Source organism: Colwellia marinimaniae, from assembly GCF_002207865.1.
GTDB classification, from domain to species: Bacteria; Pseudomonadota; Gammaproteobacteria; order Enterobacterales; family Alteromonadaceae; genus Colwellia; species Colwellia marinimaniae.
Window position 1 is genome coordinate 115,343 of record NZ_BDQM01000001.1, and the last position, 57,671, is coordinate 173,013.

51 protein-coding genes and 1 other RNA gene (1 of these 52 cut by a window edge) are annotated in these 57,671 nt (G+C 39.9%); 30 read left to right on the forward strand and 22 right to left on the reverse strand.

The features are described 5' to 3' along the window. Window positions 1-316 precede the first annotated feature (316 nt). Entirely contained in the window at window positions 317-2,152 is a 1,836-nt protein-coding gene (locus tag MTCD1_RS00470; protein ID WP_057182514.1) for an acyl-CoA dehydrogenase C-terminal domain-containing protein, read from the forward strand. A 166-nt stretch (window positions 2,153-2,318) separates the two neighbouring features. Here MTCD1_RS00470 and MTCD1_RS00475 read toward each other — a convergent pair whose 3' ends face one another. Next, complete coding sequence (locus MTCD1_RS00475) at window positions 2,319-2,501, reverse strand: hypothetical protein (RefSeq protein WP_057182512.1); 183 nt, start codon at window positions 2,499-2,501, stop codon at window positions 2,319-2,321. A gap of 200 nt (window positions 2,502-2,701) precedes the next feature. On the opposite strand from MTCD1_RS00475, the gene mraZ reads away from it, so the two are divergent. From mraZ to lpxC, 16 genes are all read left to right on the forward strand, one after another. Next, window positions 2,702-3,160 carry a division/cell wall cluster transcriptional repressor MraZ gene (mraZ, locus tag MTCD1_RS00480; protein ID WP_057182510.1) on the forward strand — a complete coding sequence of 153 codons (459 nt, stop codon included), beginning with the start codon at window positions 2,702-2,704 and terminating at the stop codon, window positions 3,158-3,160. Between the two features lie 60 nt (window positions 3,161-3,220). Continuing rightward, window positions 3,221-4,171 (forward strand): 16S rRNA (cytosine(1402)-N(4))-methyltransferase RsmH, encoded by a 951-nt coding sequence (gene rsmH, locus MTCD1_RS00485; RefSeq protein ID WP_057182509.1) that lies wholly within the window; start codon window positions 3,221-3,223, stop codon window positions 4,169-4,171. Between the two features lie 2 nt (window positions 4,172-4,173). After that, complete coding sequence (gene ftsL / locus MTCD1_RS00490; RefSeq protein WP_057182508.1) at window positions 4,174-4,482, forward strand: cell division protein FtsL; 309 nt, start codon at window positions 4,174-4,176, stop codon at window positions 4,480-4,482. A 98-nt stretch (window positions 4,483-4,580) separates the two neighbouring features. Further along, window positions 4,581-6,356 carry a peptidoglycan D,D-transpeptidase FtsI family protein gene (locus MTCD1_RS00495; RefSeq protein ID WP_057182507.1) on the forward strand — a complete coding sequence of 592 codons (1,776 nt, stop codon included), beginning with the start codon at window positions 4,581-4,583 and terminating at the stop codon, window positions 6,354-6,356. Further along, a complete protein-coding gene (locus tag MTCD1_RS00500) occupies window positions 6,349-7,956 on the forward strand; it encodes a UDP-N-acetylmuramoyl-L-alanyl-D-glutamate--2,6-diaminopimelate ligase (RefSeq protein WP_057182505.1) in 1,608 nt (535 codons plus the stop codon). The genes MTCD1_RS00495 and MTCD1_RS00500 overlap by 8 nt, the downstream gene beginning before the upstream one ends. Beyond that, window positions 7,953-9,527 (forward strand): UDP-N-acetylmuramoyl-tripeptide--D-alanyl-D-alanine ligase, encoded by a 1,575-nt coding sequence (locus MTCD1_RS00505; RefSeq protein ID WP_057182503.1) that lies wholly within the window; start codon window positions 7,953-7,955, stop codon window positions 9,525-9,527. The genes MTCD1_RS00500 and MTCD1_RS00505 overlap by 4 nt, the downstream gene beginning before the upstream one ends. Then, on the forward strand, window positions 9,527-10,609 hold the full coding sequence (mraY, locus tag MTCD1_RS00510) for a phospho-N-acetylmuramoyl-pentapeptide-transferase (RefSeq protein WP_057182501.1): 1,083 nt from the start codon (window positions 9,527-9,529) through the stop codon (window positions 10,607-10,609). Before MTCD1_RS00505 ends, mraY begins: the two co-directional genes overlap by 1 nt. Before the next feature lie 66 nt (window positions 10,610-10,675). Then, window positions 10,676-12,091: a UDP-N-acetylmuramoyl-L-alanine--D-glutamate ligase gene (gene murD / locus MTCD1_RS00515; protein WP_057182499.1), complete on the forward strand. Its 1,416-nt coding sequence runs from the start codon at window positions 10,676-10,678 to the stop codon at window positions 12,089-12,091. After that, on the forward strand, window positions 12,082-13,404 hold the full coding sequence (gene ftsW, locus MTCD1_RS00520; RefSeq protein WP_057182497.1) for a cell division protein FtsW: 1,323 nt from the start codon (window positions 12,082-12,084) through the stop codon (window positions 13,402-13,404). The genes murD and ftsW overlap by 10 nt, the downstream gene beginning before the upstream one ends. Then, window positions 13,394-14,569, forward strand: coding sequence for an undecaprenyldiphospho-muramoylpentapeptide beta-N-acetylglucosaminyltransferase (gene murG / locus MTCD1_RS00525; protein ID WP_057182495.1), 1,176 nt, complete (start codon window positions 13,394-13,396; stop codon window positions 14,567-14,569). Before ftsW ends, murG begins: the two co-directional genes overlap by 11 nt. Window positions 14,570-14,667: 98 nt before the next feature. Further along, complete coding sequence (gene murC / locus MTCD1_RS00530) at window positions 14,668-16,083, forward strand: UDP-N-acetylmuramate--L-alanine ligase (protein WP_057182708.1); 1,416 nt, start codon at window positions 14,668-14,670, stop codon at window positions 16,081-16,083. Further along, window positions 16,083-17,048, forward strand: a complete 966-nt coding sequence (locus MTCD1_RS00535) for a D-alanine--D-alanine ligase (protein WP_088568890.1) — start codon at window positions 16,083-16,085, stop codon at window positions 17,046-17,048. Before murC ends, MTCD1_RS00535 begins: the two co-directional genes overlap by 1 nt. Window positions 17,049-17,058: 10 nt before the next feature. Continuing rightward, complete coding sequence (locus tag MTCD1_RS00540) at window positions 17,059-17,922, forward strand: cell division protein FtsQ/DivIB (protein WP_057182493.1); 864 nt, start codon at window positions 17,059-17,061, stop codon at window positions 17,920-17,922. Window positions 17,923-17,927: 5 nt separating this feature from the next. Beyond that, window positions 17,928-19,163: a cell division protein FtsA gene (gene ftsA, locus MTCD1_RS00545; RefSeq protein WP_057182491.1), complete on the forward strand. Its 1,236-nt coding sequence runs from the start codon at window positions 17,928-17,930 to the stop codon at window positions 19,161-19,163. A 133-nt stretch (window positions 19,164-19,296) separates the two neighbouring features. Then, window positions 19,297-20,457, forward strand: coding sequence for a cell division protein FtsZ (gene ftsZ, locus MTCD1_RS00550; protein ID WP_057182489.1), 1,161 nt, complete (start codon window positions 19,297-19,299; stop codon window positions 20,455-20,457). Between the two features lie 278 nt (window positions 20,458-20,735). After that, window positions 20,736-21,653, forward strand: coding sequence for a UDP-3-O-acyl-N-acetylglucosamine deacetylase (lpxC, locus tag MTCD1_RS00555; protein ID WP_057182486.1), 918 nt, complete (start codon window positions 20,736-20,738; stop codon window positions 21,651-21,653). Window positions 21,654-21,723: 70 nt separating this feature from the next. Here lpxC and MTCD1_RS00560 read toward each other — a convergent pair whose 3' ends face one another. After that, window positions 21,724-22,230 (reverse strand): DUF721 domain-containing protein, encoded by a 507-nt coding sequence (locus MTCD1_RS00560; RefSeq protein WP_057182484.1) that lies wholly within the window; start codon window positions 22,228-22,230, stop codon window positions 21,724-21,726. A gap of 103 nt (window positions 22,231-22,333) precedes the next feature. On the opposite strand from MTCD1_RS00560, the gene MTCD1_RS00565 reads away from it, so the two are divergent. The 3 genes from MTCD1_RS00565 to mutT all read left to right on the forward strand — a co-directional run bounded on the left by MTCD1_RS00565 (window position 22,334) and on the right by mutT (window position 26,494). Next, window positions 22,334-23,185 carry a M23 family metallopeptidase gene (locus tag MTCD1_RS00565; protein ID WP_231733081.1) on the forward strand — a complete coding sequence of 284 codons (852 nt, stop codon included), beginning with the start codon at window positions 22,334-22,336 and terminating at the stop codon, window positions 23,183-23,185. Between the two features lie 114 nt (window positions 23,186-23,299). Beyond that, window positions 23,300-25,981 (forward strand): preprotein translocase subunit SecA, encoded by a 2,682-nt coding sequence (gene secA, locus MTCD1_RS00570; RefSeq protein ID WP_057182482.1) that lies wholly within the window; start codon window positions 23,300-23,302, stop codon window positions 25,979-25,981. A gap of 84 nt (window positions 25,982-26,065) precedes the next feature. Then, window positions 26,066-26,494 carry an 8-oxo-dGTP diphosphatase MutT gene (gene mutT / locus MTCD1_RS00575; RefSeq protein ID WP_057182481.1) on the forward strand — a complete coding sequence of 143 codons (429 nt, stop codon included), beginning with the start codon at window positions 26,066-26,068 and terminating at the stop codon, window positions 26,492-26,494. A 10-nt stretch (window positions 26,495-26,504) separates the two neighbouring features. Here mutT and yacG read toward each other — a convergent pair whose 3' ends face one another. The 14 genes from yacG to MTCD1_RS00645 form a co-directional block, all read right to left on the reverse strand. Beyond that, window positions 26,505-26,741: a DNA gyrase inhibitor YacG gene (yacG, locus tag MTCD1_RS00580; protein WP_057182480.1), complete on the reverse strand. Its 237-nt coding sequence runs from the start codon at window positions 26,739-26,741 to the stop codon at window positions 26,505-26,507. 112 nt (window positions 26,742-26,853) lie between these two features. Beyond that, window positions 26,854-27,606 (reverse strand): cell division protein ZapD, encoded by a 753-nt coding sequence (gene zapD / locus MTCD1_RS00585; RefSeq protein WP_057182479.1) that lies wholly within the window; start codon window positions 27,604-27,606, stop codon window positions 26,854-26,856. Window positions 27,607-27,670: 64 nt separating this feature from the next. After that, window positions 27,671-28,279 carry a dephospho-CoA kinase gene (coaE, locus tag MTCD1_RS00590; protein ID WP_057182478.1) on the reverse strand — a complete coding sequence of 203 codons (609 nt, stop codon included), beginning with the start codon at window positions 28,277-28,279 and terminating at the stop codon, window positions 27,671-27,673. A gap of 18 nt (window positions 28,280-28,297) precedes the next feature. Beyond that, entirely contained in the window at window positions 28,298-29,158 is an 861-nt protein-coding gene (locus tag MTCD1_RS00595; RefSeq protein ID WP_057182704.1) for a prepilin peptidase, read from the reverse strand. A 163-nt stretch (window positions 29,159-29,321) separates the two neighbouring features. Further along, complete coding sequence (locus tag MTCD1_RS00600) at window positions 29,322-30,578, reverse strand: type II secretion system F family protein (protein WP_057182477.1); 1,257 nt, start codon at window positions 30,576-30,578, stop codon at window positions 29,322-29,324. A 115-nt stretch (window positions 30,579-30,693) separates the two neighbouring features. Next, complete coding sequence (gene pilB / locus MTCD1_RS00605) at window positions 30,694-32,394, reverse strand: type IV-A pilus assembly ATPase PilB (protein WP_057182476.1); 1,701 nt, start codon at window positions 32,392-32,394, stop codon at window positions 30,694-30,696. A gap of 375 nt (window positions 32,395-32,769) precedes the next feature. Beyond that, a complete protein-coding gene (locus tag MTCD1_RS00610; protein WP_057182475.1) occupies window positions 32,770-33,744 on the reverse strand; it encodes a transposase in 975 nt (324 codons plus the stop codon). Between the two features lie 76 nt (window positions 33,745-33,820). Continuing rightward, window positions 33,821-34,276, reverse strand: a complete 456-nt coding sequence (locus MTCD1_RS00615) for a glycosyltransferase family A protein (protein WP_143760077.1) — start codon at window positions 34,274-34,276, stop codon at window positions 33,821-33,823. Between the two features lie 388 nt (window positions 34,277-34,664). After that, on the reverse strand, window positions 34,665-35,543 hold the full coding sequence (locus MTCD1_RS00620; RefSeq protein ID WP_159459888.1) for a glycosyltransferase: 879 nt from the start codon (window positions 35,541-35,543) through the stop codon (window positions 34,665-34,667). Between the two features lie 34 nt (window positions 35,544-35,577). Next, on the reverse strand, window positions 35,578-36,555 hold the full coding sequence (locus tag MTCD1_RS00625; RefSeq protein ID WP_159459889.1) for a glycosyltransferase family 4 protein: 978 nt from the start codon (window positions 36,553-36,555) through the stop codon (window positions 35,578-35,580). A 34-nt stretch (window positions 36,556-36,589) separates the two neighbouring features. After that, window positions 36,590-37,801, reverse strand: a complete 1,212-nt coding sequence (locus tag MTCD1_RS00630; protein WP_057182471.1) for a glycosyltransferase — start codon at window positions 37,799-37,801, stop codon at window positions 36,590-36,592. Further along, window positions 37,794-38,675, reverse strand: coding sequence for a glycosyltransferase family 2 protein (locus tag MTCD1_RS00635; RefSeq protein ID WP_197410297.1), 882 nt, complete (start codon window positions 38,673-38,675; stop codon window positions 37,794-37,796). The genes MTCD1_RS00630 and MTCD1_RS00635 overlap by 8 nt, the downstream gene beginning before the upstream one ends. Then, window positions 38,662-40,677, reverse strand: coding sequence for a hypothetical protein (locus MTCD1_RS00640; RefSeq protein ID WP_057182469.1), 2,016 nt, complete (start codon window positions 40,675-40,677; stop codon window positions 38,662-38,664). The genes MTCD1_RS00635 and MTCD1_RS00640 overlap by 14 nt, the downstream gene beginning before the upstream one ends. A gap of 119 nt (window positions 40,678-40,796) precedes the next feature. Further along, window positions 40,797-41,246 carry a pilin gene (locus MTCD1_RS00645; protein WP_438819269.1) on the reverse strand — a complete coding sequence of 150 codons (450 nt, stop codon included), beginning with the start codon at window positions 41,244-41,246 and terminating at the stop codon, window positions 40,797-40,799. 757 nt (window positions 41,247-42,003) lie between these two features. Between MTCD1_RS00645 and rplM the strand changes: the two genes are divergently transcribed. The 7 genes from rplM (at window position 42,004) to MTCD1_RS00680 (ending at window position 47,126) form a co-directional block, all read left to right on the forward strand. After that, window positions 42,004-42,432, forward strand: a complete 429-nt coding sequence (gene rplM, locus MTCD1_RS00650) for a 50S ribosomal protein L13 (RefSeq protein ID WP_057182468.1) — start codon at window positions 42,004-42,006, stop codon at window positions 42,430-42,432. Window positions 42,433-42,435: 3 nt separating this feature from the next. Then, complete coding sequence (rpsI, locus tag MTCD1_RS00655; RefSeq protein WP_057182467.1) at window positions 42,436-42,828, forward strand: 30S ribosomal protein S9; 393 nt, start codon at window positions 42,436-42,438, stop codon at window positions 42,826-42,828. Between the two features lie 495 nt (window positions 42,829-43,323). Next, window positions 43,324-43,914, forward strand: coding sequence for a ubiquinol-cytochrome c reductase iron-sulfur subunit (gene petA / locus MTCD1_RS00660; RefSeq protein WP_057182466.1), 591 nt, complete (start codon window positions 43,324-43,326; stop codon window positions 43,912-43,914). Beyond that, the gene (locus tag MTCD1_RS00665) at window positions 43,914-45,191 is read left to right on the forward strand and encodes a cytochrome b (RefSeq protein WP_197410296.1); all 1,278 of its coding nucleotides are present in this window, start codon (window positions 43,914-43,916) and stop codon (window positions 45,189-45,191) included. The genes petA and MTCD1_RS00665 overlap by 1 nt, the downstream gene beginning before the upstream one ends. Then, window positions 45,191-45,913 (forward strand): cytochrome c1, encoded by a 723-nt coding sequence (locus tag MTCD1_RS00670; protein ID WP_057182465.1) that lies wholly within the window; start codon window positions 45,191-45,193, stop codon window positions 45,911-45,913. Before MTCD1_RS00665 ends, MTCD1_RS00670 begins: the two co-directional genes overlap by 1 nt. 92 nt (window positions 45,914-46,005) lie before the next feature. Then, complete coding sequence (sspA, locus tag MTCD1_RS00675; RefSeq protein ID WP_057182464.1) at window positions 46,006-46,647, forward strand: stringent starvation protein SspA; 642 nt, start codon at window positions 46,006-46,008, stop codon at window positions 46,645-46,647. Next, window positions 46,647-47,126: a ClpXP protease specificity-enhancing factor gene (locus tag MTCD1_RS00680; RefSeq protein WP_057182463.1), complete on the forward strand. Its 480-nt coding sequence runs from the start codon at window positions 46,647-46,649 to the stop codon at window positions 47,124-47,126. The genes sspA and MTCD1_RS00680 overlap by 1 nt, the downstream gene beginning before the upstream one ends. 86 nt (window positions 47,127-47,212) lie before the next feature. On the opposite strand, the gene MTCD1_RS00685 is transcribed toward MTCD1_RS00680, so the two are convergent. The 4 genes from MTCD1_RS00685 to MTCD1_RS00700 all read right to left on the reverse strand — a co-directional run bounded on the left by MTCD1_RS00685 (window position 47,213) and on the right by MTCD1_RS00700 (window position 50,901). Continuing rightward, window positions 47,213-47,821, reverse strand: a complete 609-nt coding sequence (locus MTCD1_RS00685; RefSeq protein WP_057182462.1) for a BON domain-containing protein — start codon at window positions 47,819-47,821, stop codon at window positions 47,213-47,215. Continuing rightward, entirely contained in the window at window positions 47,822-48,412 is a 591-nt protein-coding gene (locus MTCD1_RS00690) for a phosphoheptose isomerase (protein WP_057182461.1), read from the reverse strand. A gap of 61 nt (window positions 48,413-48,473) precedes the next feature. Then, window positions 48,474-48,863, reverse strand: coding sequence for a YraN family protein (locus tag MTCD1_RS00695; protein ID WP_057182460.1), 390 nt, complete (start codon window positions 48,861-48,863; stop codon window positions 48,474-48,476). Further along, window positions 48,850-50,901: a penicillin-binding protein activator gene (locus tag MTCD1_RS00700; RefSeq protein WP_082606583.1), complete on the reverse strand. Its 2,052-nt coding sequence runs from the start codon at window positions 50,899-50,901 to the stop codon at window positions 48,850-48,852. Before MTCD1_RS00700 ends, MTCD1_RS00695 begins: the two co-directional genes overlap by 14 nt. Before the next feature lie 480 nt (window positions 50,902-51,381). Between MTCD1_RS00700 and rsmI the strand changes: the two genes are divergently transcribed. The 3 genes from rsmI to MTCD1_RS00715 all read left to right on the forward strand — a co-directional run bounded on the left by rsmI (window position 51,382) and on the right by MTCD1_RS00715 (window position 55,031). Beyond that, a complete protein-coding gene (gene rsmI, locus MTCD1_RS00705; RefSeq protein WP_197410295.1) occupies window positions 51,382-52,233 on the forward strand; it encodes a 16S rRNA (cytidine(1402)-2'-O)-methyltransferase in 852 nt (283 codons plus the stop codon). Between the two features lie 75 nt (window positions 52,234-52,308). After that, an RNA gene (gene rnpB / locus MTCD1_RS00710) (RNase P RNA component class A) lies at window positions 52,309-52,744 on the forward strand. Between the two features lie 763 nt (window positions 52,745-53,507). Further along, window positions 53,508-55,031, forward strand: a complete 1,524-nt coding sequence (locus tag MTCD1_RS00715; protein ID WP_057182458.1) for a YHYH protein — start codon at window positions 53,508-53,510, stop codon at window positions 55,029-55,031. 396 nt (window positions 55,032-55,427) lie between these two features. Here MTCD1_RS00715 and MTCD1_RS00720 read toward each other — a convergent pair whose 3' ends face one another. After that, window positions 55,428-56,144 carry a substrate-binding periplasmic protein gene (locus tag MTCD1_RS00720; RefSeq protein WP_143760078.1) on the reverse strand — a complete coding sequence of 239 codons (717 nt, stop codon included), beginning with the start codon at window positions 56,142-56,144 and terminating at the stop codon, window positions 55,428-55,430. A gap of 11 nt (window positions 56,145-56,155) precedes the next feature. Then, on the reverse strand, window positions 56,156-57,671 hold the 3' portion of the coding sequence (locus MTCD1_RS00725) for an ABC transporter substrate-binding protein (protein WP_057182456.1). It continues 224 nt past the right edge of the window; the window shows 1,516 of its 1,740 coding nt (coding positions 225-1,740); its start codon lies beyond the right edge, outside the window — the gene reads right to left on this strand; it ends in the stop codon at window positions 56,156-56,158.

Here is a 57,671-nt window from a genome sequence, read left to right on the forward strand (position 1 = left end):
TTAACACTGTCGTTTGTTAATACTGTCGTTTGTTAATATCGGCATTCATTTGTTTATCGCCTAAGCTTTAAATTAACTCAGGCTTAGCAATTTGGCTAAGGATTAGCTGAGTATAAACCCTAAATAACAGCTTAACTTAGTTTTAAAGGTAATAGTAAGCGGCTGATAACGTTCTGCCAAGAAAATAACAGCATAATCTTGGTAGTTTTTAAAATAAAGTAGCGCTTTACATTGCTATGATTTATATTATATTCAAACGAGTGTTTTAATCGTGTGTTTGCCACACGGTAATCTATTTTCTAAAGAGGAGGTTTACATGGCTGAATATAAAGCGCCATTAACTGATATGAATTTTTTGTTATATCAAGTGTTTAATGCCGATAAAATGTGGCAACAATCATCCCAGCTCAAAGACCAAGTTGATAAAGAAACGGCGATAGCAATATTACAAGAATGTGCAAAGATTGCTGAACAAGAAATAGATCCTATTGCCCGTCAAGGTGATGAAATAGGTGTTATTTTTACCCTTAATGAAGATGGTGTCGGTGGCCAAGTTAAAACGGCACCTGGCTATAAAGAGGCTTTTGATACTTTCGCCAAAGGTGGTTGGTGCGCCCTTGGCGGTGATATTAATTATGGCGGCATGGGTATGCCAAAAATTGTCAGTGCTTTTATGGAGGAGATGCTCTGTAGCACGGATATATCGTTTGCCTTATACCCAATACTTACCGCTGGCGCTGCTTTGTCATTAGCCAAACACGGTAGTGAAGCATTAAAGCAACGTTATCTAACTAAACTCTATAGTGGCCAATGGTCGGCGTCAATGTGTTTAACTGAAGCACATGCGGGCTCAGATCTGGGCATTATCCAAACCAAAGCGTTGCCACAAGCAGACGGTAGTTATCACATTAGCGGTAGTAAAATATTTATTACCGGTGGTGAGCATGATCTCACCGAAAATATCATTCACCTAGTTTTGGCTAAATTACCTGACGCACCCGATGGTCCTAAAGGTATATCCCTCTTTCTGGTACCAAAATTCAATGTCGATGACAATGAATGTTTAGCCGAGCGAAATAAGGTTAGTTGTGGCTCTATTGAAGAAAAAATGGGTATTCATGCCTCATCTACTTGTGTAATGAATTTTGATGGTGCGCAAGGGTTCTTGATTGGTGAGTTAAATAAAGGCTTGGCTTGTATGTTTACCATGATGAACTTTGAACGTATCGGTGTTGGTATACAAGGGCTGTCAGCGGGTGAACGCTCTTATCAAAATGCCCTTGAATATGCTAAAGACAGACGCCAAGGTAAATCACTAACTAAATCGTCAAAGAAATCAGCTCAGCCGGACTCTATCATGGTTCATGGTGATGTGCGCCGTATGTTGCTCTCTATGAAAGCCTTTAATGAAGGCTCGCGGGCATTAAGTTGCTATATTGCCATGCAACTTGATTACGCAACGTTTGCCAGCGGAGAGCTGCAGAAAAAAGGTGAACAGTTATCGAGCTTAATGACACCTTTGGCAAAAGCTTTTTTCACTGACTTAGGTTTTGAATCTGCTGTTGCCGGCCAACAAGTGTTGGGAGGGCATGGTTATATTCGTGAGTGGGGACAAGAGAAATTAGTGCGTGATGCCCGTATTGCACAAATTTATGAAGGCACCAATGGTATTCAGGCCATGGATTTGTTGATGCGTAAAGTCATTGGCAGTAAAGGCGACTTGATTAACGTGTTTACTAAAGAAGTCAGTGACTACATTGAGTCTCAGCAAGGTAACCAAGCCATGACTGAGTTTGTTGACCCCTTAGCAAGTGCCTTGGCTGATTTACAAGATATATCGGCATTACTATTAACGAAATCTGCTGATGATTTAAATGAAATTGGCGCCGCAGCCAATGATTACTTACATGTCTTTGGCTATACTGCCATGGCCTTTATTTGGGCTAAGATGGCGCAAGTATCATTACAACACCTTGCTCAGCTGGAAAATGCTAATGATGAGCAAAGTGAGTACGGCGTTAATTTTTATCAGAGTAAGTTGCATACCGCACGATATTATTTTGCCCGTTTATTACCGCGCCGATTATCGTTACTGGCGACCATCAAGTCAGGTTGTCATACTTTATTTGCTATCGATGATGAGCTTTTTTAGCCTAATAAAGTAACTCACTGCAACTCGGCATAAGCAAAGTTAGTCAACAAGCAATTTTTATCTTTATGTGCAGTGCCATTGTGCATGCACAATGGCACTCCTTGCTAAAGCAAAAAACTATCATGGTTGATAATATGATAGTTTTTTGCTGATGATTTTTTGGCAATTACTGCTTTATTGCGTTTATAGCTATATTGATAATATTCTTTTCTGGGAAAAACAAACCCTCAGCGAGCACTTTTCTGACAATTGCTGGTGATATTTCACCATAAAGTGATAAAAAAATGTTTTTTACTGCTTTTTTTACTGTTTTTTTTACATCGTATAGCACAAAAGTACACAAATTCATTCACTTCCCCGTAAGCCTTAATTTTACTGATGTTATAGCCAGTATCTTGTCAGTATTTTTCATTTTCCTTACTTGACAGCTCCTTACTTTTTTCACTAAACTGTATCATTGTGGAAAAAAGTGGGGAAATGTGGAACTTGAAGTTTCACCCTTACTCACTTGTTTATTAATTAACCGAAAACGGCGAAGCAACAACAGATATGTTTAGAGGCAGCAGCGCAATTACCCTTGATAGCAAAAATAGGATCACGATACCGACCAAGTATCGTGATGAGCTATTTGCTGATTGCCAAGGGAAAATGGTCTGTACTGTTGATATTCAGCAAGCTTGTTTATTACTTTATCCCTTAGCTGAGTGGGAAGAAATAGAATTATCTTTGGCTAGCTTGTCTAGCACCAACCGACAAGAACGGTTATTCAAACAAATAATTTTGGGTAATGCCAGTGATTGTGAAATGGATAAAAATGGTCGTTTACTTATCAATGGGCCATTAAGACAACATGCCAATTTAGATAAAAATATCATGCTTGTCGGCCAATTGAATAAATTTGAAATTTGGCATGACAGCGCATGGCAAACACTAATGCAACAGGGTATTAGTAAAATACAAACAGGTGAAATTGAATTGACTGAACGTTTGCTCGACTTATCACTTTAGTCTTTATTGAAATTACTTTATAAAAATAAATGCGTTAACAAGGGTTATAAAAATAATAACATGGAATTAGACACCACTCATATCTCAGTATTGCTCAATGAAGCCATTGAAGGCTTAGCTATTACCGGTGATGGTTGCTTTATCGACTGTACTTTTGGTCGCGGCGGTCACTCATCCTTAATTCTTTCTAAGTTATCTAGTCATGGTCGCTTAATTGCTATTGATCGTGACCCTTCGGCCATTGCTGCCGCTGACAAATTCAAAGATGATTCACGTTTTTTAATTGAGCATCAAGGTTTTGCCGCCTTAGCTGAAATTGCGGAAAAGCATAATTTAATGGGCAAGGTTGATGGCATTTTACTTGATCTAGGTGTTTCTTCCCCTCAGTTAGATGAAGCTGAACGGGGTTTTAGCTTTATGAGAGATGGTCCCCTTGATATGCGTATGGATACCAGCAAGGGTCAAACCGCAGCAGAATGGCTAGCGGTTGCCGATGTTGAGGATATTACGTGGGTGTTAAGAACCTTTGGTGAAGAAAAACATGCTTGGCGAATTGCCAATGCGATTGTTGATAGCCGAGAAGAGACACCGTTAACCCGAACTAGCCAATTAGCCAAGTTGATCAAAACCACAGCACCACAACGAGAAATCAAGAAGCACCCAGCAACGCGTAGCTTTCAGGCCATTCGCATGTATATCAATAGTGAACTAGAGCAAATAGAAAAAGCCCTAGCCGCTTCACTTGATGTGTTAGCAGAAGGCGGGCGCCTTGTTGTTATTAGCTTTCATTCACTAGAAGACCGTTTAGTGAAGCAGTTTATGAGAAAACACTCTCAAGGTAGAAAAGTGCCGCGAGGCCTGCCTATCAGTGAAGTTGAATTAAATAAGAGTAAAAAATTCTTGTTAATTGGGCGGAAATTAAAACCCAGTAAAGCGGAAGTTGAGCAAAATGTACGTTCGAGAAGTTCGGTATTGCGTGTTGCTGAGCGTTTAGCTAGAAATATTGATTAGTTATGGCAGCTCGTGCCTTAGTCTTTGATATTTGGCAAGATATTGTCCGCTTTAGCGTTACTTATATTTTGTTGATATTTGTGGTGATGTCAGCATTTGCGGTGATTTATTACAGTCATATTAATCGACAAACTACCAGTGACCTTGAAGTGTTGTTAACACTCAAATATGAATTGGATATTGAGTGGCGTAATTTATTAATAGAGCAAAGTAGTTTAGCAGAACACAGCGCGATAGAGAGTAAAGCTAAAAAATTATTAGGTATGAAACGCCCCGATAGGGACTCGGAAGTGATTGTTAGCTTGCAGTAGGGCAAGGGCTAATAGCGAGAACTTATGAGAAACAACTTGTTCAAAGTCAATATGCCTTTGCCAGACAGTAGTAAAACAATAATATAAATGAGAACGGTGTGAATAAAAAATCAGCCAAAAACAATAAGCCATTAAATACCGCTGCTTGGCGTTACTATTTAGTGCTGGCTGTTGTTGCGCTGATTTATCTTAGTTTGATGGCTCGCACAGCCTATATTCAAATAATTGAACCGGATATGCTAAAAAAGCAAGGTGACTTGCGTTCATTACGTGTTACCGCTAACACGGTACAACGCGGTTTGATTGTTGATCGAAATGGTACCGAGTTGGCAATTAGTGTACCCGTGGAAACAGTCTGGGCAGATCCTAAAGTAATCATGGATAATAAGGCCTTAGCCATGACTAAACATTGGCAAGCCTTAGCTGATGTGCTTGATCAAGATATCAATAAACTTACCGATCGTGTGCTAAAAAGGCCTCGCAAACGTTTTATTTATTTAGCACGAAAAATTTCCCCCGCCGTGGCAAATTACATCAAAGAATTAAAAATTCCGGGTATTCATTTACGTAAAGAGTCGAAGCGTTTTTATCCAACAGGGGAAATTAGCGCTCATCTCATTGGCTTTACTGATGTTGATGATAAAGGCATTGAAGGCATAGAACGTATGTATGATGACTTACTTACCGGTACCGGTGGCGCCAAGCGTTTTAGAAAAGATGCTAAAGGCCGAAAAATTGAAATTATTTCTGTGTTAGAAGCAAAACAAGCGAAAAATATTACCTTAAGTATTGACCAACGTATTCAAACCATAGCTTATAAAGAATTAAAAGGTGCGGTACAAGCGTTTAAAGCAGCCTCGGGCTCTATCGTGGTCGCTAATGTTCATACCGGCGAAATATTGGCGATGGCCAATAGCCCATCATATAATCCAAATAACCGGCGTAATACCGCTATTCACCGGTTTAGGAATCGGGCGATTACCGATGTCTATGAGCCAGGTTCAACGATGAAACCGTTAACCATATTGGCCGCATTGGAGTTTGGCTCGGTAAATGTTAATACTATTATTAATACCAGTCCAGGATGGATACGTTTAGGTGGCAGGCGAGTTAGTGATCCCGTTAACCGAGGTAAACTTTCTATTGAAGATATTTTGGTATATTCCTCCAATGTAGGCACAACTAAGTTAGCACTATCAGTACCCAAAGATTATTTGTTAACTAAGTTTTTCGATGCTGGTTTTGCCGAAGATACCGGTACTAACTTAGTGGGTGAGAGTGCCGGTATGATGCATGATAGAAGCCGTTGGTCTAAGTTCGAGTTAGCAACACTTTCTTGGGGCGCGGGTTTAGCCATTACCCCAGCACAATTAACACGGTTTTATATGGCCCTTGCCAATGGCGGCATTAAACGTAAATTGTCGATTATTAAAATTGATGAGCAAAATATAGCGCCTGAAGACCAAGAAAGAATTTTTTCCGAAGAGAACAGTATTGCTATTACCCATATGCTCGAAGCTGTGGTTGATGCACATGTACCAAAAGCAAAAGTGGATGGCTATCGTGTTGGTGGCAAAACCGGTACCTCAATCAAAGCGGTTGCAGGTGGTTATGGTAACGAATATGTTGCTTTTTTTGCCGGTATGGCGCCAATATCAAACCCTGAAATAGTGGTGGTGGTGGTCATTAATGAACCGGGTGGTGATTTATATCATGGCGGCGATATAGCCGCGCCAGTATTCTCTCGGGTAATGAAAGGTGCGCTACGGGTGTTAAATATTGCCCCTGATGCGCAAAATATACATGCGGTTAATCAGTCAACTGAGACCACAGACGCTGAGAAAGCAATAACGGCAGGAGAGCATCATGCCTAAACCTGCCACACAAAATATCATCGCATCTTTAGCGCAATTTGGCATTACTCTAACAAACACTCTTGCTTTAGATGGTTTTGTCGGCGACCTGCATAACGATAGTCGATTGCTTGTTACCGGTGATATTTTCTGCGCCATTATTGGCCACCAGCAAGATGGTCGCCAATATATTGAGCAAGCGCTTAAGCAAGGCGTTAAGTTAGTTATTCGTGAGTGTGACAGTGCAGCTGAACACGGTGAACTCGTTATTTCCTCAAACGGCAACGGTGTCGTTATCGTTAATTTTTATCAACTTAACCAGCATTTATTTACCTTAACTAAACATTATTATCAAGCGCCACAAAAGCATATGACCATAGTGGGCATTACCGGCACCAACGGTAAAACGACCACCAGTCAGTTATTAGCTCAGCTGTTTACTCACGCCAATAAACCTTGCGCTGTTATTGGTACTAATGGTGCGGGTAGTATTGATAAACTAGCACCGATAGAAAATACTACCCCTGGCGCTTGTCAATTACATCAATTATTCAACCGTTTTATTGATGAGCACTCTGTCCATGGCAAGTTTAGTCATGTCGCCATGGAAGTCTCTTCCCATGCTTTATCACAACAACGTGTACAAGCCGATTTGTTTGATATTGCTGTGTTTACCAACTTGAGTCGTGACCATCTTGATTATCATGACTCTATGGCTAGTTATGGTGCAGCTAAAAAACAGATTTTTACCGGTGATAATCGTCAAGTTGCCGTGGTGAATTTTGATGATGAACAAGCAAAGAACTGGCTGAAAAATTGGCCAGAGCAACAAGTGCTTTGGCTTTATGGTCGTGCTGATAACATAGAATGTAATCAGCATTTTGTCACCGCTAAGTATATTAAACATCATAGTCATGGCGTCTCTTTTACCCTCACAAGTCATTTAGGCCGTGTTGTTATTAGCAGTCCATTATTGGGCGATTTTAATATTGATAATCTACTGGCGGCAATCTGCGTCTTACTTATTCAAGGTACGCCATTAAGCGAACTCCCTGATTTAGTTAGACAGGTCAGTGCTATTGCTGGTCGAATGGAAGTCACGAGTGCTAATAACTTAGCGACCGCCGTGGTCGATTATGCCCATACACCCGATGCGTTAGAAAAAGCACTACAAGCCTGTCGTCAACATTGCTCAGGAAAACTTTATGTGGTGTTTGGCTGTGGCGGCGATAGAGATAAAGGTAAGAGACCCTTGATGGCACAAGCCGCAGAAAAATATGCCGACTGTGTTGTTGTTACTAATGATAATCCGCGCAGTGAAGATGCTCAGTTGATAGCCAACGATATTATCGCCGGTTTTACCCATCCGGATGCCGATACAATAACCATTATTTTAGCAAGAGAGCAAGCCGTATTGACTACACTGAAAACAGCCCAAGCTGGCGATATGGTCTTATTGGCAGGTAAAGGTCATGAAGATTATGTCATTGTCGCCAAATATGATGAACATGGCGTGATCATAGGCACGGAAAAATTAGCCTATAACGAGCGTTTAGTGGTAGCAAATTTTTATCAACAGCACGCTGGCTTGGCCACATTGCCTAATAAGGCAAAGATATGATTGTTATTTCATTGCCAACGTTAGCAGAGATTACTGCTGGCCAACTCATTGTAGCAGCAAATAATACCTCGCTCAGTATCGATGATTTGGTTATTGATGATTTAGTGACCGATAGCCGCGCAATCGATAAAAACTCAGCCAAGATCTGCGCTTTTCTTGCCCTTAAAGGCCCTAATTTTGATGGTCATCGCTTTGCACAACAAGTGATCGAACAAGGTTGTCAGTTACTTATTGTCGATCATCACTTGAGTGAGGTGATTGATACCGCACAATTGGTGGTTAGTGATACCCGGATTGCTTTAGGTGAAATTGCCGCTTATGTTAAAAAAGAGCTTGCGCCTAAAACTGTTGCTATCACGGGTAGTAGTGGTAAAACCACGGTCAAAGAAATGGTCGCCGCTATATTGTCGCGTCTAGGAAAAGTGCTGGCAACTCAAGGTAACTTTAATAACGATATTGGCGTGCCGTTAACTTTACTGCGTTTGGATAGCAGCCACGATTTTGCGGTTATTGAAATGGGCGCTAATCATCTCGGTGAAATTGCCTATACCACAGCGTTAACCCAACCTGATGTTGCCGTGATTAATAATATTGCAGCCGCGCACTTAGAAGGTTTTGGCGACTTATGTGGTGTTGCTCGTGCTAAAGGTGAAATATTCTCAGGTCTTGGTGAACATGGCGTTGCCTTATATAACCAAGACAGTCAATACAGCGATAAATGGCAATGGCGCTTAGAAGGTAAAGCAGTACGTACTTTTTCATGTATTAATTCTTCACCTGAAGGTAAGGCCCATTGTTATAGCGAAAATGTCAACTTAGATGAAAATGGCTACGCTACTTTTACGTTAAAAACAACGCAGGGTAGTTGTGAAATTCACTTAACCGTACCGGGTAAACATAATGTTTGTAATGCGGTTGCTGCGGCTTGTATTGCCTTAGAATTTGGCGCCAGCCTTGACGATATCTGTTTAGGTTTAGCGAAAATGCAGCCAGTTAAAGGGCGACTAAATTTATATCAATTGCATGATAAAAAAACCGCTTGTCACATCAAACTCATTGATGATAGCTATAACGCTAATCTAGAGTCGGCTAAAGCTGCCGCTCAGTTATTATCAAGTTACCCAGGTAAAAAAATACTTATCTTAGGTGATATGGCTGAGCTGGGTACTGACGCGCGTAGTTATCACCAAGAGCTGGGCGAGTTTGCTAAAAGTTTACAGTTAAATACTTTATTGTCCTTAGGTGTGCTAAGTCAAAGTGCAAGTGATGCCTTTGCCAAGGACAATGATCAAAGTGAACAAAGTCAACATTTTAGCCAGAGAGCTGAGTTGATGGCTCATTTGCTTACCATGCTAAATCAGCAATTATCGGCTGGTCAGCAAGATATTGCCATTTTAGTTAAAGGCTCCCGTAGTGCTCATATGGAGCATGTAGTAACAGAAATCACTCACTGGTTTGAACAAATGAATAGTCAAGAAAGTCCTAATCAAGCAATGAATGTTAGTAAAGAAAATAACGCTAGTGAAAATATGAATGCTAGTAAAAATCAATGTAAAGAAGGTAAAGCTTAATGTTATTGTGGTTAGGTGAGTTTTTGACTCCATATTATTCCGGGTTTAATGTTTTTTCTTATTTAACCTTTCGCGCCATTATCAGCACGCTAACCTCGCTGTTTATATCCTTATATTTTGGCCCAAAACTTATTCGTTATTTGCAAAAGATGCAAATTGGTCAAACGATAAGAGAGGATGGCCCAGCAAGTCATTTATCTAAATCTGGTACACCAACGATGGGCGGTTTATTAATACTCGCCTCCATTGTGATCAGTGTTTTACTGTGGGCCGATTTAAGCAATATTTATGTCTGGGTGGTGCTATTTGTCGTGGTGAGTTTTGGCGCCATTGGTTTTGTTGATGATTACCGAAAAGTCATTCGTAAAGATGCTAATGGCCTGATTGCTCGCTGGAAATATTTTTGGCAAAGCGTTATCGGTTTAAGCACAGCACTTTTTTTATATTATATTGCTCAGGGCCCAAATGAAACTGCATTGTTAATACCCTTTATGAAAGAGCTATTACCTCAGCTAGGTATTTTTTATGTGGTAATGACCTATTTTGTTATTGTTGGTACTTCAAATGCCGTTAATTTAACTGATGGTCTTGATGGTTTAGCCATAGTGCCAACTATTATGGTTGCCGGCGCTTTTGCTTTGTTTGCCTATGTCACGGGTAATGTTAACTTTGCCAGCTACCTTAATCTTCCCCATATTGCTTTAACCAGTGAGCTGGTGGTGGTTTGTACCGCTATTGTTGGCGCGGGATTAGGCTTTTTGTGGTTTAACACCTACCCAGCGCAACTCTTTATGGGCGATGTTGGCTCACTTGCTTTAGGTGCTGGACTTGGTGTTATTGCCGTGCTGGTGCGCCAAGAGTTGGTGTTATTTATTATGGGTGGTGTTTTTGTTATGGAGACCATCTCGGTTATTTTACAAGTTGGTTCATATAAATTGCGTGGTCAACGTATTTTCCGTATGGCGCCCATTCATCACCACTATGAATTAAAAGGCTGGCCTGAGCCGCGAGTCATTGTACGTTTTTGGATTATTTCATTGGTATTAGTACTGATAGGTTTAGCGACCTTGAAGTTGCGATAACACTAGATTAAGCAAATAGCATTAAATAAATAGCGATAAGTATAATAAGGTAAATCAACATAAATTATGACTTGGTTAACAGCGTTTAAAGATAAAAATATTGTTGTGCTTGGTGCTGGAATGACGGGTTTGTCATGCCTACGCTTTTTGCATGGGCAAGGTTTGTCATTTGCTGTTAATGATTCACGCATTATGCCTTTTGCTAATGCTGAGCAACAAGCTCAATACCAGCAGGACTTTCCCCAGGCTAAATTTATTTTCGGTCAATGGCAGCAAAGCCTAATTGCCCATGCCGATATCATTATCACTAGCCCTGGTATTGATTTAGCTGGCGAGGGTATTACGGCACTTATTTCATCACATTGCCAAGTTATGGGTGATATTGAATTATTTTGTCTAGTCAATAATAGCCGCACTACCCCCATGAAAATCTTGGCCGTAACGGGCTCTAATGGCAAGTCTACCGTAGTGTCACTGCTGGCTTACCTAGCGCAAAGCCTTAGCATTAATGCGGCATTGGCGGGTAACATAGGTGAACCAATACTCGATTTACTGCAACCTGAGCAAGCCAGCGAGAGCTGGTCTACTAATCAGCCAGATATTGTCATTGTCGAACTGTCCAGCTTTCAACTAGAAACACTCACTAGCATGCAAGCCATTGCCGCTAGTGTGCTAAATTTGACCGACGATCATTTAGATCGCCATAAAACCTTAGCTAATTATCAGGCCATTAAACAAGGTATATACCGACAAGCTAAAATTGCCGTGGTTAATAGGGACGATCAAGCGACTAACACTTTAGTGGCCGGGCAAAAAATCATTTCATTTGGTTTAAGTAAGCCAGAGCAAGGCCAGTTTGGTCTGGCTGTAATTGATCACCAGCAGATGTTGATGTTTGGTGAGCAAGCATTAATTTCGAGCCAGCTATTACCCCTAGCCGGTAGGCATAATGCCTTAAATTATATGGCGGCTTTGGCGCTTGGTTATAGCGCTGGTTGGTCTTTATCTGCCATGGTTAAACAACTGTCGGGATTTATCGGCTTAGCTCATCGTTGTCAACGTGTTGTCAGTGACGATGGTATTCAATGGATTAATGATTCGAAAGCCACCAATGTAGGGGCTACCCTAGCCGCGATCACTGGCTTGGCGCCGACGCTGGCTGATAACAATAAATTAATACTTATTGCTGGCGGTGACGGCAAAGGCGCTGATTTCTCCACCCTTAAAACTATCTTCAAGGCTGAAGTCAGTCAGTTGATCACTTTAGGCAAAGATGGCGATAAAATTGCGGACTTAGTCAGTGATGCCATTGTTGTTGAGACCCTGTTGGCTGCGGTACAACAAGCTAAAAAACTAGCGAAACCAGGTGATATGGTGCTACTTTCACCCGCTTGTGCCAGTATTGATATGTTCAAAAATTACCTGGACCGAGGTGAGCAATTTATTGCGGCAGTACATGCGCAGGAGGTCTCATGTCGTTAGAAAAAACCATGACCTTAGCAAAAACAATGTCATTAGCAACCACTCAGACAATAAGCAAGGCCATGTCGAAAGTACCAGTGCCGTCATTACCTGCATGGATTAACCGCCGGATGACCGATGCAGATGAATATGGTAGCCGCACGTTTGATCGCAGCTTTATTGTCTTGGGACTGATCATGTATATGGTTGGCCTAGTCATGGTGGCCTCTTCCTCAATACCGGTAGCGGAACGTCTATTTAATAATCCATTTCATTTTGTTATACGTCACGGTATTTATATTGGTTTAAGTCTTGCCATGGCTGGGGTAGCTTTACAAATTCCTATGTCTTGGTGGCATAAAAACAGCAGTTACTTATTAGGTTTTGCCATTGTACTGTTAGTGACAGTATTGCTTATTGGTCGGACAGTAAACGGCTCTACCCGATGGATCGTACTAGGTCCTATTACGGTACAAGCAGCAGAGCCAGCGAAACTATTCTTCTTTTGTTATTTGTCCGCCTATCTAGTACGTCGCCGTGAGCAAGTAATGGAAAACTTAAAAGGCTTTATTAAGCCGTTAATTGTTTTTGCTGTTATGGCCGCCTTATTATTATTACAACCGGATTTAGGCACAGTTATTGTTATGTTCGTCACCACTTTCGGCCTGTTGTTTTTAGCGGGTGCTAAGTTATGGCAATTTATCGCTATGGCTACGGTTGGCGCCACATTGTTAGGTATGCTTGCTTACTTTGAACCCTACCGATGGCGACGAGTAACCAGCTTTTTAGACCCATGGCAAGACCCGTTTGGTAGTGGTTACCAGTTAACACAGTCATTAATGGCTTACGGTCGAGGTGAGGTTTTAGGACAGGGTTTAGGTAATAGCATTCAAAAATTAGAGTATTTGCCCGAAGCACATACTGACTTTGTTATGGCGGTTTTAGCCGAAGAATTTGGCTTTGTTGGTATCAGTGTGGTGCTGCTGCTGAGTATGACCTTAGTTTACAAAGCGCTTATTCTAGGGCGTTGTGCACTGGCAAAAGAAAAGTATTTTGAAGGTTTTTTAGCGTACTCGATAGGTATTTGGATGTGCTTTCAGGCCGCGGTAAATATTGGTGCAAGTGCTGGTATTGTACCCACTAAGGGCTTAACCATGCCACTGATTAGTTATGGTGGTAGCTCGATGATAGTGATGACCCTAGCGTTAGTGATTTTAATACGTATCGACCACGAAATTCGCTTGCAAAGTATGCAAGCAACCAGCTCAAAAAGAAGTGCTAAGAAAGTTACTAAGCCCAACGAAAAAAAAGTGGTGTTAGCTAATGGTGATTAATAATGGCCAAGAAGACAAGGGTAAAACAAAAACTTTACTGGTGATGGCGGGTGGCACGGGTGGTCATATATTCCCAGGTCTTGCTGTCGCGGATGAACTTCAGGCGCAAGGTTGGCATATTCATTGGTTGGGCACCGCTGACCGAATGGAAGCTAATATCGTTCCTGAGCATGGTTATGATATTTCTTTCATTAACATTAGTGGCTTACGAGGTAAAGGCTTGTTAGCAATGTTAGTCATACCCTTTAAATTAATGCAATCACTGTGCCAAGCTCGACGAGTGCTTAAAGCAGTTAAACCCGATGTGGTGCTAGGAATGGGCGGTTATGCGAGTGCCCCTGGTGGCTTAGCAGCATGGTTAAGTAAAATACCCTTAATTGTCCATGAACAAAATGCGGCCGCGGGCTTAAGTAATCGATTATTAGCGCGCATTGCCAATAAAGTATGCTGCGCTTTTCCTCATGCTTTTGCCCCCGGGGTTGCTGCCGAGGTGGTTGGTAATCCTTTGCGTGTTGCCATTGGCCAGCAAGCAGCGTTAGCTAAGCAACAAGCAGCTAATGAAACTAAGCAGAAAAAAGCGAGTAAAAATATATTAGTGGTTGGTGGCAGTCTTGGCGCGCAAGTGTTAAATGAAGTGATGCCCAGCAGTTTTGCTCGTTTAGCGCGAGGGGATGAAAACTTCTCAATTTGGCACCAAACGGGTGCCAATAAACAAGAAAAAGTCAAGGTGTCTTATGCAAAGCTAGGTCTAGCAGCGGATAAGGTAGAAGTTACTGAATTTATCAAGGATATGGCAACAGCCTATCAGTGGGCTGATATTGTTATTTGTCGTGCGGGCGCATTAACCGTGTCAGAATTAGCCATGGCGGCAACACCCGCTATTTTTATACCGCTACCGCACGCGGTCGATGATCACCAAACAAAAAATGCCCTTTATCTGGTTAAACGCGAGGCAGCAAAATTGCTGCCACAAATAGAGTTGAATGAAGGCAGTATCACCGCGTTAATTAGCGAGCTATTTGAGCAACCTGAAACCTTGATAACCATGGCTAAAGCTGCATTTTCCGCAGCAAACAGTGACGCAAGTATAAAAGTAGCAAAATTGTGCCAACAGCTTAGCCAAACAAATGGCGCAGCACTCAGCAATAACGAAGAGAAAATATGATAAAGCAAACTAACTCAAGTACTCGCGCAAGTAAAAGTACTCACGTAACAACTAATTCAAGTAAAGGTAGCAACTTGTACTCAGCTCGCGTGCCTGAAATGCGTCGAGTTAAACGTATCCACTTTGTCGGTATAGGTGGCGCCGGTATGGGCGGGATTGCCGAAGTTTTGCTTAATGAAGGTTATCAAATATCGGGCTCTGACATTGGTGAGAACCAAGTGGTGCAACGCCTCATCGGCCTAGGTGCAAAAATTGTTATCGGTCATCAAGCCGATAACGTTAACCAAGCGAGTGTTATTGTCGTTTCTACCGCGATAAGTAGTGATAACCCAGAAATTATCGCCGCAAAAAAATTACGTATTCCTGTGGTTAGACGAGCAGAAATGTTAGCTGAGTTAATGCGCTTTCGTCATGGTATTGCGATTGCTGGTACCCATGGTAAAACAACGACAACCAGTTTAATTGCCAGTATTTTTGCCCAAGGTAAATTAGACCCGACGTTTGTTATCGGTGGTTTACTCAACAGTGCCGGTACCAATGCCCGCTTAGGTAGTAGCCGTTATTTGATTGCTGAAGCAGATGAAAGTGATGCCTCATTTTTACACTTACAACCTATGGTTTCCGTCATCACTAATATCGATGCCGACCATATGGAAACTTACGGCGGGGATTTTGAAAAGCTCAAAGACACTTACATAGAGTTTTTACATAACTTGCCATTTTATGGTCTAGCGGTTGTTTGTATAGATAATCCGGTAGTGCGTGAATTATTACCACGAATTAGCCGTCAAGTGATCACCTATGGTTTTTCTGCAGATGCCGATGTTAGAGCGGTAAATTACCAACAAGAGGGTGCCGTTAGTCATTTTACCGTAGAAGTAGCAGGGCAAGCACCGCTAGCTATGAGCGTAAACTTACCGGGTCAACATAATGTTCTAAATGCTTTGGCTAGTGTCGCCGTGGCCAAAGACGAAGGTGTAAGTGATGAAGATATATGCCAAGCATTGGCTGAATTTGCCGGCATTGGTCGACGTTTTGAGCAGCTGCCTAGTTTTACTACAGAGGCAGGCAATATGTTGTTTGTTGATGATTATGGCCATCATCCGAGTGAAGTAAAAGCCACTATATTGGCTATACGCCAAGGTTGGCCAGGTAGACGTTTAGTGATGATTTTTCAACCCCATAGATATTCTCGTACGCGCGATTTATATGAAGACTTTGTCGAAGTCCTTTCAGAGGTCGACTGCCTGTTTTTACTCGATGTTTATGCGGCGGGAGAAAAGCCAATTGCGTCGGCAGACAGTAAAAGTTTAGCAAGGTCTATTAGACAACGCGGTCAAGTGGAGCCTATTTATGTCAGTGATGTCGATAAATTAGCCGAGCTGTTAGTTACGCAATTACAAGATAACGATATGGTGATCACCCAAGGCGCCGGCAGTATCGGCGCTGTTGCTAAGAACTTAGCCGAGCATAGTTTGTTGCATGTTAACTCAGCTGCTAAAGGTGCTCAGTAATGGTTAGTGCTTGGCAATCTTCAATAGCCGATTCATTGGCACAGCTAAAGCAAGAAAAAATTGCTGTGCTTTATGGTGGTAATTCAGCGGAGCGAGAAGTTTCACTTAATTCAGGGCAAGCCATTGCCAAAGGTCTTGAGCAAGCAGGTTTTGATGTGGTGTTAATCGATACCAAATTTGTGCCCTTGACTGACTTGTTGAGTAAAAAAGTAAAGCGTGTTTTTATTGCCCTGCATGGTCGGGGTGGTGAAGATGGTTGTGTGCAAGGTGCGCTGGAGTATTTGGGCATTCCCTATACTGGCTCAAATGTTTTAGGCTCTTCACTTTCTATGGATAAGGTACGTAGTAAACAGATTTTTAAAGCCTGTGGCTTACCAACGGCAGCCTTTGCTGTTGTTAATAAAGCCGACTTTGCCCAATTATCATTAGCAAATATTCTTGCTGATTTAGGGGGGAGAGTCATGGTAAAACCCGCCAATGAGGGCTCCAGTATTGGCATGGCACAGGCACAAACTGTTGAGCAACTGCATAATGCCTTGATTGAGGCTTTTGGTTTTGACCAGCAGGTATTGCTTGAAGCCTGGATTGATGGCCCTGAATATACCGTTGCTATTTTAGGTGATCAGGCCTTGCCGGTGATTCATATGGAAACACCACATGAATTTTATGATTATGAAGCAAAATATCAGTCGACAAGTACACAATATCATTGTCCATGTGATTTAAGTGAACGTGATGAAAATGAATTGAAAACCTTGTCTGTTAAAGCCTTTAATGCCACAGGCGCGCGTGGCTGGGGACGGGTTGATATCATGCGTAATAATAAGGGCGAATGGCAGATATTAGAAGTGAATACGGTGCCAGGAATGACGGAAACATCACTAGTGCCCAAAGCCGCCAAGGTATTTGGCTTGAATTTTAGTGAGCTGGTGACACAAATATTACGGCTGAGTGTCAAGGAGTAAGGCGGCTATTGTGACTAATAAACGGCAGAACATTATAGAAAAAACCGCTCGCCAAGGCGAGGCGCATACCCTGTCTTTTGGCTTGGGTTTGTTGTTTTTTATTGCAGTGTTAGTTAGCTTGATAGCCATCAGTTGGTGGCTTGTTAAGCATTTTGTTGGTCAAGAAAGTTCGCCGGTGACCGTTATCGTCATATCAGGGGAAATGCCCTATAGCCAACGTAGCGATATTATTAATGCTATTGCACCGGTGAATATGGGCAATTTTTTCCAAGTTGACGTCAACGAAGTGCAACGTTATGTGCTTACCTTACCTTGGGTTTACTCGGTAGCAGTAAGAAAGCAGTGGCCAAATGAAGTAAAGATTTATGTGGTTGATCAAAACCCAGTGGCCTTATGGAATGGCAATTTTTTAATCAATCAACTTGGTCAGGTTTTTCAGGCGGATATAGGTCGGGTTAAACATTACCTGCCTAGCTTTTTTGGCCCAGAGGGAAGTGAATTGTTAGCACTTAAAAATTACAGAGATTTCAATGAGCTACTTGCTTTTATATCACTAACAATTGATGAGTTAGTGTTGAGTGAACGCTTCTCTTGGCAGTTAACCTTGGATGATGGCGTGACCTTAAATTTAGGTCGAGAAGAGCGGGTTGAACGTATTCAACGTTTCATGGATGTTTACCCATTAATCAAAGCGCAACTAAAAGCAAAAATAATTGCGGAAAAACAGCAAAATCAGGCGGTTGATTACATCGATTTACGGTATGATACTGGATTGGCTGTTGGTTGGAAAAAACTGGATAAAATTAGCCAAAATAAATTGCTAAAAAATAATGATAATAATCAGCGCAATCAGCGCCATCAGTTAAGAGTTTAAGTTAAATGTCTAAAGCAGCAGAAAGAAAATTAGTGGTTGGCCTTGATATAGGCACCTCCAAAATATCTGTCGCCGTCGGGGAGATCACACCAGACAACCAGTTAAGTATTATTGGTGTCGGTAATCAGCCTGCTCGTGGTATGGATAAAGGCGGAGTAAATGACTTGAATCTTGTTATTCAAGCAATCCAACGCGCCATTAATGAAGCTGAGTTGATGGCTGACTGTCAAATAAGCTCTATTTATTTAGGCATTTCGGGCAAACATATCAGTTGCCAAAATGAAAATGGCATGGTGCCAATTAATGACAATGAAGTCATTCAAGAAGATGTAGACAATGTTATTCACACTGCGCGTTCAGTTCCTATTTCAGCAGAGCGCCGCATGTTACACGTGCTACCACAAGAATACAGTATTGATTGTCAAGACGGCATTAAAAGCCCTATTGGTATGTCTGGTGTGCGCATGGAAGCCAAAGTGCATATCATTACTTGTGCCAATGATATGGCGAAAAATTTAGTTAAATGTGTGGAACGTTGCGATTTAACCGCGGACCAATTGATTTTTTCCGCGCTAGCTTCAAGTTATGCGGTGTTAACCGATGATGAGAAAGAGTTAGGTGTGTGTGTCGTGGATATGGGCGCTGGCACTATGGATATTTCAGTTTTTACCGGCGGTACCTTACGACATACGGCAGTAATACCTGTGGCAGGTAATCAAGTCACCAGTGATATTTCTAAAATATTTAGAACGCCATTAAGTCATGCGGAAGATATTAAAGTGCAGTATGCCTGTGCTTTTAAGCAATTAGTTAGCATGGAAGAAAGTATTGAGGTGCCAAGTGTTGGTGGTCGTCCTGCGCGTTCAATGTCACGCCATACCTTATCCGAAGTTGTGGAGCCAAGGTATCAAGAGTTATTTGAGCTAATTCAAGAAGAAATTAGAGAATCAGGTTTAGCCGACCAAATTGCTGCTGGCTATGTCTTAACCGGTGGCACAGCAAAAATGGAAGGTGTACTGGAGTTTGCCGAAGAAATTTTTCAAATGCCCGTTCGTATTGCCTGTCCTTTATCAGTACAAGGGCTAAAAGAATATGTTAATGACCCTAGCTATGCCACGGTTGTTGGTCTTTTGCATTATGGTATGCAAGCCGCCAATGAAGTAGATAGCTTAAGTAAAAAACGGGAAAGTGTGGGTGATTTTTGGTCAAGAATTCATGCCTGGTTTAAAGGCGAATTCTAAAAGCTAGTTTAAAAGAATTTTGTTGTAAGCTGTTAAATGGAAATAACAGCTATCTCGAATTGTTGTTAAAAGTAACAGTTGGCAACAGTTTATTTGGTATTTAAAGTTATTGTAAGTAAAACGGAGAGATATAATGTTTGAATTAATGGAAGACCATAACGAAGAAGCGATAATTAAAGTTATCGGTGTTGGTGGCGGTGGTGGTAATGCTGTTGAACACATGGTTTCACAAACGATTGAAGGTGTTGAGTTTATTACGGCAAATACCGACGCGCAAGCGTTACGTAACTCTTCTGCTGATGTAACCTTACAGATTGGTGCCAATGTAACTAAAGGCCTAGGCGCGGGCGCAAACCCGGAAGTTGGCCGTTGTGCCGCTGAAGAAGATAGAGAAGCTATCAAGCAAGTCCTACAAGGTGCTGATATGATCTTTATCGCCGCTGGTATGGGCGGCGGTACAGGTACAGGTGCTGCACCTGTGGTTGCTGAAATAGCGAAAGAAATGGGTATTCTGACCGTTGCGGTAGTCACTAAACCCTTCCCGTTTGAAGGTAAAAAACGCATGAACTATGCCGAGCAAGGCATTGAGTTTTTATCTAAAAACGTTGACTCACTTATTACTATCCCCAATGAAAAACTGCTGAAAGTACTTGGTCCAGGAACAAGTTTATTAGATGCCTTTAAAGCGGCTAATGATGTTTTACTTGGCGCGGTGCAAGGTATTGCTGAGTTAATTACCCGTCCCGGTTTAATTAACGTGGATTTTGCCGATGTACGCACGGTAATGTCTGAAATGGGCACGGCCATGATGGGTTCTGGTACAGCGTCCGGCCCTGATAGAGCTCAAGAAGCGGCTGATGCAGCTATTTCAAGTCCATTACTTGAAGATGTTGATTTAGCCGGTGCTCGTGGTATTTTAGTGAATATTACTGCCGGTATGGACATTAGCATCGATGAGTTTGAGACCGTAGGTAATGCAGTCAAAGCTTTTGCTTCTGAAAATGCTACCGTTGTGGTTGGTGCAGTAATTGACATGGATATGACCGATGAACTTCGTGTGACTGTAGTGGCGACCGGTATTGGCGCTGAAAATAAACCAGATATTACCCTAGTAAACCCTACGCCAATGGTAGAGCCTAAAGTTGTTGGTGCTGATTATAGCCCAGCTGCAGCACAGCCAAGTGCCGCAGTTGAGACCGTAACCATGACAGACAGTAATGCCCAAAAAGTGGTTGCCACTGATTTAGATACTTATTTAGATATACCGGCCTTTTTGCGCAAGCAAGCGGACTAATTATTTACTAGGTATCTAGTCATTAGCAAGTAACCAAGTCCTGCTGTCTTAGTTACTTTTGATTTTAGCGCTTATTTTTGGTATATTATGCGCCGGTAAATTGGCTTAGTTGCTTTCACTGCTAAATTTAATATGGGCGGTGGTGGCGGTTAATTCATTTTAACTATGGCTAAAGTGCTGGTAGTGGTTAGTTGTTATCTAGCTTAATCGCTCGGTAAAGCATCCATGAAGTAATTGCATTTTTTGCGCAAATAAAAACCAAGGTAAGCGAAGCTGATATGATTAAGCAACGTACATTAAAAACAAGTGTTTCAACCGTAGGTGTTGGTTTACATAAAGGTGAAAAAGTGCAGGTTACTCTCCGTCCTGCACCAGCAAACACCGGTATTGTTTTCCGTCGTATTGATCTTGACCCTGTGGTTGAGATCAAAGCGACACCAGAGGCTGTCGGTGAAACAACGTTATGTACTTGTTTAGTTAACGAGCAGCAAGTTAAGGTTTCAACGGTAGAACACTTACTATCAGCACTTGCCGGCTTAGGCATTGATAACTTAATTATTGATGTTGATTCTGCTGAAATTCCTATTATGGATGGCAGTGCCTTACCTTTTGTTTATTTAATTCAGTCTGTTGGCATTGAGACCTTGAATGCACCCAAACGTTTTTTGCGTATTAAAAAACCAATTCGTGTTGAAGAAGGTGACAAGTGGGCAGAGTTATTGCCTTATGAGGGTTTTAGAGTCAATTTTACTATTGAATTTGACCATCCTGTTATTAAAAAAACCTGTCAAACCATGAGTATGGATTTTTCTAGTTGTTCATATATAAAAGAAATTAGTCGCGCTAGAACCTTTGGTTTTATGAAAGATATTGAGTTCTTACGTTCTCATAATTTAGCCCTGGGCGGTAGCTTAGAAAACGCGATAGTGCTAGATGATTACCGTATGCTAAATAAAAATGAATTACGTTATGATGATGAATTTGTTAAACATAAAATACTCGATGCTATTGGCGATCTTTATATGGGCAGTGCCAGTATTTTAGGGGAATTAAATGCCTTTAAATCTGGCCATGGTTTAAACAACAAGCTACTAAGAAAGGTTTTTAAAGAAACTGACTCTTGGGAGTGGGTAACCTATGAAGATGATAAAGCTTCGCCAATAGAATATCAGGAAATTAACGCCACGGCCTTTTAGCTGTCTTGCTAATTTCTTATAAGGTGAGCACTTAGCACAGTGTTTCTTGCGTTTAATTCTTCAGCGGCGCTTATCTTTTTCCCGCGACCCGTGCTAATTTTTCCAGTTTTTCTTTCAAGCCTTTAGGGGCGTTTTTGGCAATAGCTAAAAATTGCTTAGCCGTTTTTTCATTCACTACGCTATTTGCTTGCTCCGTTGTCACTGGCGCAGATTGCTTAAGTTCTGCCCGTATTTTCTCTGTGACTTCATGGCGTTGCTGACGAAAGCCTTGCGGATTCACTTTAATCTCTATCTGGTGAAAATTCCCCTCAGTGCTAGTCTTCAAGGCGTTACATATGTTATTACGTTCAAACTGTAACCTTTGCCCCCACACAGGTGACTTCACTTCAATGATGAGGGTATCTTGGCGGCAATTGGCAATATGCCAAGCATCTACTGGTAAATCAGGGCAAATTTGCCGTACAATGTCCGCCAAGATGGTCAAAGAGTTGGTTTTTGTTTGAATATGTGCCAAAGTGCCAGTCGTTGTTTGCAATAGCGCTGACATATTAATAGGTTTTTTAGATTTTCTAGCCATTGTAACTACCAAAATTCAGTGTCTAAGCATACTGAATAAATTAATCAAATAGAGTCCTATGAGTTTAACACTACTATACCGAGGAAAAAACGTCAGATTTTCAATGCGACTTACTAAATTGCATTGGTTGTCAGCATTGTGCGCGTTTGCCTTAATTTCAGGGTTAATTGTTCACCTCATTGCCAGTAATAAATGGCAACCCAAGGGCGAGCAATACCCTGTAGTAGCACAAGTTAATTCTGTACCAACACTGATAACAGCACAACAAATTACCGCCTTAACCATGAAGCTTGCTGAATTACAAAGTCAGGTGTTACGTTTAAATGCCCTGGGTGATCGCTTGGCAGAAGATGCCAATATTCCAGCCAATGAATTTAACTTCAGCCAACTACCCGTCAGTGGCGGACCATTTTCAGGGGCTTATCCGGTAAATAATAAAACCCTTGAACAGCTCTTTATTGATATAGAAGGTTTTACAAGTAAGATAAATTACGAAGAAAAACAATTACAAATGCTTGAATCTTTAACCTTTGGTCACCATATACAAAATAATGCATATTTGTCAGGACGGCCAATTATTAAAGGTTGGTTATCCTCGTATTATGGCGTGCGTAAAGATCCCTTTAACGGTAAACCAACCATGCATAAAGGTGTCGATTTTGCGGGTAAAGAAAATACTGCCATTATTGCCACGGCATCGGGGGTTGTTACTTGGGCAAGCAATCGATATGGCTATGGACAATTGATTGAAATCAATCATGGTGATGGCTTAGCTACTCGTTATGGTCATAACAAAGATATACTAGTAAATGTCGGTGATGTCGTTAATAAAGGGCAAAAAATTGCACGTATGGGTAGTTCAGGCCGCTCTACTGGCCCGCATGTTCACTATGAGGTTTTACGAAATAATAAACAAATTAATCCAATTGAATTTGTTTATCGCAAAGGGAAGTAGCCGGATAAAACGTTAAACGGTTATCATAATAAATTCACTAAAGGTGGCAGATATACCCGGTACCAAGGTAATAGGTATAGTCACTGATAATTCTCAATAAATGGTTTAAATAAGATGTTTGGAAATTTGTTAACAAAAATATTTGGTAGTCGAAATGATAGATTACTAAAACAAATGAGCAAAGAAGTCGATAAAATAAATGCGCTTGAACCTGTTTTAGAAGTATTAAGTGATGAAGAATTAAAAGCAAAAACCACTGAATTTAAAGAACGCTGTGCTCAAGGTGAATCGATAGAGCAATTATTGCCAGAAGCTTTTGCTGTCGTTCGTGAAGCCAGTAAACGAGTCTTTGGTATGCGCCATTTCGATGTGCAAATGATTGGTGGCATGGTGCTTAATGACGGAAAAATTGCTGAAATGCGTACCGGTGAAGGTAAAACGTTAACGGCAACCTTACCATCATATCTTAACGCGCTAACCAACAAAGGTGTGCATGTCATTACCGTCAATGATTACTTGGCTACCCGTGATGCAGATTGGTGTCGTCCCTTATTTGAATTTCTTGGTTTAACCGTCGGTTGTAATGTCGCCGGTATGACAACTCAGGATAAACAAGCTGCATATCAATCAGATATCACTTACGGTACCAATAACGAATTTGGTTTTGACTATTTACGTGACAATATGGTGTTTTCGCCGCTAGAACGCTCACAAAAACCACTACATTTTGCCATTATTGATGAAGTCGATTCAATCCTAATTGATGAAGCCAGAACGCCACTTATTATTTCTGGTCAGGCAGAAGATAGCTCAGCACTGTATAAAATTATCAATACGGTTGTGCCCACATTAGTGCAACAAGAAGAAGAAGATAAAGAAGGTGAAGAAAGTACGGGTGATTACACCATTGATGAAAAAGCTAAACAAGTTTATTTAACCGAACGTGGTCAAATTCATATCGAAGAGATCATGGTGGAAAAAGAGCTGTTAACTGCCGGAGATACTTTATTTTCAGCCGCTAATATCACCTTATTACACCATGTTATGGCGGCGCTTCGTGCCCATATGCTGTTTCAAAAAGATGTCGATTATATCTTAAAAGATGGCGAAATAGTTATTGTTGATGAGCACACTGGCCGTACGATGGATGGTCGTCGTTGGTCTGAAGGTCTTCATCAAGCGGTTGAAGCAAAAGAAGGTGTTAATATTCAAAATGAAAACCAGACACTTGCTTCTATTACCTTTCAAAACTACTTCAGAATTTACCAAAAACTGTCAGGTATGACAGGTACTGCCGATACTGAAGCGTTTGAGTTCAATCATATTTATGGACTAGAGACCGTTATTATCCCTACTAATCAGCCGATGATTCGTAATGATATGACTGATTTGATTTACTTAACAAAAGATGAAAAGTTTGAAGCGATTTTAGCTGATATTAAAGATTGTGTGAAACGAGGCCAACCAGTACTTGTTGGTACTATTGCTATTGAGACCTCAGAGTTCCTTTCTGATTTCTTGAAGAAAGAAAAAATTAAGCACAAGGTACTTAATGCTAAATTCCATCAGCAAGAAGCTGAAATCGTCGCCGATGCAGGTAAAGAGGGCGCGGTTACTATTGCTACCAATATGGCCGGTCGTGGTACCGATATCGTTTTAGGTGGTAATTTAGATGCCATAATCGCTAAATTAACTAACCCGAGTGAAGATGACCTTGCCAAAGTTAAAGCGCAGTGGCAAATTGACCATGACAGAGTACTTGAACTCGGTGGTTTACATATAGTAGCCACTGAACGTCATGAATCAAGACGAATTGATAATCAACTTCGTGGTCGTTCAGGACGACAAGGTGATCAAGGCTCGACACGTTTTTACCTATCAATGGAAGATTCATTGATGCGGATATTTGCCTCAGAACGTATTTCTAATATGATGCGTAAATTAGGCATGGAGCACGGTGAAGCAATTGAACACCCTTGGGTGACCCGTAGTATTGAAAATGCTCAGCGTAAAGTTGAAGGTCGTAACTTTGATATGCGTAAACAGTTACTGGAATATGATGATGTTGCCAATGATCAACGTGGTGTCATCTATGAGCAACGTAACGAGTTACTGGATAATGAAGAGATTGGTGACATGGTTAATGCCATTCGCAAGGATGTCATTATTGGTGTTATTGAACAGCATATCCCACCACAATCATTAGACGAAATGTGGAATATTCAGGCGCTTGAAGAGCAATTGAAAGGTGAGTTTGCCACAGAGTTAACCATCGCAAAATGGCTTAAAGAAGATGACAATCTTCATGAAGAAACATTACGCGAAAAAATTATTACTGCCTTTGAGCAAGGTTATAAAGATAAAGAAGCGGCTGTTGGTGCAGATGTTTTACGTCAGTTTGAAAAAGCAGTGATGTTACAGAGCTTAGATTCTCATTGGAAGGAACATTTATCCGCTATGGATCACCTTCGCCAAGGCATTGGTTTACGTGCCCACGCGCAAAAAAATCCTAAGCAAGAGTTTAAACGTGAATCATTTCAGTTATTTACTGAAATGCTCGATAACTTGAAGTATGACGTTGTCGGCATCTTGTCTAAAGTACAAATTCGCGCTGAGTCAGATGTTGAAGCGGTTGAAGAGCAACATAGAAAGTCAGAAGAAATAGCCATGAACTTTCAACATCAAGCGGCATCAAGCCCAGGTCAACCAGAGCAAGTACCTCGCGTAGGTCGTAATGAGCCATGTCCATGTGGCTCAGGTAAGAAATATAAGCAATGTCATGGTAAATTAGCTTAATTAAATAGCCTAGATATTAAGTAATGCCAGTCAAATGACTGGCATTTTTATTATCTCTATCCGGTCATAAAGAGAAGTGAAGTAATGAATAAAGTTGTACATGTCGCCGTAGGTGTTATTACCAAAAGCTGTAAGGAAAAGGGAACACTGTATTTCTTAACTAAACGCTTAGAACAGGCTCATCAAGGCGGGAAGTGGGAGTTTCCAGGTGGTAAGGTGGAAAATGGTGAAACTATCGCACAAACCCTCGCTAGAGAGCTTAAAGAGGAAGTGGCTATAGAGGTGTTATCTTGTCAACTATTGATTAAGGTTGAGCATACCTACCGAGGTAAAGGCGGAGCAGCAGATAAAAGTGTTTGCTTGGATGTTTTTATTGTCGATAATTTTATCGGTGAGCCAAGTGCACAAGAAGGACAAGGTCAGGGCTGGTTTTCACTACCAGCATTACAGTTACTTGAGTTTCCCGCAGCGAACAAAGCCATTATTAGCGAGCTTTTAGCGCAAAGCCACTAGTCAATTTGACTTACTCTGGTTCTACAAAAAAATTATTATTAAGTAAAATGTCGTCTTCTATGGCATCAAGCATTTCTTGAGAGATGGCTGAGTCAACCTGAATAGGCTCGCTAATTTTATTGCTTTCATCTGCCCACTCACCTAAATCAAGCAGCTTACATCGCTCACTACAGAAGGGTCTAAACTCACTGCTTGCTTGCCAGACAACTTCTTTTTGGCACTGAGGGCAGGGGACTTTTAAGGTCATGGTTTTATATCATTTTAAAAACTATAAGTAATGTTAATTATACACTAAAGCTTAGCAGATGCTATTAAGAGTAATGGCTATAAAAGCTATCAGCCCTAGCAAAAATGATCGGTTAACAGCGCGCTAATTGAAAGTTTGTTGCTTGATTGGCGTATCTACGGCCAGTGTGTTGGCAGGGCAGCATAAAACGAATGGAATAACGGAATTTGTTACCACTAATTGTCGGATAATATTTGGCATCTAGGGCTAACTTGATCCTTAATAATACCAGTCCCTCACCATTATCTTGATAAAAGCCACTATCAACGTCGATAGTTTCAAATTCAGCGCGCAGACGAATAAATTTAAGCACTATTGCAATAGTAGATGAGATATCACTTAATAAGCTAAGCCATTGTTGAGCTTCTAGCTTTATTGTTTTTTCATCTTGGTGCAGCCAAAAATGTAATTGCGGTAAATCAAAACTAAAACTGCCACCTTGTATGGCAAAGCGCTGCTTTAAAGATGTTAGTAATTTATCTTCTTTTAATTGCATCCAGGTTGGGTTAGGGCTCCTGAGTTTAGCGACTAATTTAACGGTTTCTGCTAAATTCTTGTCGAGTGCGCTGCTATCTACCTCTGGATCTTTTGACCATATTACTAAATTTTGCTCTAGTTTTTCTAAGTCTTTAATTAAATCACCACGGACGTCATTTCGCTCTAAAGTATCAACAATCGAAAATAAGGCATTGAAGAATGATTGATGGTTGTTAACCATAGCCAGTGTATGATTGATACATGAATAGGCCTGAGCAAAGAGTTGCTCAAGTTTTAGGTAATTTCGAATGCGCTCATTGAGCGGGTGTTCATATAAGACGGTAGACATACATAGTTTTGTAATCAGTTAAGCTGAGATTTAAATAAAAAACGGATTATTTCATTGTTGATTTTTAAAGTATTGTTGTCAAGGCAAAATATTTTTTATCAAGCGATAACACTATTTTTTTGATCTCTGTAAGGCTAACGTTGTCGTTCTTAATGACATCATCAGCTACGGCAAGTCTTTTAGCACGATTGGTCTGACTGGCTAAAATCGCCTTAACTTCTGCTACGGAATTGTTATCTCTAAGTATGGTTCGTGTTACTTGAGTCGCTTCACTGACATCAACTACTAATACACGGTTGACAAGGTGTAATAAATTATTTTCAATTAACAAGGGCGCAACTAAAATACAATAAGGGCTCTTTGCGGCGGCAGTTTTACTGATAAGGCCACTTCGTATTAAAGGGTGCAATAGCTTATTCAACCAAAGTTTATCTGACTCATGGGCAAAGATTCTACTGCGCAATAAGCTGCGGTTGAGTTGGCCATCTACTTGTAGGTAGTTGTCACCAAAATGTTCAGCAATAGCTGTTAATGCGGGGCTGTTAATGGCAACTACTTCTCTGGCAATGATATCTGCATCAATGATCTCAATGCCTAATTCTTGAAAATAATGAGTAATAGTGGATTTACCACTGCCAATACCACCGGTAAGGCCAATAATGAGCTCTGACATGTTAAATAAACTTATAAGTTAGTGTAGTAGCTGTAAGTACCACGACCAAATACCGTCACCCCATAACAAAGTGAGCCAACCCGCTATGGCTAAATAAGGACCAAAAGGAATACCTTGCTGCCTTTGATGGTTTTTGAATAATATTAAGCTAATGCCAACAATAGCACCGACCACGGACGCCATCAAAATAAGCAGTGGCAATAATTGCCAACCTAGCCAAGCACCAAAAACGGCAAATAACTTAAAGTCGCCAAAGCCCATGCCCTCTTTGCCGGTAAATAACTTAAAAATCCAAAAGACAGAAAATAAGCTCATATAACCAACAGCGGCGCCAATAACTGCATCGGTTAGCGGGGCAAATGTACCATTAATATTTATCAATAAACCTAGCCATAATAGTGGTAGGGTAATTTGATCAGGCAATAACATATGATCAAAATCTATCATGGTTAATGTTATTAGGCCCCAGGTAAGTATCAAAGCAAAAAAGGTTTCACTGGTAACGCCAAAATGCTGAGCAACAATAAGGCTTAACAGCATTGTTGATATTTCAACTAGGGGATAGCGTGCAGAAATTGTATTGGCACATTGACTACATTTTCCCTTGAGCATAAGCCAGCTTAGCACAGGAATATTTTCATAAAAGCGGATATTATGGCCGCAACTTGGACAGCTAGAATTAGGTTTGGATAAGGTCATCGCGGTAAGGTTTTTAGCTTTAATATTTTTTACTTCATCGGCTAAAAACTCTCGGCAGTCATGATACCAAGTATATTCCATCATCTTTGGCGTGCGGTAAATTACCACATTTAAAAAGCTGCCGATAGCGAGGGAAAATAATCCAACAGTGAAATAAAACAAAGTGGCAGATTGCTGCATTGATATTAATAAATGATCAAAGAAGGAGGGAATATTATCTAACAAAGGGCTACCTACGTATAAATTTAAGAAGTTTTAGCTAAAGCCGGTGAAAAAGTAGAGAGGCTAGCAGCAATGGAGCCGTATGGCTACGACTCCTCTGATACTGATACTGATACTGAATTTAAATAATCTTGCCAATTTCAAATATTGGTAAGTACATGGCTATGATTAAACCACCAATAACGACACCGAGTACTGCCATGATCATTGGCTCTAATAGAGCAGTTAAACCATCGACGGCATCATCTACTTGCTGCTCGTATACAGTGGCTACTTTCGATAACATGTCGTCAACGGCACCTGACTCTTCACCAATAGCAACCATTTGGATAACCATATCGGGGAATATATTACAGTTACGCATAGCTAGGTTCATTTGCATGCCGGAAGTAACTTCCGCCCGCACCTCAAGAATCGCATCACGAAATACCGCATTACCGGAAGCTCCCGCAGCGGATTCGAGCGCATCAACCAGAGGCACACCGGCGGCAAACGTGGTTGATAGGGTACGAGCATAGCGGGCAACAGCGGCTTTTTTTAATAAATCACCAATCACCGGTAGTTTTAGAATGTTTTTATCGACACTATCACGCAGTGTTTGGCTATTTCTATGGGCGCGTTTAAATAAGAACAATGCCAGGTACAGACCGGCCAAGCCAAAATACCAATAGGCCTGCATAAACTCGGAAATACCTATGACAAATAGCGTAAATCCGGGTAATTCAGCACCAAAACCCGCAAATATCTCCTGAAATACCGGCACAACAAAAATAAGTAAAATTGACGTTACAATTGCCGCTATTACTAACACGGCAATAGGATAAGTCATGGCTTTTTTAATTTTACTTTTTAATGCTTCGGCTTTTTCTTTATAGGTTGCTATACGACCATAGATAGTTTCTAAAGACCCAGATTGTTCACCAGAGGCAACAAGGTCACAATAAAGATCGTCGAAAAAAAGCGGATGAGCACGTAAACAGTCCGATAATGGTATGCCGGAAGATAATTTCACCTCAATATCCGCTAGCAAGGTACGCATATTACCATTGTCGTGTCCCTTGCCAATCATTTGAATGGTTTGTACTAGAGGCACACCAGCGCCTAACATGGTTGCTATTTGGCGGGTAATAAGGGCAATATCCATCGGGGTTATTGCTTTATCACCCCCCATGCCGAATAAAGGCTTGGGCTTTTTCTTGACCCGACTTGGGGTTATGCCTTGTTTACGTAACTGTGCCTTTAGTTCAATGACATTATTGGCCGTTAATTCACCTTTTATTTTTTTACCTTTACGGTTGACGCCATGCCAAATAAAAACTTCTTGTTTTTTTACTTTTTTTTGAGTTCTAGTCGATTTTTTATTTGATGTAATAGCCATAGTTAACCTTGATCCATGAGTTACTCTACTTGTTATTCTTTTTATGAGGGTAGTAAAGTGATATTTATTTAGTAAGTTATCTTGTTAAGTCTAATTAAGTTAACCGAAATTTACTTTAAGAGCTAGTCACGCGGTTAATTTCTTCTAAGCTGGTCATACCATTCATGGCTTTAATTAACCCTGATTGACGTAGGTTGTTGTAGCCTTCTTTTTGACATTGCTTAGCGATATCGAGAGAGTTGCCGCCCTCCATAATAATAGTCGCTATGATTGGACTAATCTTTATCACTTCATAAATTCCTACGCGGCCTTTATAACCGCCAGTACAGTGGCTGCAACCTACCGCTTTAAATAATTTTATCTCGCTAAGTTTATCAGCAGGAAATCCTTCTTCGGCTAATAGCATCTCCGAAAGAGGCTCCTCTTCCTTACACTGAGGGCATAATCTCCGTGCTAATCGCTGGGCTATTATTATTGAAACAGAGCTGGCAACATTATAAGCAGGCACACCCATATTTAATAAACGGGTTAGCGTTTCTGCCGCTGAGTTAGTATGAAGAGTCGATAACACTAAATGACCAGTTTGTGCGGCTTTGATGGAAATCTCAGCGGTTTCAAGGTCTCGTATTTCACCCACCATAATAACATCTGGATCTTGTCGTAAAAAAGAGCGCAGGGCGATGGGGAAGGTTAGACCGGCACGATTATTAATTTGTACCTGGTTAATACCTTCAAGGTTAATTTCGACCGGATCTTCAGCAGTAGAGATATTACGTTCTTCAGTATTGAGAATATTTAACCCGGTATACAAGGATACCGTCTTACCTGAGCCTGTTGGCCCGGTAACTAATATCATGCCTTGTGGCTGCTCTAATGCGTCCATGTATATTTTTTTCTGTTCAGGATCATAACCAAGCATATCGATACCCAGCATGGCACTTGATGAGTCTAGGATACGCATTACAATTTTTTCACCCCACATAGTGGGTAAGGTGCTGACACGAAAATCGATAGATTTTTTCTTTGATAATGCTAATTTTATCCGGCCATCTTGCGGCACCCGTCGCTCAGCGATATCTAATTTAGACATGACTTTTAGGCGCGCAGCCATTCTTGACGCTAGAGCTACAGGAGGTTTAGCTATCTCAGATAATATGCCATCAATACGAAAGCGAATGCGGAATGTTTTTTCATAGGGTTCAAAATGTAAATCAGAAGCGCCTTTTTTAATGGCATCGAGTAAAATCTTGTTAATAAAAACCACAATAGGTGCGTCATCTTCACTATTTGTTTTGTCTTCTTCTTTCTTGGCTTCTGCTACATCTATACCCGCTAACTCTTCGGAATCAATATCACTGATATCTAGGGCATCACTTTCATCTTCTAATACTTTTTCAATACAGGCTTGTAAGCTAGTATCTTCACATAAAACTAACTCAGTGTTGTAGCCAGTATTAAACTGAATTTCTTCTAACGCATCTAGATTCGTGGGATCTGACATAGCAACAAAGAGCACTTTACCCCGCAGATATAGTGGTAGGGCGTTGTGCTTGGTAATTAATTTTTCATTGCGCACACCGTCAGGTACTAAAGTGGTATCAAAATTTGACAGTTGAATTTGTGGATAGCCAAAGCTTTTAGACAGTACTTTGGCGATACTTTTACCATCAAGGTTTTTATTTTCTATTAAAAAACGAATAAATGGCTTACTTTTACCGACAAAATCAGCGGTAATGTCTTCAATTGACTCTAGAGGAATAAGGTTCTGCTTGGATAGTGCCGATAAAACACTGGCTTGTTGATGACTTCCTTTCATAACGTTTGCAGATAACCTCTTGGAAATACAGAATTAGTAGTTAGTATTTTAGTGTAACTTATAATTATATAAAAGCATAAAGAGATTTACTGATAGACAGCCATTTTAAACATTTAGTTAAAATGCCTGTCTAAGGAAGACCCGCAAGGGAAAAGTGAAAGTCATGCTGAAGCCTTTCATTTAAAAATTATAGCGATCAATTTAGCTCAGGCTATGCATGGACGAGGTATACATAACATTGATTTAGTCAGGCCTTACTGTCAGTTCAGCTGACGAAGAAATGAATAAGCAACTTACTTTGACCACGTTAATTGACTTGAGTGGCTACCTCTTCATTTTTGTTCAATATCATCTCAGTAACTTTTATCTAGGGATTTAAGCTAAAAGCTTTTTACAGACCGATAAGGTTGAACATCGTTTTAGCTTCAAGTGCTGGCAATATTCAGTTAATGCATGCTCACTACCCACTGCGCCATGAAAACACTTACTAAAGCGAGTGGTTAAGGTGAGCCAGTTACTGGGAGAAATGTTTAAACGGCTTAGTATGTTGGGTAAATTATCAATAATATAGCCGGCCTTATCTGCGCGAATACAACGGCCTGTTAGATCTACCAGTTGCATGTAATCACTTAACTCAAAAGGTAAACCTGTTGGCATATGTTTTTTGGGATTACCAACAAATACAGCAAGTCTCTCCGGTTGCTTGCCGTTAATGGCGGCCTTTATACGCTGCTTAATACTGGTGTGAGCAGATGTTTCTGGAGTATTGGCAATATTCGCTCGCACAGGATTTAAATCAACGTACACCATACAGGCAGCAAGTGCAGCTTCATCAAGTAACGCTTGCGATTTAAAGCGTCCCTCCCAAAAGCGACCAGTGCAGTTATCTTCAATATTGGCTCGTCTGGCTATAGTCTCATTGAGTATGCGCATAAACCAGCTGATATCCATTAAACGTGCTCGGTATACTGCCGCCGTTTCTGTCACTATTTGCTGCAAGGGGGCGATAAGTTTATCTCCCCGTAGATATTGCTGAGTTAATAAAGTCCCTTTAAATAGTTGATGCCAACGTTGAAGTACCTCAACCATTGTCCATGATTTTGCCTGCATAACATCAACAAATACCACAATATGAGTATGATTACTCATGACCGCATAGGCACAAACGTCAATAGCAAAAATTTGTGTTAGTGATAGCAATTTATCTTCAACCCACCCTCTACGGTGCTCATAGCTAACGCCTGATAACCTGTCCTCGCCACAAAGGTACGCGCGGCGGACACAACGAGAAACACAGTGATAATACTGAGTATCAGCTAAGCTAATTTGTCTTTTTCGCGGTGTTGCCATACAAAGTCTCAATTAAATTTTTAAGTGATTATTTGAGCATAGCTGACGTTTTTTGTTATATCAATTTGAGTGGGTGTCATGCTAATTTTAGGGCATTTTCTTTTTGAGGGAAAGCTAACACTAATTCAAAGATTTCTAGCCAGGTAGGTGATAAATTAGTTTCGTAAAACATCTTAATGTTTCCTGCGATCAGATCCACGTTAGTGTTTTGTAATGCGGTATAAGCTTGAATTAGCCAATCTTTAGCGGGAATGCAATCACTGTCAGTAAAGGCGATGATATTCCCTTGCGCTATGTTTAACCCGGTGTTTCTTGCTGCATATGAACCAGGCTTTAATTCTTCAATGAAGTTAATAAAGTCATATTGCTGATATTCTTCTACGATTAGGCTATCAATCTTAGTCGAGCCATTATCTACAATGATAATTTCAGCCGATATATTACCTTGCTGGTTAATAAGTGATTTAAGGCATAAATCTAGCCGTTGGTAATCATTGTAAACAGGGATAATGATAGAAATTTGGTATGGCATACTATTTTCCACACTCCTCTTATTTAGAACTCTCGATTAATGATTCATACTGATTGATATATTTTTGTGTCATTAGTTCTAATGAAAACTGATTTTCAACTGTTGCGCGATTATAATCACCAAACGAACTTTTAAACTCAGGGCTGTCAGCTAAGGCTTTTTCTTTTCTATCAGGCTATTGTTCGAGTTCTTTAATCCGCTTTTTATCAGACTCTTTCTCAGGCGTTATCTTTGCCCTTCTAGTTGATTTACTGTGTTACCTGCGAGACAAGTTTATTTCCAGCACCTTTAATAAACCACTGGATTTAACTTACCGCGCCCTGTTTATTTATTCAATTAATTGAGGCGACAACTATCCTGACACAGGGGTAACATGAAGTCTGTTAGTTTATTTATAATTTGTTATTAACTGAATTATACGTGACATCGTTTTTGGGAAATGGCTTAATAAATATAGCTTTATTATTCTTGATGCCGCAGTCTTATTAATGCAAAATTTTAAAGTCTCTAAAATAGATACTTTAACCTTTCTGTTATATAAATCATTAATTCGTTGATAAGTTTTTTCTTTCGTTGATAGCGCATCTTTGTGTTTATTAACGAACTGTTTATAGCCTAAATAGGCATTACTTGATGATGTAATTCTTTCCCTATCATTTGCGGTATTAACTTCATAGGAGGCATTGTTGATAATTTTAGCCGGACCATATTGTTTAATTAACCTAAACCAAAGTTCATAGTCTTGCCATGCATGGAATGAAAGATCATAGCCATTTAGTGCTATCATTCTAGATTTTAAGGTGAAAATTTGATTGCCAATATAATTTCTAACTTTAATGTCGTCAAAACTAATACAGGTAGCTCGATTAAAATTTACTGTTTTATCTTTGCCATTAAATTCAGTATATGAACTTGATAAAAAACTGAATTCATCAGTAAATTCACGAATAAAGTCTAAGATTCTATCAGGATAGAATAAATCATCATCGTCTAAACCAGTAACAAAGTAGCCAGAACAGCTTTTAATTGCTAGGTTACGGGAATATGGCGCTCCTTTAGGTGTATCGTTTCTTAATATTTTTATATTAGAGTAGCTTGTTGCAAGCTGCTCCAGCACTGCTTGGGTATTATCTGAAGACCCATCGTTCACTATAATAATTTCAATGTTTTTATAGCTTTGATTTAATACCGACATAACCGCATTTTTGACTAAATTTTGACGATTATGTGTTGGTATATAAACACTAACTTTATTTTTATCGTTCATAGGGTTCATTTATCATAATGCGAGTTACATTAATTTAAATTTGATTATATAACTCAATATATGCTTTTATCTGAGTGGATTCAGAGAAACGCTCTTTTGCGTTTATGCTTGCATTTAATCTCATGTTAAAACTCACCTCAGGCTCTTTTTGAAGTTTTTTTATAGAAGCTACAAACTCATCAACATTATCTTGCTCACATAGATAGCCTGTTAGCCCTTCTTCAACAATTTCTGGCATAGAAGAGCCATTAGTCGTAATTATAGGGAGACCACACGCTTGTGCTTCTATCGCGGCTAAGCTTAGTCCTTCTAATCGGGTTGGAAATAATAACGCGTCACTGTTTTGATATGATTTTATTAATTCATCTTGATGATTGATTATGCCTAATGAATGCATGTTATCTGGTATGTTTTTTTTACCATAAAATTTATCAGAGTTTCCGGTGTAATACAGTTCATAATTACCACCTAATTTTTTCATTATTTTTGGTAATAAATCAGAGCCTTTTCTGAAGCTTAAATTACCAACATAGAGTAATTTAAATTTTTTGTTTGTAGGTTTATTGATTGCAGCCGTAAACACTGAACTATCAATCCAATTATGAATAGCACTGATTGCTTTTATATCAAAAATACTTTCATTTTGTTTGGCGGTATAACTACTTACCGCAGTGATCTTAGTCGCAGCTTTAAAAGCGTATTGTTCACAGTATTTCACCCAGATAAAATGATAAATCCGTTGAGCTAAACTCTTGTAACTTGTTAGCTTGGGATCGTGTACACACAGGTGCGAAGTAACAATAATAGGTAACTCTGACGGGATAAACCTTTTATGGAGCCATGAATTAATGTGAACATGTGTTGCCCAAGATGGCGGCTTTGGTTTTTTAACTAGCCAAGGGAGGTATTCAGCATGATGAGGTAACCAAGTTATCTTTGTGCGTACCCCATGCTTTTCTAGTGCTTCAGCAAGGCGTATTGTGAACATATCTGAGCCAGTTCCTGCTTTCACGCAGGGAAACCATATGCCCAGTGGTGTTTGCTTGTTAATTTGGATCATGATTAATTATTGATTCGAGTTTATTGCTGTAATGACGAGTAACTTCTTGCCAACTGAATTTATCTCTTAATTTTATTAAATTTTCTTCTGATAGTATTTTATCTTCAGTAAGACTTTCGCTAACAACTTTAGCTAATAAAGGTGTATTGGTACTAGGAAATACCATTACATTGCACATACCAGCTATTACATCGCTACAAGCGGGAATGTCAGAAACAACCACCGGACAACCACAGGCAAGCGCTTCCACTAACACTAATCCTAAGCCCTCTTTATCGCCAGATTTAGCCTCAATAAATGGTGCGACAAATAGAGCCGCGCATTGATAATATTGGGCTAATTTTCTTTGTGTTATGGCACCTTTGAAAATGATTTTATTTTCTAGGTTTAATGTTTTTACCTGCTCTTTTAGATCCTTTTCTTCAGGGCCAAAGCCAATAATGGTTAAATATGCACTTGGCTGTTGCTTTATTATTTCAGGCATGGCACTGATTAGATAACACAAACCTTTCTTTTCTACTAAGCGACCAACAAATAGAATCTCATTTTTTGATCGAAGAATATCTGTATTAATACTGAAACTCTGCATGTTTACGCCCATGGGCATAACACTTATCTTGTCTTTTTTAACACCCAACTTCATTAATTCTGTTTTCATTACTGAGGAAACTACACTTAAGTGAGTGGCTCGTCGAGCAACAAATGATTTTAATTGTTTAAATAATCTGCCTTTTAAAGCGAATAAATCAGCGCCATGTGAAGTTACTAAAAAAGGGGGGAGCTTTATTACTTTACTTAATAATGCTAAGGCTAAGCCTTGGGGAATTAACCAATGAGCATGTACAACATCGATAGACTTTTGTTTAATCACTTTTCGTATTAATAGGAGTTGAGCAACAAAAAATAATGGTAGCAGTAATAACTTCCAGGGAGACTTTTTTAAATTGCTAACAATGCCACCATCATTAACTAAACTCTCAAAACCTTTGGGAGCATAATGGTAACGAAACACAGATACACCCTCTAGAGTTTCATGTTCTTCCGCGCCGTCTGCATGGGGACAAATAATAATAACATTAAATGTGTCAGTTAAGCGTTTAGCTAATTCATGTACAAAACCAGGTTCGTGATCACCTAGCCATCTAGGGTAAGTAGAAGCTAAAACCAGTAAGTTTTTTTTATTGCTTAAGTTACTCACTGTCTTTATACATCAATGTAGTGATTTGTTCTGAGACCAAGCCAACCATAAAAATAATCAGCGAGGTAGTAAACATCAGCGCACTCATATTGGTAAAGCGACCAGCGGTAAAATAAGTATAACCATAATAACTTAGGCCAGTTAAAAACACCGATGCGGCAATAGGTAAAAATAGCTTTAATGGTGAGTAAAGTGTGCCCACTTTAAAGATAATTAATAAAAATCGTATGCCATCTTTAACCAAGTGAATATGACTATTACTTTCATCTAACCGTTGTGCTGCATGGATTGGTTCATAAGCAACCGAATAACCGGTCCGAAAAAAAGCCATGGTAGATGTAGTGGGATAGGAAAAACCATTGGGTAATAAAGATAAAAATTGACGGAATTTATCTGCGTTTACGGCTCTAAAACCCGAGGTTAAATCTTCAATTTTATGACCTGTCATGTAGCTAGCGAACTTATTATAAAATTTATTGGCAATACTTCGACCTAAACTGGCTTGCGATCCTTTTTGTCTTGCACCCACGACCATATCATAGCCTTGTGCTAGTTTATCGAGTAATCGAGGGATATCCTTAGGGTCGTGTTGACCATCAGCATCCATAAATACAATAATGTCGCCTTCGGCTTGGCGTGCACCTGTTTTTATCGCGGCACCGTTGCCTTTGCTATAGGGGTGATTTATTACTATGGCTCCAGCATTAGTAGCAACTTGTGCAGTATTGTCACTAGAGCCATCATTAATAATAATAATTTCAGCTAGACAAATATCCTCAGAAAAAGATAACTTCTTTAAGTTAGCAATTACTGATGCTATTGATTCTTGTTCATTTTTTGCGGGGATTACTACGGAAATTTTAGTTATCATCATTAATTTCTATAAAATTAGTTGCTGGCTTTTCAGCGCCGATTCTGTTGTTTTTCTCTATTGTTGATTTTACACTTTGAGAAAGATATTCACAGTGTTCTTTCTTAACTTTAGCTATTATCGGGTTTAAGGAAGTTCTTTGGCAAACTTGCTCTTTAATAAAATATTGTGCCGCTATTGTTTGTTGGCTTGCAATTAACATAGACACTAATTCATTGGCTATTATATCGTCGGCTTGCTCATGCCAAGCTAAGTAAAGTAGACGAATGGCTTCGTTACGATTTTGTTCATTTAAAGCAAAGGCATATAAGTTTTGTAAAAAAGGTAATTTTTTATTAAAAGATGATTTTGGTAATTGTAAAAAGGCGGTATTTAGCGTCTTTAATTCAGTCAAGCTAAGGTATTGGCAACTATCATTGGTAATTAATTTGTGTACTTGAGTTAAGCTGGCCGCAACCCCTCTGGCATTTTTAGTCGTTTGTGATAAATACAATAATGCGTGGTAAGCTTCCTCTGTAGCTTGTTTTTCTCCCGAGTAACAAGAGAAAAATAAGGATATAGCTTGGCTACTAGTACAACTATCACATTCGCTAATATGTTTTGCTAATAACTGTTGAGCGGACTCTATTTTTCCTGCTTGTAAATATATATTACTTAAATAAGCAGTTGCCCTTGCGGAGCCGACTTGTTTAGCTTGCCATATTTGTGCTGCAAGATGCGGTTGCCCCCATAATTGCGTGGTTAATAATAAACAAGCGCACAATAACAACCAATATAGACTGAAAGAAATAACCGCTAAGTTTTGGTAACGTTTTTTTACTTTAGTAAAGGTGAAAATTAGCGCCAGACAAGGGCCAAATAAAGCCACATAGTTTCTATGCTCAAAGTAGAGCTCAAGACTGATTACGGTAGATTCTAATAAGTGAGCAGCGAAAAACCATAACACGGCAAAAGCAAATAATGGCTGCTTTAGCCGATAATATAGCGCACTACTCAGCAAGCCTAAAAGCAATAATATAGAAAGTATCGCTTTTTTTGATGACAATAAATTGCTCACCTGTTGATAATTGTCATGAAAAGGGCTAAATGCTGTTATATCGGGTATAAAAGCCAAGTGAAGGTATTCTACTAGTATTTGTGGTTGGGTAAGTAGGCGTTCAATTAAGGTGAAATCTCTATGAGGTAATTCATTACGTGTATTAAAGGTTAGGTAGGCCAAATATAATAACAATGTCATTAAGCCAGCTGTACAAGCTGAGATACGCAATTTTCGACGATACTGTATTGTTGGTACGTTAGCTAATAGTGTTATTTCAAGCACCAAAACAAATATAGGCAATAAAGCACCATTTTCTTTGGAAAACATCGCTAGCAGGGTAAAAGCAATTAAGCCTATAAATTGTAATGGCAGGCCATGGTTATTATGAATATTGTTGGAGCTTTCAACAGACTGTTTATACAAACCATAGCTATAAAGCAGTAAACCCGAGAAAACAAAAAAAGCTGATAAACCTGCCATACGCTGAATCGCGATAAGCGATGTTGAAACCTGGATGGGCAATACCAGCCAAAATGCGCTGACTGTTATTGCTAACCAATAATTGGCTTTTTTTTCGCCTTGGTAGAGTTTTGCGATAAAATAGGTTAATAAGAATACTAATAAACCATTGGCAAGATGTAAAAAGACATTAAAGCTAAAAAAAGCACTGATATTGCCTGTAGAGGTGGCACTTGGCCAATCATTACTATTGACCAAAAAACTTAGCATCGCTATAGGGCGACCTAGCGGCCCAGAGCTTTCGCTAGAGATATAAACTAGGGCTGATTCGAGGTTAGTTATAGTCGCCAGTGGGCTTAATGGACGGACATCATCGTAATAAAAAGCGCCATTGATGCCTGGGTAATATAATAGCGTGATAGTCAATAATAATAACGCAACAAGGGTTGCTTTAATTAAGCCTTTATATTTGGGCGGCGAGAAGGTGATTGGCATTGGTTTTATCATAGCATTGTTTTTTATTATAAAAAAAAGCTCCCGAAGGAGCTTTTAAATAGACCGAAGGCATTTAACCCTCTATTATCTTGCTACAGCGTTTCAGTTGACTCCAACCTGCAGCCAAAAAATTACTTACACCAACCTTTGCCTTGACAAGTACCGCTTTGTACCCAGATTACTGCGCCAACACTCATTTCTGGCGTGATAATATAAGTAATGCTTCCCATACCTTTTACATCCTCTGAGGTAGCTGTTATTTTACCATCATCGTCCATGATAACTGATGCAACCGTAGCGCCTTTATCGGCACCGGCAAGTAATTTTGCTACCGTTGCATCAAGTTTAGCATCTTCTACTTTTCCTTCAATTTGTGCGTACACATTAACCGCAGTTTTTACGCCTGAGGTTGCCGCTATGGTTTCAGAAAATGCAGCTTTTGCAATGTAATCTTGATAAGCAGGCAAGGCTACTGCTGCTAAAATACCGATGATCGCCACAACGATCATTAATTCAATCAGGGTAAAACCTTTTTGTGCGTTTTTAGTAGCAAGAGTTTTCATTTGTTGTAAGTTTTTCATAATTATATTTCCATCTATTTTTTACGGGGGCTAACTTCATACTGCGACAAAATTTCTTAAATGTAAAACTTTGTAGCGACTTTTTTTATTTTTATTACTGGTTAACCATTAATCGATTATTTTGTAACCCATTATTAACTAAAGGTTAACTTTTACTCAGGGCTAGTAACCTATTAACGAAAATTATGCCAAGGGGAAATCTGCTTCAAGTCAACTGATCAAAGTGGTAATCAATTTAAAATCTGTTTGTCTTAAAATGATGGTCAACCTTATATAGGTAATAGCAGTAATAAATATCAAGGTACTACCCTCTGCTATGACAAATAATGAGCTAAATGACCGATGACACCTTAAAATATATAATAATAAAAATATTCAGACCATTACAGACCATTACAAGGCAAGAGCTAACTTATCCAGCCTTTTATACACTTACGTCGTTTTGATGACTATTTATCATTCATTAAAGTCATTAATAGCGCAACTAGCTATACCGGTTAATAACAGTAGCGATTATTTTAAAAAACAATGGCTAATATAGGTGACCTTTACTATTTTCTTCTGTATAATCCGCGCTCCCTGCGTTACAAATGCCTATTGTTGTGTGGTTTCATTTACTTTTATGTAAATAGTACCTTATAAACAATGGCGCTGGGCTCGATGCTCGAAGGGGCAATGGCGTAGTCCATTTAACGGACAATATAAGCTTATTGCTTTTATTGTTATTTAAGTAACATTTATAAGATTGGGTTTTTTAATGAAAACTTTTGTAGCTAAACCAGCAAGCGTAAAACGCGAATGGTTCTTAGTGGACGCCGAAGATAAAACTTTAGGTCGTATCGCTACCGAAATTGCTAGCCGTTTACGCGGTAAGCATAAAGTAGAATATACTCCTCACGTAGATACTGGCGATTATATCGTTGTTATCAATGCTGAAAAAGTACGTGTAACAGGTAACAAAGCGAAAGGTAAAATTTACTACTCGCATACTGAGTTCCCTGGTGGTCTTAAGCAAATTAGCTTTGAAAAGCTAATTGAAAAAGCACCGACACGCGTTCTTGAATTTGCTGTTAAAGGCATGTTACCTAAAGGTCCTTTAGGTCGTGAAATGTTCCGCAAATTAAAAGTATATGCCGGCCCTGAGCATGCACATACTGCACAACAACCACAACTTTGGGAGCTTTAAGCAATGGCTGATAATCAATATTACGGTACTGGTCGTCGCAAGAGCTCAACTGCTCGTGTGTTCATGAAAGCTGGTAACGGCACTATCACAATTAATAAACGTGATATCGCGGAATACTTTCCTCGTGAAACAGCTGTAATGGTTGTTCGTCAACCATTAGTGTTAGTTGAAATGGTAGAAAAGTTTGACTTTAACATTACTGTAACTGGTGGTGGTAGTTCTGGTCAAGCTGGCGCAATTCGTCACGGCATTACTCGTGCATTAATGGTATTTGATGAAACATTGCGTGGCGCTTTACGTCAAGCTGGTTTTGTTACTCGTGATGCGCGTAAAGTTGAACGTAAGAAAGTTGGTCTTCATAAAGCACGTAAGAAGCCACAATTCTCAAAACGTTAATTTTCGTTATGCTCAGCATTTATGCTGCGTTGTTATCATTATTCGTCCCAGTCATTTAGTTAATCTACAACTTAGCTAAAATAAGCAGGGACTCTTAATTCAACGCCTTGCCTCAATGCAGATCATTTAGAAAATATGAGCCACATAGGTAAAATGTATATCTGGCTTCAAAAAACCGACCTTGTGTCGGTTTTTTTATGTCTACACCATTTATGCATTTCCGCCATAAATTACAATTGCCCTAGCCTAAATATGCTTAATTTATTCTATTTCAAAGTATTTCAAATTATTTCTGCTTTTACAGTACCTAAGCTCCTTTTTACCTTGTAAAAAACACACTATTTCTTTATGATCAGGAAAATTTTTGTCGATATACCGCTTGGTATGAATTTGAGCTAACAAAAACAGCTGCCGCGCATATGGCGTATAATCAATATAACGCTTAGTTTGGTATAAAAATATTTGTTTTGTTAGAGTCTTAGTTGGAGAGTATGAATGAGCAATGAGCCTGTGAATAACGGCCGCAGACGCTTCCTAACAGCGGCTACTGCTGTTGTTGGTGGTGTTGGTGTGGTTGGAGCTGCTGTGCCTTTTATTGCTTCCTGGAATCCAAGTGCTCGCGCGAAAGCGGCGGGTGCTCCAGTTGAAGTGAATGTAGGTAAAATACAGCCTGGTCAATTAATCCGCGCCGAATGGCGAGGTAAACCCGTTTATGTTGTACGTAGAACGGAAAAGACCGTGAATGATTTAGCTAAACATGATGACCAGTTACGTGATCCTAATTCTGAAAAAGCTCAGCAACCTGCGTATGCAACTAACGCTTATCGCTCAATTAAACCTGAGTTTCTCGTTGCTTTAGGTGTTTGTACTCATTTAGGTTGTGCGCCAACTCATCACGGTGGTGATTTCGCTGAATTTGTAGAAGGTGTACCAAACGGTTTCTACTGTCCTTGTCATGGTAGTAAATTTGATATGGCTGGTCGTGTTTTTCAAGGCGTTCCGGCACCATTAAACTTAGTGGTTCCTGAACATTCATTTACTAGTGACGACATCTTATTAATTGGTGTAGGCCAAGGAGACGCATAATGTTGATGAAAGTATTTACCGATTTTATGGGCTGGATAGATAAACGTTTACCCGTAACCGATGCATGGAATAAGCATATAGCACAATATCCTGCACCAAAAAACTTTAACTTTTGGTACATTTTTGGCTCATTAGCCATGTTAGTACTAGTGAACCAATTTCTTACCGGTATTTGGTTAACGATGAACTACGAGCCATCTGGCGAGGGTGCTTTTGCCTCCATTGAATATATCATGCGTGATGTCGACTTTGGTTGGTTACTACGTTATATGCATTCTACCGGTGCGTCAGCGTTTTTCATTGTGGTTTATCTGCACATGATGCGCGGCCTAATGTATGGTTCGTATCAAAAACCGCGTGAACTACTGTGGATCTTCGGTATGTTGATCTTCTTAGTGTTGATGGCTGAAGCTTTCATGGGCTACTTATTACCTTGGGGTAATATGTCGTACTGGGGTGCACAAGTTATTATCTCTATCTTTGGCTTAGTTCCTATTATTGGTGATGATTTAACACTGTGGATCCGTGGTGATTATGTTATTTCAGGCGCAACCCTTAACCGTTTCTTTGCTTTACACGTAATTGCCATGCCATTGGTATTGGTTCTTTTAGTGTTCTTGCATATCCTTGCCTTACATGAAGTGGGTTCTAACAACCCCGAAGGTATCGACATTAAGAAACCTAAAGGCAGTGTGAAACCGGAAGAATTGAGTAAATTTACCTTCCATAAGCAATATAGCGATAAATACGATATTGTTGATGCTGTACCTTTCCATCCTTATTACACTGTTAAAGATATTATGTATGTTGTTGGCTTCTTATTCCTATTTTGTTGGGTAATGTTCTTTGCCCCAGAGGGTGGTGGTTACTTTATGGAAGCACCAAACTTCACCCCAGCAAATGGTTTGAAAACTCCTGAGCATATTGCACCTGTATGGTACTTTGGTCCCTTCTATACCATCTTACGTGTTATTCCTAATGCAATGTTAGGTGCTATTGGTATGTTCTCCGCTATTATCGTGTTGTTCTTATTACCTTGGTTTGATCGCGGTACGGTTAAGTCTGTGCGTTATCGTTCAAAACTGCACTTATTCAACTTAATTCAATTTGCTATTTGTTTTGTGGTGCTTGGTGTTTTAGGTACTATGCCGGCGACACCTATCGCTAACTTGATTGGTGCTATTGCTAGTTTTGGTTACTTTGGTTTCTTCGTTGCTTTATGGTTATACAGCAAAAATGAAAACACTAAGCCAGTACCTGAAAGGATTGCAGACTAATGAAAAAATTAATTATCGCCGCTACTTTCGGCATGCTTTGCAGTGTAGCGGCACTTGTGCCGTTCTCAGCTGTTGCCTCAGGACCAAGTATTCATTTAGATAAAGCGAATAACGATTTATCTGATAAAGAGTCTTTGAAAAAAGGCTTTAAAACCTATATAGACAATTGTCTAGGTTGTCATCAGTTACAGTACCAACGTTATAGCCGAACCTTTACCGATTTAGGTATTGAAGAAGCGGATGGTATTGCTAATTATATGTACTCAGGTGATAAAGTGGGTGGCCATATTCTAAATAACATGCCGAAAAAAGAAGCGGAAAAATGGTTTGGTAGTGCGCCACCAGATTTAACCTTGGAAGCACGTTTACGTAGCCCAGATTGGATCTATACTTATTTACGTTCATTCTATATTGATGAAGCACGTCCGTTTGGCGTAAATAACACCGTTTTTAAAGATGTTGGTATGCCACACGTATTGCAAAACTTGCAAGGTGTTAGCACCATTGACGAACATGGTCAGCTATCTCCAGCAATGGGTGGCAGGTTAACTGCTGAAGAATATGATGTGGTTATTCGTGATTTAACTAACTTTTTAGAATATGTTGGTGAACCTAACAAACTTGAGCGTAAAGCAATTGGTTATTGGGTCTTAGCTTTCTTATTCTTCTTCTTTATTCTTACTTATTTCCTTAAGAGAGAGTATTGGAAAGACGTACACTAGGTACTAGTACTGTAAATTTGTAGGGGGATTTGATAGTTAAATATCGAATTCCCCTTTGTTAGTTTTTAAAGTAAATGAATTTAGGAGGCTCTATGGCCGTAGCAGCAAATAAACGCTCTGTGATGACGTTGTTCTCTCATGCCGATGATATGTACAGTCATCAGACGCGCATTGTTTTAGCAGAAAAAGGTGTTGGTGTTGACATCAACTTAGTTGATTTAGCTAATTTGCCAGAAGACTTATTGGACTTAAATCCATACGGTACTGTGCCAACCTTAATTGACCGTGAATTAGCGCTATATGAAGCTAAAATCATTGTTGAGTATTTAGATGAGCGTTTTCCTCACCCACCATTAATGCCAGTGTATCCTGTTTCACGTGGTCGTAGCCGTTTAATGATGCATCGTATTGAGCAAGATTGGTATAGCCTTGCTAAAATCATCATGTCAGGCACCACCACAGAAGCAGCTAAAGCTCGTCAAGAATTAAAAGAAAGCTTGTTAAGTATCGCGCCAATTTTAAATGAAGCACCATACTTTATGAGTGAAGAATACAGCTTGGTTGATTGTTATTTAGCACCATTATTATGGCGCTTACCGGTATTTGGTATTGAATTATCTGGCGAAGGTTCAAAAGAACTTAAAACGTATATGTTACGTGTATTTGAACGTGAATCATTTCAAGCTTCATTGACAGAAGCTGAGCGTGAATTACGCTTTGGTCACCCAACCTAATGGATGACGCAACACCTAGCTCAATGAGCTCTAATAAGCCTTATTTAATTAAGGCTTTCTATGAGTGGATTTCAGATAATGAGCTAACGCCGTACATCATGGTAGACGTCAATGTATATGGCGTATTAGTACCGATGAGTTATGTAGCTGATGGGAAAATAGTGTTAAATATTGCCAGTTCAGCGGTTGGTACCATTTCATTGGGTGATAAAAGTATTGAGTTTAGTGCCCGTTTTGGCGGCATATTAGAGCACATTACCGTACCTTACGGTGCTATAGGTGCAATATATGCTAAAGAAAACGGAGCGGGAACTTCATTGCCTATCGAACATCCTGCAGAGGGTGAAGAAGTGGTAGTTGAACAAGTACCTGAAAAACCAAAGTCTAATTTGAAGAGTGTTGCTTCAACAGGTAGTAAGATAGATAAGTCGAACAGGCCAAAGGGTAAAAGTAAAGCTAGCCTGAAAATCATTAAATAAGCTTTATTTATATACACACTAAAACCAGTAGCTATCATCGATATTTACTGGTTTTTTTGTTTTAAAATAATGTTATCAGTTGCTCGTTAGATATATTCAAAGGCCTTAATTACCCGACTGACACCGTTAATATTACGAGTGATCTCAACGACAATATTTGCTTCTTCTCTCGTTACTAAGCCTAGCAGGAATACTTCAGAATTTTCGGTTACCACCTTAACATCCTTGGCATTTACTTCACTACTGGCAAGTAGGGCTGATTTCACTTTAGAGGTTAGCCAAATATCATTGCTTTGCGTGGTTATGGCGGTAGTAGAGCTAATACGTATCTGGTTGTGTATGGTAACGATATTAGGCACGTCTTGTATGGTTTTAATAGCAAGATCTCTAAGGTAGCTGTTAGGCGCTTGTCCGACGACTAAAACAGTGCCATTGATACTAATAACATGTAAGTTAGTGTTTTTAGCCAATGCTTTTTGCTTATTTAATTCATTATGGGCATTAAACTCAATGCGTTGATCGTCTATTTGTTTGCTAAAGCTACGCCTATCGGCGACCATAGTTGCACCTGCGGTTACTGCGATCACAGTGGCAACTGCACAACCTTGTAAAGCAGATATGAGCATTAACAAACCAGCCATGCGGGCAACTCTTGCTTTAGCCAATACTGAGGTGTGGCTTAGTAGAGTAAACATCTAGCTATCACTCTGAGGAAACAAGGTATTATCAATAATTTCGCATAAACTGTGTATAACAATTAAGTGTACCTCCTGAATTCTGGATGTTCTTGCCGAAGGTACACGTATTTCTACATCGCCGTCACCCAATAAACCGGCAATATCACCACCATCACAACCCGTTAGGGCAATTATCGGTATATCACGAGATACGGCACTTTCAATGGCTTTCACCACGTTACGAGAGTTACCGCTGGTAGAAATAGCTAATAACACATCGCCATTATGGCCAAGGGCTCTTATTTGTTTTGAAAAAACTTCATCATATTGGTAATCATTAGCAATAGACGTAATGGTAGAGATATCACTGTTAAGGGAAATTGCTGGCAGGCTAGGGCGCTCAGTTTCATATTTGTTTAGTAATTGCGCACAAAAATGTTGGGCATGACCGGCTGAGCCGCCATTGCCACAAGAAATAATTTTATTGCCACCTAATAAACATTGCACCATCATCATACCCGCCTGCTCGATAGCTGGCGCTAATAGTTCGCTAGCAGAAATTTGTGTTTGTATGCTTTCGGTAAAATTGTTCTTTATTTGTTCTAGCATGAAAAACTGACTCCGGAACTATATTTCGTTAATTTTATTTATTGTATTAAATTTAAAAAGGTTAAAAGGCATTTTTTAGCCAAGTGACCTGTGGATTATTTATATCACCTTCGAGCGCCACGACATCAATACGACAGGGCGTATTATATTCATTTAAACCGGCTTGATGCAGATAAAATGTTACGCAATGTTTAACTTTCTGCTGCTTACTCGAAGGAATAGCAGCCAGAGCTCCGCCAAACGCCTTACTTTTACGATACTTTACTTCAATAAACACATAAGTATCGCCATCAAGCATGATCAGATCAACTTCTCCTTGACGACAGTGGTAGTTTTTATCAATAAGGCTTAAACCTTGCTCGACTAAAAATTGTTGAGCAAACTGCTCGCTAATCTTACCCTTATCCGTACCCGTGTCATTTTGACGGGTAGCGCGCTTATTCCATAGCAATAGATACTACCTTGTTATTTTTATAGCTGCCCCAGAGTAAACTGCGCGTTAAAATATTATTTTTATTAAGTTTTAACGTCCCTGTTTGGCCCCAATGTTGAAGATACGGTGCTTGCTGCATTAAAGGGATTTTACTGATAAGTTGATAGCTATCATAGCCCATAGCGAAAAGGCGTGATAAGCCATCACTGCGCTTGGGCCATAACTGCTGACTAAGTGTCGCTAACTCGGTATTTTGCGCACTGGTGAGTAACCAGGGGATCTCGGTAAAGGTTAACCCTTGTAAATCACTATTACTACTGTAATCGCTGCGGGTGCTATGGCTACGAGAGCTAGCAAAAACCGGAATTATTTTAGCAAAGGGGCTAATGTTAACTTCAATGTAAGGCTTCACTAATCGTGTTTGCTCTGGAGTGCCAACCAGATAAATCATATCAATATCACGGCGATTTCTTGTTTGCGCTTTTATACTTTGATTAAGCTGGCTTTTAAGTTTATTAATGCGGGTTTTACTCTTGTCTACCGATAAACTGGCTTTAATATTCGCTTGCATTTGCGCGCCAGTATTGTAATAAACCACTGCTATGGTGTTACCGGTAATGCGTTGCCATTGTTTAACAAAGGCTTGAGCAATGCGTTTACTGACAACATTTTTTTGGCTTAATACGATAGGGTGCTGATAGTTTTGACGGCTCAATGTTGCGGCCGCTTGCTTGGCTTCATCCTCTGGGCGCATAGAAAGTACAGTATGGTGCTCAGTGAGTGAGGCCTTTGCCGGGATATTTAGTAACAAGGTTGAAATAGCTTTGCTGTTAGAGCCACCCTGCAGGTAACTTTCTATAGCCGAGTCACTATTAATGGCGCTGATATAATCAAATGGCTGGTCGAGCACACTAGTGGCCGTATGAAAAACGTCTTGGTTATTGTTATCTTGATGATTAATGTTAAATAAGCCCGAGTTAGCATTAAGCATATAATCACTTTTTGACTGTGCTTGGGCACTGGTGTGGCTAATATACTGGTCTACATTTTTTTTAAGTAATGGACCAATAACATAGTCAATTTTTAAGGTGGCAAGTTCATTGCTTAAACCATACCAATTAACCATATTAGAGTCTAAAAAGTGTAGCTTTTTAGTGTCATCATTAGCAAAACTGGCCAGTATACCTTGTTGGATAGCTAAGCCAGCAGCATGTTGTTTTCCCGTTAGGGGTAGTATTACTGCAATGTTTTCAATGTTTTTTTCTATAATACTTTGCTCAGCAAGCTGTATTGCTATGACGTTAGCCGGGTGGCGTTTGAATTTTTTTTGCCACATAGCTAGGTGATATTGCATTTGTCCTTGTTTACCGCCATATTTATTAGCCAAAACGGTTAAGCGCAACCAGCCTTTACTCTCAGGGGCTTTATCCAAAGCAAGTAAACTAAGTTGCCATTGAGATAAGCGTATTAAGTTATGCCAAATATCTTCGATTTGTTGCTTACTTTGTGCCGAGGGCTGGGTTAAAGAAAAAGCGTATAATTGCGCATTTAACGCGGCAATAGCTTGCTGCTTTGCTTGCAGGGCGCTACTTAATAATCGGTAGTATGTTGCGCTAAGGCTTATATCATTATCAAGGGTGTATTGTTCGAGTTGTTCAAGTTGTATATGGCTTGCTGAATAATAGCCAAGGTGTTGTAAACTACTGATTTTAATTAACAGCAATTGTACCCTAGCTTGAATAGGGTTAGCTATTTGTGCATCGATTAGCGGCAGGGTTTTATCGGCAAGCCATAGCGCTTTAGCATAATTCTTTTGTTGAAAAAATAATTTTGTTGCTGTGATCAACTCCATGACCGCTGCATCACTTGCTAACGTTTTCGCTAGGGCTAAGTGTTGTTCAGCCGATAATGCCGCAGAGTCTATGGTGATTTCTTCAGGCTCAGTAGTCGTTTGACTAGCTGTTGTTGGTTTAGATGTTTGCTGAGTGCTACAGCTTGTTAATAAGGTCAGTAATAAAACCGGTAAAATTCGAGTTTTAAATGCTCGCAAGCACATTGAAAAATAATCTAATCCTATTGGCTTTATTCTTACAAGTAAGGACGCTGTTTTTACCACAATAAATAAATCCGTGCATATTACTATCAGTATAAGGTTATAATAAACGCCAACGAAGTTAGTCTCAACTAATATATACCCAAGTGACTTCAAAATGCTCGTTTCAGGCGCTTGAGCGATTCATGATCAAAGCGTATATTTCATTAATGGTTGTAGGAGAATATTCTCCTGCACTCTATATTAAGCTGCATCCATGCAGCGTCCTTAATGAACATATGCAATGATTAACGTGATTTTCAGCCGCCCCCTAATTGGCTGGTTTAGAACCGCTTTATCCATCGTTATTGATTTCGACCAGGGAATAACCTTCTCTTCAATCAATGCCTTGCCTAAAGACGTTGCTAATTCCAGCTGAACCCTGCATCTTGATATGACTTGGGTATAAGCTAATATAACCGCCAAATTGAGTGAATAAGTGACATGAGTGAAACAACCCTAACCCCAGCTACCCTCTATATTGTTGCAACCCCTATTGGCAACCTAGGTGATATCAGCCAAAGAGCTATTGATATATTAACGCAAGTTGATGTTATTGCTTGTGAAGATACTCGTCATACGGGAAAACTATTGGCTGCCTTTGCCATTAAAAATAAAACCATGTCATTACATGATCACAATGAACGTCAACGCCAAGACCAAGTGGCGAGCATGTTACAAGAAGGCAAAACTATTGCGCTTGTATCAGATGCCGGTACGCCATTAATCAGTGATCCTGGTTTTCATATTGTTCGCCATTGTCGTAGCCTTGGTCTGAAAGTCTCGCCAATTCCAGGGCCTTGTGCGGTAATCTCAGCGCTGTCTGTGGCAGGTCTACCCACGGATAGATTTACCTTCGAAGGTTTTTTACCGTCTAAATCAGCGGCCAGACAAGCAAAATTAGCGAATTTATTAGAAGAGCCACGTACCATGGTGTTCTATGATGCGCCACGTCGAGCAATTGATACGCTTGCCGATATTGTAAAAGTATTAGGTGGTCAACGTCATGTGGTTATTTCTCGTGAGTTAACGAAAACCTTTGAGACCATTCACTCTGATACGGCTGAAAATCTATTAGTTTGGTTACAAGAAGATGCAAATCAGCTGAAAGGTGAAATGGTTTTAATCATTGAAGGCAACAAAATTGATGCTGATGCTATACCAGCAAAAGCCATTGATACGCTGAAACTATTGTTGGCAGAAATGAAACCTAAAAAAGCCTGTGCAATTACCGCTGAAATTTATGGCGTAAAGAAAAATGCTTTATATGATATTGCCCTGAGTATTAAGTCTTAGCCTTAAATAAATTAGTCAATAATATTGATTAAACAAAGTTCATAGACTTTTTGCCTAGATAAGGTAAAATGCGCGCGAGTTGACCAGACAATCGCTGGCTAGTTTACGTAAGTATTTCTAGCGGGAGGAAAGTCCGGGCTCCAATGAGCAGGGTGCCAGGTAACGCCTGGGCGGCGTGAGCCGACGACAAGTGCAACAGAGAGAAGACCGCCGATGACCTAATTACTTTATTTATAAGGTAAAGAGGCACAGGTAAGGCTGAAAGGGTGCGGTAAGAGCGCACCGGGCCACTGGTAACAGTTGGCAGCAGGGTAAACTCCACCTGGAGCAAGACCAAATAGGGTTTCATGATTATTGTTACGCAAGTTACAATGATATAAGCGTGGCTCGCGTGGAAACCGGGTAGGTTGCTTGAGCTATAGAGCGATTTATAGCCTAGACGAATGATTGTCATCTCATTTACTTTTAGTAACTGAGCTACAAAACCCGGCTTATGTGGTCAACTCAACTAATTTAGTAACCGCCTGATCTATTTATACTTATTTTAAGTGTAAAGGTCAGGCGGTATTATAAAACCCTTTCAAATCAAATTGCACATTCAATAAATTGTACACTCAATAAATGGTACCCTTTTGCTACACCATTCTTAAAATCGACTTCAAACTCTTCTAATATTAATTAAATAAATCTAGTGTAAATTTTACTAGGAAATGCATTTCGGCTTATTTTTACTTCTGCTAGGCTGCAACTTAATTATTATTTACGAATTTTCAAAAGACTCATTAAAAATTTAAACCTGGTACACCTTTTGGTACACCAATTTTGTTTTTAACTTTTGAAAGTAGAAGTTGAGCACAAAAACAAGGCAAACTATCGCTGGTTTTAAATACTTTTCTTTTAGGAAATACACCTTTTATCTGAGGATGAAGGTGCTTAAACGTATGGGAAGCAGAGAAATAAAGCTATGTGACGGACTAAATTTATTAGCTAACATTTTGCAAAGTTAAGTACATTATCAATAGGTAAACAGATAAAGATATTTGAAAAACTTATGATAAGTTGTTCGCAAAGCTGAGATTAGAAAAATTGTGTTATCGATTTTCTAACTAGCGTTAAACGATTTTGGCGAGAGACTTGATCTTTACATAACTTTACTAGGCTATCTATTTAAAACAACACGCGAGTGCTCTACAGTAATATTACCTCGATAGAGCAGAGCTATATATGCTCCCTTCGCAATTTATAAATAAAGATGAGTCATTTAAGGGTTTTTCATGTCTAAAACTTTGATAATTAATCCAGTTAAACGTGGCTTTAAAACTATTGTCTTATTACTATTATCGTTTAGTTTACTCGCCTGTGGTGGTAGTGATAGCGATACGGAAAGTACCTTAGAACCAACGCCAGAGCCCATTCCTACTCCGGTACCGGATCCTACTCCGGTACCGGATCCTACTCCTGTAGCCGACCCTACTTCAGGGTATATTACTAACCCTGACTTGAATGAAACACCTAATGGCATGTTGAATGCGGTATTAACCAATCGCAATCCAGATTGTCGTGCCTATGTGACTGATGATAATAATGGCGATTATGGTGCAAGAGGGATCACTGATAGGTCAAACTTAGCCGTTGGTGCACCCTATTTTCCAGGGTCAAACAAAGAAAGCATTGTCATCATTGATTTAGTTATCGTTAGCGGTGGTTATATTCAAAACCCAAGTAATCCAGATCAGCCAGGCAGTTGGAATTATGCAGTTGTTATTGAAACTAATGATGCTGAATTAGCCACGCATTGTCGAATGCAGCATAATATGATCCCAAATCATGATTTAGGTTGGGATGTTGGTGCACCTAATGAAGACAACGTATGGGTAACTGAAATAGACCATGATGATATGCAAATAACTTACCTTCCCGTTAATCCTCAATTTTCTAACCCTTTAGTGGCCGATGATACCGATCGTAATCCTACTAACTTTATGGACTACGACGGTATTTTATTAAACGGTATTGGCATCGCGATGGATTCAGGTTTTTGCTACAACCCGGATCATGCACGTGTTAATGCTGCTGGTAACTCAACAGGTTGCGGTGACGGTTCTGTTTGGTTTGAAATACCCGCTTATACTCTGCAAGAGCCTTCGGCAGAAAAAATGGCCGCTATTTTTGATGAATATTTTGGTCATGGTTTTGAGGGCACATATCATTACCATGCAATGACACACCCTTTACAATCCAATGACGAAGCAACAATAGCACCTGGCCTAAATGGTTCACCGTTAATTGGTTTTGCCAAAGACGGATTTCCTATTTATGGCAAGTGGTTTATAAATACAGAGGGAGACTTAGTTAAAGCTAAATCAGGCTACAAGCTTAAAAATTGGCCCTTGAATCCGGATGAAAATGGTTTTGGTCAATCCCGTCAACCTTATACCAATACCCCGCCATTTAAAGAACACGGTACGCCACCAACACCTTGGGATGTACTAAATCGTGCACAAGATTTTGACTTTAGCTTTACTAGTGAACCTTTTGGTATACCGCTAGGCCGGTATATTGACGACTGGGTTTATGATAATGGCAATACTGGCAATTTAGATGAATGCAATGGTGCTACTGATGTTAACGGTGTTTATGGTTATTATATAACCAATGAGTACCCCTATGGACCTATTTGTACCTTTGGTGTACATGAACCATCGTTTGGTAAAGTCCCTCCATTACGCTGGGATGATGAATTAACGGACCCAGGGAGAATATTCGATGAGATGGGTAATAAAATTAATGGCCACTAAACTTTGTCTCTAGCCAGACAGCCAACCACGATGGTTAGCATGAGTGATTTTAATTGATGTTTCCATAAGTCTGTAGGTTAAGTATATTAAGTTAAAACAGTGGGTTAAATTTTCAATTCAAGCTGACTCAATTCGTTAAAAGCAGACATTTATGGCTTCGATGGTAAGGCTTACTATCGGCTTAGCGTAGAGAAGGCGAAAAAATTATAAAAATCACCTCAAACACCAGCAACTTATCGACAAACTCTTTTAAATTTGTATTCATTCATTGAACTGGGCTCTTGGATGGTGCTTGCTGTCAGTTGGCTGTTATCTGCCAAGGATTAATAATGAAACAGAGCACTCTAGCGTTAGTCGCTCAGTTTATCAACAGCATTAGTAACTATCATATTTGTATTATTTGTACTTTGAGATTATTGCTTCGATGGTGCCGTCGGTATACATTAGTTTCAGCTCTTGGCGTAACTTATTCACTTTAATTTCAGCTACTTTGGTATTGCAGGCAAGCGCACGCAACGTTGAAAAGTAAACTAATTGTTCTTTCATGTTGGTAATTTTATGCTTATCTGCTAAATATTTAGCAGATAAGGTATCGGCTGCCCATACATCTATTCTGTTCTTCATCAGTTTATGAATATTCGGTGCATCTCTTGGTGTTATTCTCACGTCATAACCCCAGCTAGTTAGATATTCAGCCACAGCACTGCCGTTATAAGTACCAATTATTAGCCCCTTAGCATCATCAATTGTTACCAGTTTATGAGGCGAATCCTTCCGCGTATAAAAGCCAGTTTGAGTAATTAGAATAGGGCTTATCCAGTGATAGGTCGCCTCTCGTTCCTGATTCCGCTGCATCGGGAAAATACATGTGTTTGCATCACTCAAAGACATTCGCATAGCACGTTTCCATGGCACAATTATTATTTCATAATCAAAGCCTGCCCGCTCAAAGAGTTGAGAGACAATATCAATACTTGCACCGGTTCCGCTACCATTGCCTCTAATACTATAAGGCGGTAATTCCTCTGTTAATAAAGTAAATGTGGTTGCATAGACGGATGACACTAATATGTTCAGCATAAACACAGTTAAATACGTAACACGAATTTTCATAATTGCACACCCTAATTCCAAGCTTCAAGCGCAGATTCGTATGGCAGCGTTACTCCTTGTGGTTTTTCATTGGCCAACTTTGCTTTGGGCGCCCCAGGTTGATTCAACCAATAAGATTCATCTTTTTGGGGATTCATCCTAGGAGCACAACGTTCTTGGCCTTTTTGTTCGAGCGCCATTAAACGCTCATCCATTTCAGCAGCCATTTTATTCATCGCCTCTTGAGGGCTGAGTTGGCCATTTACAGCAAGCGATATATTCTTCCACCACAAATCGGACAATCCAGGATAGTCAGGCACATTACTTCCGGTAGGGGTCCATGCGACTCTGGCTTTACTACGATAGAATTCAATCAAACCACCATATTTATAAGCCACCTTGGTCATTTTATCGGACATAATATCTGAATTTCGGATAGGCGTAAGACCGATTAACATTTTTTGTAGTGAAACTGTTTTGGATGTTACAAATTGTGCATATAACCACGCTGCTTTTCTATTTTTGAGAGGTGTTGACGTCATAAAGGTCCAGGAGCCTGTATCCTGATATCCTAATTTCATGCCTTTTTCCCAATAAGGCCCTCTAGGAGACGGTGCCATGCGCCATTTTGGTACACCATCACTATTCATGACCGGGAGCTTGGGATCTGTCAAAGCCGCAGTGAATGCGGTATACCAAAATATTTGCTGAGCAATAGTCCCTTGACCAGGTACTGCGCCAGCTTGGCTGAAATTCATGCTCTTAGCTTCTGGCGGTGCAAATTTATTCAACCATTCTATAAATTTGGTAATGGCATACACGGCCGCGGGGCCATTTAATGCTCCGCCACGACTTACACTAGCGCCTACAGGATGGCAATCTTCGACTCGAATACCCCATTCATCTACGGGAAGACCATTAGGAATACCCTTGTCGCCTGCGCCTGCCATGGATAACCACGCATCAGAAAATCGCCAGCCTAAAGAAGGGTCCTTTTTGCCATAATCCATATGCCCGTATATTTTTTTACCATCAATGGTTTTAACATGAATGGTAAAAAACTCAGCTATATCTTCATAGGCGCTCCAGTTTTGGGGCACACCCAATTCATAACCATAAAGTTTTTTAAAGCTTGCTTTAAAGTCAGCACGATCAAACCAATCGGCACGATACCAGTACAGGTTAGCAAACTGTTGGTCTGGTAATTGATAAAGCTTACCATCGGGCCCAGTGGTAAAACTAAGACCGATAAAATCCTCAAGGTCTAAACTTGGCAGTGTTACTTCCTTGCCTTCACCCGCCATAAAATCAGTCAATGAAACCACTTTACCCGAACGATAATGCGTGCCAATAAAGTCACTATCGTTAATGTAAGCGTCATAAATGCTGTAATCCAATTCGATTTGAGTAGCAATTTTTTTGACTACATCATCTTCACCTGTGATCTCATGAACCAGTTTTATTCCGGTAATTTCCTGAAAAGCTTTCGCTAATACTTTTGCTTCATAGACATGTGTATCGATGCGTTCAGACACAACACGTATAGTC

Bases quoted from the DNA above. Each gene is read 5' to 3' on its own strand.
- MTCD1_RS00685 (WP_057182462.1), bottom strand. From the start codon at position 47,821: ATGTTTACTCTACTAAGCCACACCTCAGTATTGGCTAAAGCAAGAGTT.
- lpxC (WP_057182486.1), top strand. From the start codon at position 20,736: ATGATTAAGCAACGTACATTAAAAACAAGTGTTTCAACCGTAGGTGTT.
- MTCD1_RS00470 (WP_057182514.1), top strand. From the start codon at position 317: ATGGCTGAATATAAAGCGCCATTAACTGATATGAATTTTTTGTTATAT.
- zapD (WP_057182479.1), bottom strand. From the start codon at position 27,606: ATGTCTACCGTCTTATATGAACACCCGCTCAATGAGCGCATTCGAAAT.
- murC (WP_057182708.1), top strand. From the start codon at position 14,668: ATGCGTCGAGTTAAACGTATCCACTTTGTCGGTATAGGTGGCGCCGGT.
- MTCD1_RS00505 (WP_057182503.1), top strand. From the start codon at position 7,953: ATGATTGTTATTTCATTGCCAACGTTAGCAGAGATTACTGCTGGCCAA.
- murG (WP_057182495.1), top strand. From the start codon at position 13,394: ATGGTGATTAATAATGGCCAAGAAGACAAGGGTAAAACAAAAACTTTA.
- MTCD1_RS00595 (WP_057182704.1), bottom strand. From the start codon at position 29,158: ATGCAGCAATCTGCCACTTTGTTTTATTTCACTGTTGGATTATTTTCC.
- sspA (WP_057182464.1), top strand. From the start codon at position 46,006: ATGGCCGTAGCAGCAAATAAACGCTCTGTGATGACGTTGTTCTCTCAT.
- MTCD1_RS00560 (WP_057182484.1), bottom strand. From the start codon at position 22,230: ATGGCTAGAAAATCTAAAAAACCTATTAATATGTCAGCGCTATTGCAA.
- MTCD1_RS00615 (WP_143760077.1), bottom strand. From the start codon at position 34,276: ATGCCATACCAAATTTCTATCATTATCCCTGTTTACAATGATTACCAA.
- rpsI (WP_057182467.1), top strand. From the start codon at position 42,436: ATGGCTGATAATCAATATTACGGTACTGGTCGTCGCAAGAGCTCAACT.
- secA (WP_057182482.1), top strand. From the start codon at position 23,300: ATGTTTGGAAATTTGTTAACAAAAATATTTGGTAGTCGAAATGATAGA.
- mutT (WP_057182481.1), top strand. From the start codon at position 26,066: ATGAATAAAGTTGTACATGTCGCCGTAGGTGTTATTACCAAAAGCTGT.
- MTCD1_RS00720 (WP_143760078.1), bottom strand. From the start codon at position 56,144: ATGAAAATTCGTGTTACGTATTTAACTGTGTTTATGCTGAACATATTA.
- MTCD1_RS00475 (WP_057182512.1), bottom strand. From the start codon at position 2,501: ATGAATTTGTGTACTTTTGTGCTATACGATGTAAAAAAAACAGTAAAA.
- MTCD1_RS00715 (WP_057182458.1), top strand. From the start codon at position 53,508: ATGTCTAAAACTTTGATAATTAATCCAGTTAAACGTGGCTTTAAAACT.
- MTCD1_RS00670 (WP_057182465.1), top strand. From the start codon at position 45,191: ATGAAAAAATTAATTATCGCCGCTACTTTCGGCATGCTTTGCAGTGTA.
- rsmH (WP_057182509.1), top strand. From the start codon at position 3,221: ATGGAATTAGACACCACTCATATCTCAGTATTGCTCAATGAAGCCATT.
- MTCD1_RS00620 (WP_159459888.1), bottom strand. From the start codon at position 35,543: ATGAACGATAAAAATAAAGTTAGTGTTTATATACCAACACATAATCGT.
- MTCD1_RS00665 (WP_197410296.1), top strand. From the start codon at position 43,914: ATGTTGATGAAAGTATTTACCGATTTTATGGGCTGGATAGATAAACGT.
- ftsZ (WP_057182489.1), top strand. From the start codon at position 19,297: ATGTTTGAATTAATGGAAGACCATAACGAAGAAGCGATAATTAAAGTT.
- ftsA (WP_057182491.1), top strand. From the start codon at position 17,928: ATGTCTAAAGCAGCAGAAAGAAAATTAGTGGTTGGCCTTGATATAGGC.
- MTCD1_RS00700 (WP_082606583.1), bottom strand. From the start codon at position 50,901: ATGTGCTTGCGAGCATTTAAAACTCGAATTTTACCGGTTTTATTACTG.
- mraZ (WP_057182510.1), top strand. From the start codon at position 2,702: ATGTTTAGAGGCAGCAGCGCAATTACCCTTGATAGCAAAAATAGGATC.
- pilB (WP_057182476.1), bottom strand. From the start codon at position 32,394: ATGAAAGGAAGTCATCAACAAGCCAGTGTTTTATCGGCACTATCCAAG.
- yacG (WP_057182480.1), bottom strand. From the start codon at position 26,741: ATGACCTTAAAAGTCCCCTGCCCTCAGTGCCAAAAAGAAGTTGTCTGG.
- MTCD1_RS00680 (WP_057182463.1), top strand. From the start codon at position 46,647: ATGGATGACGCAACACCTAGCTCAATGAGCTCTAATAAGCCTTATTTA.
- ftsL (WP_057182508.1), top strand. From the start codon at position 4,174: ATGGCAGCTCGTGCCTTAGTCTTTGATATTTGGCAAGATATTGTCCGC.
- MTCD1_RS00635 (WP_197410297.1), bottom strand. From the start codon at position 38,675: ATGATGATAACTAAAATTTCCGTAGTAATCCCCGCAAAAAATGAACAA.
- mraY (WP_057182501.1), top strand. From the start codon at position 9,527: ATGTTATTGTGGTTAGGTGAGTTTTTGACTCCATATTATTCCGGGTTT.
- coaE (WP_057182478.1), bottom strand. From the start codon at position 28,279: ATGTCAGAGCTCATTATTGGCCTTACCGGTGGTATTGGCAGTGGTAAA.
- MTCD1_RS00645 (WP_438819269.1), bottom strand. From the start codon at position 41,246: ATGAAAAACTTACAACAAATGAAAACTCTTGCTACTAAAAACGCACAA.
- ftsW (WP_057182497.1), top strand. From the start codon at position 12,082: ATGTCGTTAGAAAAAACCATGACCTTAGCAAAAACAATGTCATTAGCA.
- MTCD1_RS00640 (WP_057182469.1), bottom strand. From the start codon at position 40,677: ATGATAAAACCAATGCCAATCACCTTCTCGCCGCCCAAATATAAAGGC.
- petA (WP_057182466.1), top strand. From the start codon at position 43,324: ATGAGCAATGAGCCTGTGAATAACGGCCGCAGACGCTTCCTAACAGCG.
- MTCD1_RS00565 (WP_231733081.1), top strand. From the start codon at position 22,334: ATGCGACTTACTAAATTGCATTGGTTGTCAGCATTGTGCGCGTTTGCC.
- MTCD1_RS00600 (WP_057182477.1), bottom strand. From the start codon at position 30,578: ATGGCTATTACATCAAATAAAAAATCGACTAGAACTCAAAAAAAAGTA.
- MTCD1_RS00610 (WP_057182475.1), bottom strand. From the start codon at position 33,744: ATGGCAACACCGCGAAAAAGACAAATTAGCTTAGCTGATACTCAGTAT.
- rplM (WP_057182468.1), top strand. From the start codon at position 42,004: ATGAAAACTTTTGTAGCTAAACCAGCAAGCGTAAAACGCGAATGGTTC.
- MTCD1_RS00500 (WP_057182505.1), top strand. From the start codon at position 6,349: ATGCCTAAACCTGCCACACAAAATATCATCGCATCTTTAGCGCAATTT.
- MTCD1_RS00690 (WP_057182461.1), bottom strand. From the start codon at position 48,412: ATGCTAGAACAAATAAAGAACAATTTTACCGAAAGCATACAAACACAA.
- murD (WP_057182499.1), top strand. From the start codon at position 10,676: ATGACTTGGTTAACAGCGTTTAAAGATAAAAATATTGTTGTGCTTGGT.
- MTCD1_RS00535 (WP_088568890.1), top strand. From the start codon at position 16,083: ATGGTTAGTGCTTGGCAATCTTCAATAGCCGATTCATTGGCACAGCTA.
- rsmI (WP_197410295.1), top strand. From the start codon at position 51,382: ATGAGTGAAACAACCCTAACCCCAGCTACCCTCTATATTGTTGCAACC.